At 57.2% G+C, this 57,671-nt stretch carries 40 protein-coding genes and 1 pseudogene (2 of these 41 cut by a window edge); 22 read left to right on the top strand and 19 right to left on the bottom strand.

What is annotated here, in order from left to right:
• On the bottom strand, positions 1-558 hold the 5' portion of the coding sequence (locus tag ACQY7R_RS06755; protein WP_428304828.1) for a DUF4142 domain-containing protein. 111 nt of this gene lie to the left of the window's left edge; 558 of the gene's 669 nt are visible here — the first part of the coding sequence; the start codon lies at positions 556-558; its stop codon lies beyond the left edge, outside the window.
• A 940-nt stretch (positions 559-1,498) separates the two neighbouring features.
• Here ACQY7R_RS06755 and ACQY7R_RS06750 point away from each other — a divergent pair.
• Positions 1,499-1,813, top strand: a complete 315-nt coding sequence (locus tag ACQY7R_RS06750; protein WP_428304827.1) for a hypothetical protein — start codon at positions 1,499-1,501, stop codon at positions 1,811-1,813.
• A gap of 145 nt (positions 1,814-1,958) precedes the next feature.
• Positions 1,959-2,213: a hypothetical protein gene (locus ACQY7R_RS06745; protein WP_428304826.1), complete on the top strand. Its 255-nt coding sequence runs from the start codon at positions 1,959-1,961 to the stop codon at positions 2,211-2,213.
• Positions 2,214-2,470: 257 nt separating this feature from the next.
• On the opposite strand, the gene ACQY7R_RS06740 is transcribed toward ACQY7R_RS06745, so the two are convergent.
• Positions 2,471-3,568 (bottom strand): hypothetical protein, encoded by a 1,098-nt coding sequence (locus ACQY7R_RS06740; RefSeq protein WP_428304825.1) that lies wholly within the window; start codon positions 3,566-3,568, stop codon positions 2,471-2,473.
• A gap of 419 nt (positions 3,569-3,987) precedes the next feature.
• Between ACQY7R_RS06740 and ACQY7R_RS06735 the strand changes: the two genes are divergently transcribed.
• From ACQY7R_RS06735 to ACQY7R_RS06685, 11 genes are all read left to right on the top strand, one after another.
• Complete coding sequence (locus ACQY7R_RS06735; RefSeq protein WP_428304824.1) at positions 3,988-4,464, top strand: hypothetical protein; 477 nt, start codon at positions 3,988-3,990, stop codon at positions 4,462-4,464.
• 197 nt (positions 4,465-4,661) lie between these two features.
• Positions 4,662-4,916, top strand: a complete 255-nt coding sequence (locus ACQY7R_RS06730) for a hypothetical protein (protein ID WP_428304823.1) — start codon at positions 4,662-4,664, stop codon at positions 4,914-4,916.
• An 800-nt stretch (positions 4,917-5,716) separates the two neighbouring features.
• The gene (locus ACQY7R_RS06725) at positions 5,717-6,022 is read left to right on the top strand and encodes a hypothetical protein (protein WP_428304822.1); all 306 of its coding nucleotides are present in this window, start codon (positions 5,717-5,719) and stop codon (positions 6,020-6,022) included.
• 38 nt (positions 6,023-6,060) lie between these two features.
• Positions 6,061-6,717: a hypothetical protein gene (locus ACQY7R_RS06720; protein ID WP_428304821.1), complete on the top strand. Its 657-nt coding sequence runs from the start codon at positions 6,061-6,063 to the stop codon at positions 6,715-6,717.
• 567 nt (positions 6,718-7,284) lie between these two features.
• A complete protein-coding gene (locus tag ACQY7R_RS06715; protein WP_428304820.1) occupies positions 7,285-8,352 on the top strand; it encodes a tyrosine-type recombinase/integrase in 1,068 nt (355 codons plus the stop codon).
• 43 nt (positions 8,353-8,395) lie between these two features.
• Entirely contained in the window at positions 8,396-9,451 is a 1,056-nt protein-coding gene (locus ACQY7R_RS06710) for a hypothetical protein (RefSeq protein ID WP_428304819.1), read from the top strand.
• A 309-nt stretch (positions 9,452-9,760) separates the two neighbouring features.
• Positions 9,761-10,036 carry a helix-turn-helix domain-containing protein gene (locus ACQY7R_RS06705; RefSeq protein WP_428304818.1) on the top strand — a complete coding sequence of 92 codons (276 nt, stop codon included), beginning with the start codon at positions 9,761-9,763 and terminating at the stop codon, positions 10,034-10,036.
• An 84-nt stretch (positions 10,037-10,120) separates the two neighbouring features.
• Positions 10,121-10,546 carry a ParB N-terminal domain-containing protein gene (locus tag ACQY7R_RS06700; protein ID WP_428304817.1) on the top strand — a complete coding sequence of 142 codons (426 nt, stop codon included), beginning with the start codon at positions 10,121-10,123 and terminating at the stop codon, positions 10,544-10,546.
• 42 nt (positions 10,547-10,588) lie between these two features.
• Complete coding sequence (locus tag ACQY7R_RS06695) at positions 10,589-11,689, top strand: AAA family ATPase (RefSeq protein WP_428304816.1); 1,101 nt, start codon at positions 10,589-10,591, stop codon at positions 11,687-11,689.
• A 157-nt stretch (positions 11,690-11,846) separates the two neighbouring features.
• A complete protein-coding gene (locus ACQY7R_RS06690; RefSeq protein ID WP_428304815.1) occupies positions 11,847-12,386 on the top strand; it encodes a hypothetical protein in 540 nt (179 codons plus the stop codon).
• A 148-nt stretch (positions 12,387-12,534) separates the two neighbouring features.
• Positions 12,535-13,038, top strand: coding sequence for a hypothetical protein (locus ACQY7R_RS06685; protein ID WP_428304814.1), 504 nt, complete (start codon positions 12,535-12,537; stop codon positions 13,036-13,038).
• A 197-nt stretch (positions 13,039-13,235) separates the two neighbouring features.
• Here the strand turns inward: ACQY7R_RS06685 and ACQY7R_RS06680 are convergent, their stop codons facing one another.
• Both ACQY7R_RS06680 and ACQY7R_RS06675 read right to left on the bottom strand, forming a co-directional pair.
• Positions 13,236-13,829, bottom strand: a complete 594-nt coding sequence (locus tag ACQY7R_RS06680; protein ID WP_428304813.1) for a recombinase family protein — start codon at positions 13,827-13,829, stop codon at positions 13,236-13,238.
• A 434-nt stretch (positions 13,830-14,263) separates the two neighbouring features.
• Positions 14,264-15,529 (bottom strand): PQQ-binding-like beta-propeller repeat protein, encoded by a 1,266-nt coding sequence (locus ACQY7R_RS06675; protein WP_428304812.1) that lies wholly within the window; start codon positions 15,527-15,529, stop codon positions 14,264-14,266.
• Between the two features lie 418 nt (positions 15,530-15,947).
• On the opposite strand from ACQY7R_RS06675, the gene ACQY7R_RS06670 reads away from it, so the two are divergent.
• Together ACQY7R_RS06670 and ACQY7R_RS06665 are read left to right on the top strand one after the other, a co-directional pair.
• A complete protein-coding gene (locus ACQY7R_RS06670; RefSeq protein ID WP_428304811.1) occupies positions 15,948-16,154 on the top strand; it encodes a helix-turn-helix domain-containing protein in 207 nt (68 codons plus the stop codon).
• Complete coding sequence (locus ACQY7R_RS06665; protein WP_428304810.1) at positions 16,147-17,907, top strand: hypothetical protein; 1,761 nt, start codon at positions 16,147-16,149, stop codon at positions 17,905-17,907. Before ACQY7R_RS06670 ends, ACQY7R_RS06665 begins: the two co-directional genes overlap by 8 nt.
• Before the next feature lie 582 nt (positions 17,908-18,489).
• Here ACQY7R_RS06665 and ACQY7R_RS06660 read toward each other — a convergent pair.
• The 4 genes and pseudogenes from ACQY7R_RS06660 to ACQY7R_RS06645 all read right to left on the bottom strand — a co-directional run.
• Positions 18,490-18,624, bottom strand: a pseudogene (locus tag ACQY7R_RS06660) (IS3 family transposase); the annotation flags it as partial.
• Positions 18,625-19,255: 631 nt separating this feature from the next.
• Positions 19,256-19,684: a hypothetical protein gene (locus ACQY7R_RS06655; RefSeq protein WP_428304809.1), complete on the bottom strand. Its 429-nt coding sequence runs from the start codon at positions 19,682-19,684 to the stop codon at positions 19,256-19,258.
• 165 nt (positions 19,685-19,849) lie between these two features.
• Complete coding sequence (locus ACQY7R_RS06650; protein ID WP_428304808.1) at positions 19,850-20,098, bottom strand: DUF6959 family protein; 249 nt, start codon at positions 20,096-20,098, stop codon at positions 19,850-19,852.
• Between the two features lie 9 nt (positions 20,099-20,107).
• On the bottom strand, positions 20,108-32,239 hold the full coding sequence (locus ACQY7R_RS06645; protein ID WP_428304807.1) for an RHS repeat-associated core domain-containing protein: 12,132 nt from the start codon (positions 32,237-32,239) through the stop codon (positions 20,108-20,110).
• A gap of 1,195 nt (positions 32,240-33,434) precedes the next feature.
• On the opposite strand from ACQY7R_RS06645, the gene ACQY7R_RS06640 reads away from it, so the two are divergent.
• On the top strand, positions 33,435-34,610 hold the full coding sequence (locus tag ACQY7R_RS06640) for a hypothetical protein (RefSeq protein ID WP_428304806.1): 1,176 nt from the start codon (positions 33,435-33,437) through the stop codon (positions 34,608-34,610).
• A 205-nt stretch (positions 34,611-34,815) separates the two neighbouring features.
• Here ACQY7R_RS06640 and ACQY7R_RS06635 read toward each other — a convergent pair whose 3' ends face one another.
• Positions 34,816-35,265, bottom strand: a complete 450-nt coding sequence (locus ACQY7R_RS06635) for a hypothetical protein (RefSeq protein ID WP_428304805.1) — start codon at positions 35,263-35,265, stop codon at positions 34,816-34,818.
• A gap of 273 nt (positions 35,266-35,538) precedes the next feature.
• On the opposite strand from ACQY7R_RS06635, the gene ACQY7R_RS06630 reads away from it, so the two are divergent.
• A complete protein-coding gene (locus tag ACQY7R_RS06630; protein WP_428304804.1) occupies positions 35,539-35,868 on the top strand; it encodes a hypothetical protein in 330 nt (109 codons plus the stop codon).
• A gap of 79 nt (positions 35,869-35,947) precedes the next feature.
• Here the strand turns inward: ACQY7R_RS06630 and ACQY7R_RS06625 are convergent, their stop codons facing one another.
• The 5 genes from ACQY7R_RS06625 to ACQY7R_RS06605 all read right to left on the bottom strand — a co-directional run bounded on the left by ACQY7R_RS06625 (position 35,948) and on the right by ACQY7R_RS06605 (position 42,151).
• Positions 35,948-38,452, bottom strand: a complete 2,505-nt coding sequence (locus tag ACQY7R_RS06625; protein WP_428304803.1) for an AAA family ATPase — start codon at positions 38,450-38,452, stop codon at positions 35,948-35,950.
• 1 nt (position 38,453) lies between these two features.
• On the bottom strand, positions 38,454-38,687 hold the full coding sequence (locus tag ACQY7R_RS06620) for a hypothetical protein (RefSeq protein WP_428304802.1): 234 nt from the start codon (positions 38,685-38,687) through the stop codon (positions 38,454-38,456).
• Positions 38,688-38,721: 34 nt separating this feature from the next.
• On the bottom strand, positions 38,722-39,714 hold the full coding sequence (locus ACQY7R_RS06615; RefSeq protein ID WP_428304801.1) for a hypothetical protein: 993 nt from the start codon (positions 39,712-39,714) through the stop codon (positions 38,722-38,724).
• A gap of 295 nt (positions 39,715-40,009) precedes the next feature.
• The gene (locus tag ACQY7R_RS06610; protein ID WP_428304800.1) at positions 40,010-40,405 is read right to left on the bottom strand and encodes a hypothetical protein; all 396 of its coding nucleotides are present in this window, start codon (positions 40,403-40,405) and stop codon (positions 40,010-40,012) included.
• Between the two features lie 810 nt (positions 40,406-41,215).
• On the bottom strand, positions 41,216-42,151 hold the full coding sequence (locus ACQY7R_RS06605) for a sugar phosphate isomerase/epimerase family protein (RefSeq protein ID WP_428304799.1): 936 nt from the start codon (positions 42,149-42,151) through the stop codon (positions 41,216-41,218).
• Positions 42,152-42,409: 258 nt separating this feature from the next.
• On the opposite strand from ACQY7R_RS06605, the gene ACQY7R_RS06600 reads away from it, so the two are divergent.
• The gene (locus ACQY7R_RS06600) at positions 42,410-43,873 is read left to right on the top strand and encodes a Gfo/Idh/MocA family protein (protein WP_428304798.1); all 1,464 of its coding nucleotides are present in this window, start codon (positions 42,410-42,412) and stop codon (positions 43,871-43,873) included.
• Between the two features lie 41 nt (positions 43,874-43,914).
• Here the strand turns inward: ACQY7R_RS06600 and ACQY7R_RS06595 are convergent, their stop codons facing one another.
• The 4 genes from ACQY7R_RS06595 to ACQY7R_RS06580 form a co-directional block, all read right to left on the bottom strand.
• Positions 43,915-44,577 (bottom strand): DedA family protein, encoded by a 663-nt coding sequence (locus ACQY7R_RS06595; protein ID WP_428304797.1) that lies wholly within the window; start codon positions 44,575-44,577, stop codon positions 43,915-43,917.
• Positions 44,578-44,734: 157 nt separating this feature from the next.
• Complete coding sequence (locus tag ACQY7R_RS06590) at positions 44,735-45,622, bottom strand: transglutaminase family protein (RefSeq protein WP_428304796.1); 888 nt, start codon at positions 45,620-45,622, stop codon at positions 44,735-44,737.
• Positions 45,623-45,635: 13 nt separating this feature from the next.
• Complete coding sequence (locus tag ACQY7R_RS06585; RefSeq protein WP_428304795.1) at positions 45,636-48,155, bottom strand: circularly permuted type 2 ATP-grasp protein; 2,520 nt, start codon at positions 48,153-48,155, stop codon at positions 45,636-45,638.
• A 38-nt stretch (positions 48,156-48,193) separates the two neighbouring features.
• Positions 48,194-51,706 (bottom strand): DUF2126 domain-containing protein, encoded by a 3,513-nt coding sequence (locus ACQY7R_RS06580; RefSeq protein ID WP_428304794.1) that lies wholly within the window; start codon positions 51,704-51,706, stop codon positions 48,194-48,196.
• Between the two features lie 505 nt (positions 51,707-52,211).
• Between ACQY7R_RS06580 and ACQY7R_RS06575 the strand changes: the two genes are divergently transcribed.
• Positions 52,212-53,135, top strand: coding sequence for a substrate-binding domain-containing protein (locus ACQY7R_RS06575; RefSeq protein WP_428304793.1), 924 nt, complete (start codon positions 52,212-52,214; stop codon positions 53,133-53,135).
• A gap of 133 nt (positions 53,136-53,268) precedes the next feature.
• Positions 53,269-54,021, top strand: a complete 753-nt coding sequence (locus ACQY7R_RS06570) for a hypothetical protein (RefSeq protein ID WP_428304792.1) — start codon at positions 53,269-53,271, stop codon at positions 54,019-54,021.
• A gap of 161 nt (positions 54,022-54,182) precedes the next feature.
• Here ACQY7R_RS06570 and icd read toward each other — a convergent pair whose 3' ends face one another.
• Positions 54,183-55,418, bottom strand: coding sequence for an NADP-dependent isocitrate dehydrogenase (icd, locus tag ACQY7R_RS06565; protein ID WP_428304791.1), 1,236 nt, complete (start codon positions 55,416-55,418; stop codon positions 54,183-54,185).
• A 340-nt stretch (positions 55,419-55,758) separates the two neighbouring features.
• Between icd and ACQY7R_RS06560 the strand changes: the two genes are divergently transcribed.
• Together ACQY7R_RS06560 and ACQY7R_RS06555 are read left to right on the top strand one after the other, a co-directional pair.
• Positions 55,759-56,688, top strand: a complete 930-nt coding sequence (locus ACQY7R_RS06560) for a sugar phosphate isomerase/epimerase family protein (protein ID WP_428304790.1) — start codon at positions 55,759-55,761, stop codon at positions 56,686-56,688.
• Between the two features lie 444 nt (positions 56,689-57,132).
• Positions 57,133-57,671, top strand: partial view of a hypothetical protein gene (locus ACQY7R_RS06555; RefSeq protein WP_428304789.1) — the 5' portion only. The gene runs 49 nt beyond the window's last position; 539 of the gene's 588 nt are visible here — the first part of the coding sequence; the start codon lies at positions 57,133-57,135; its stop codon lies beyond the right edge, outside the window.

The following is a 57,671-nucleotide window of genomic DNA, read 5'->3' as shown; positions in this document are numbered from 1 at the left end:
CTTCTCTCCTTCAGCGATTAGCTTCTGAAGGTCAGGTGAAGCAAACGAATTGCTGCCGCGAAGGTGTGCCAACATTCCGACATGCGCTCCAAGCTGCTGCCCAATGAAGGCTTGGTCGAACTCCGCGCCTTTGTACTGACTAAGTTCCTTTTCAGTTAGCGACAAACACTCACTCTTGACTGCCTGCATGAGTGCGGTGGCGCTCTTGGAGTGTCCGATCGGTTGCGAACGGTCTGCACCGCCATTTGATGGATTGTCACTCGACAGTTGCAAGTTGGCGACTTCAGGTGCCGCCTTCTCGATCATTGCCACCGCCTTGGTGTGAGCTGCAACCAGCGTTTTGGCGAATGCTTTTACTTGAGGATGCTCAGCGTGCTCCTCAGCGAACTGTGCGAGTGCGATCTCTTCACGGTTTCCCAAAAGCATGCACGTCGCGATTTGTTGGTCGAGGTTTGTTTCGCCGCTGCCAGCTTTCGCCTCTGCGGCGATGGAAACGGGCGCGAACGCAATGGCGTAAGCGAATGAAAACGCTACTACTGCTAACGAAGTAAGTCTCATCTCACACTCTTTCTATACAACAGAGGGGTTTGCGTCTAAGCCCGCAATTAAGTGTGCAGAAAGACCTTTCTTGAATCGCAGCCGCTGATTTGTAAGTCTTTGGAAGAAATCGGCGATAGCTGCGTGCATCGATCTAATGGCAGGACGATCGTAGGCGTGCAAGGCTTATGCCGCTATTAGTTGACTGGCTGGCGAGTCGCGAAACTCGCATCCAGGAAAAACAACCGACTAGTCTAGTTACAGCGTCCGACAGAATGTGGTGCCGATCGACGCAAACTGAACGTGCGCCGTCCAAACAGTTATGCTCAGACGGTCGTTCCACCTGCTTCCGTACTTTCCAACGAGCTTAAAGTTGAGAAGTGGCGTAAGACCTTATCCACCACAGCGTCTGGACACTCGGCGTCATTGACAGTTAAGTTCAGACCCGCCCCGTCGCCAACGATGCAGAACTCATAATGCTCGTAGTCAAAAACGAGAACGGTTTCGGACTCATCTGACATGAACAAGGTAATATTCGCCCCCTGAAGTCGCTCGGTGTGGGGCAGAATCGCTCGAAAGGAATGCGCGTAACCTAATTGACCAATCTGGCGTTTCCATAACGGAGGTAGTCGGGATTGGAGTAAGTCCATAACACAATTTTCCCATTCCAGATGATCGCGGCGGCGTAGCACTTCTATTCTTAGGCATCTCTCGTCGCAGATGTGTTTAATTCCGTTCGGATTGAGTCAATTGCTACCAACTCGCCAATCGCAAGTCTGACGCATTACTCAAGCTTCGTACTCCATTTCCGCTCCACTCCTTAGTTGTTCTTAGATTGCAATGACCCTTTCGGGGTACACGCTGTATTTATTAGTGATTTAATTAGCAGTTTTGTCTGTCTTTTCCCGAGTTCTCACCCAAGAATTGAGCCTGAAGCAATTCGCTTTCACCAAGGATGAGAATGCACTACCAAGGTTTGCTGGAATCTCCCTATCCGCACATCTCTCCCCGTAAGTTCGCGGAACTTCCGTTCTCGCGAAGTTGGCAGGATATGTTCAGCCAGCTTGAGCAGTTAGACGGGTGCCAAATCGTAAGATTCACCGGTGAGGATCGAGATACGTGGATTGTATTCGACTATCGCGGTTTTGAATTTGGCATGCACGATCGTGGCGCGATCATTGAATTCACGGTGAGCAATTACGACTGCCCCGAAGACTTGCTCAGCGGCGTCCTACACCACTTCTCAGAGTTCCTGTCGCCGAGCATGAGCGACTGACCGGCAACGCCGGAAAACCACGCCAACCCACTTAAGATTGACACCACTGCGGCGGGTTGGCGTGGCGGACCGGTAAGCCCCTGGCGAGAGGCCGCCCCCGCATTTGCAGTTTGACTTCGGCTTCTACAAACGAACCGAGGGCAAAGTGGACAAATCCAATGGGGCCTACCCCATCGAAAACTGCGGATACACGGCTGGTGGCGACTACTACGACCTAGCAATCTATCGCCAAGACGGCGCATTCCACGCCCAATGGTGCTGCCGACGTTGCCGCACCCAGGCTGCAACAGCTCCCCGCAGGGAGTGGAACACTGCCAAGCAGGACGCTCAGGACGCGATCGGCGCTCACCATTTCGAGAAGCACACGCCGGGCTTAGTGTCGCGGGCGGCGTTCAACTGAGCGGCGATCCCGACGCTCATCTTCCCCATCGGGCGCCCGTTACCCATGGGCGCCCGCCACCCGCATGGACGCCGCTTCTCCGCCTAACCATCTACAAGACTTAGTATTCCACTCTATTCCGACGCGCGTGTATTGGGCGCCCGTTCTCGCGGCCCAATAATCACACCAGCGAGTCGGAAATGGAAATCTGTAAGCTCCGCGGCTTCACGCCGCCAACCCAGTGGCGCGAAGCTCGCCAGCAATTTGAGCGACCGCTTTCACTCATCGCCTTGCTCGCTTTCGACGGGTCCGAAGGGTCGCTCCAATGGATCGAGGTTAACGGCTTCCTGCTTCGCCCAACGAACCCAAGCGTCAAACGGCACGTCTGATTGCCATTGCAAAGTCCCGGCGGCCTGTTTTTCCTCCATCGCTGCAATGAAATCTTTGATGTCATTAGCCACTTTCCATTGGACCGCCATCCGAGTTAACTCTGCAACACGTTCGGCGTGCTCTCCGAAGAGCTTTCTTTCACGCTCCGGCGCTTCTCTCAGTTCCCGATCTTGCTCGCACCTATTAGTCCACTCCACTTCGGACTCGTGCTCTCTAGCGGCAACCAAGGTAAGTCCGATAATAATTTCGTTAATTTGCGACTCAAGCGATTTGATGCGAGATTCCGTCCATGAGTAATTCCGGTCATAGGTGCCTACAACTTGGAACTTTAGTTTCCCCGAGTAATCGGAAGTGTTTGACGTGAACTGATCTCTTTCAGATGCTCGTGCTTTTCGCTCTCGAATTATGAACTCCACGGCGACTCCAAAAAGCCGTACCTCTCCCAACGCAACGATCTCAAATCCACGCTCACTAAGCGCTTTAAGTAAAGCATCCAAAAAAAGTAACGTTCTGCGATGCTGTTGCTTTGATACCTCAATACATTGTTCGCACGCTTCTTTACTGAGCGGCGCGCGTCTCTTGCTTTCAGCGGCAACGAACGGGTGGGCGTCCATCAAATCGTCGCTCACTTTCACAACCGATTCAGGCCGTCTCTCCGCGGCAATGCGATTTTCGACTTCCTCTCCAATTCCTGTATGTGGATACAAATCAATTTCGGAAGTGTGACCAGATGAAAGTTCTGCTTGGCTCAAGAAGGTTGGGCTATACTCCACACTCTCATCTGCGGTGGGGCGTGGAAGTTTGACAACCTTCACAGGCTTTCCCACCGCCTTCTTTGCCCAGTAGCCTCGCGGCGGCATGGGGATGTCTAAGCGGCGACATAGCTTCGCGATTCCAACGTCGGAGATTCCTAGCTTCGCTGCTAGTACCCGTCGTGGCTCGGACCAGACGAGGCGATACAGTTCGGCACGTTTGATCGTCTGCACTGTCAGCCCTCCAGGACCTTAAGGAATGCGCCTGTGAAGATAATCATGAGCGAACTCAAAAGCCAATTACCGCGCTGAGGTTGCAATTGCCCCAAGTATCCCGCATACTGTCGATCGTCGGCGTTTAGCTGACCCGTGCCTAAGAAACACGGTTAGGACAGGAGACAGTTCGATGATTGCCACATCAGGCCGAAGGCCCGCGCGCGCAGGTTGCCATTCAAGCTTTGATCCGGGAAGCCGGGGAGCGAGATGGCGACGGGGGATCCTGTCCCCTTTCTTACTGCGTTCGCGGGCCTTCGGCCTTTTCTTGCGCTATCGGACTGTCAGAAGCGCCCTCGTGAACGGGGGCGCATGGCGTCCCGCGGGGGCGCTCTCTTTCACCGTCAGTCTCGACGGCGCCCTGGGAAAGGATACATCCCATGGCTCTTACTCTCTCTCTCCTACGTCGTTTCGAGTTGCATCTACTCGTGCTGCGAACGTACCAGCCTCGCAAGCGAGGTAAGCCGGCGCCGAAGCTCCACCGACATCCGTTCCGGAAGGACGACTTGTTGGAGGACTCGCAGAAACTTCGCGACACCGGGCACACCACAGCGGCAGCAATGACCGCTCGCGTCGAGATTGAGCGATTGTTGACCGTGCTGGCGCTCACGCGCGATGACTTCGGCGACGAGTGGCGGGGCATCCAACGAACGGCATCATGGTTGAACGACCAGAACGTCATTCGTAATAAGACATACAAGATAGTGCTGGAAGCGGCGGCTGTCGGCAATATCGCGGCGCACGGAGGCGAGGTTGTCGCCACGTCTCTAGACACTATGTATGGCGCCATCAGCTCCCTTCGCCACACGCTCCGTCGCAAAGGCGTGGCCGGGTGGGAGAAGGGAGGTGTCGCATGAGCCGCAAGCACATCACCAGCAGAGTGGCCGAGCTGAGAAAAGAAGGCTGCACCTCCGAGGAAATCGCGAAGCGACTCGGTTGAGTGGTCCAAGTGGTGCTCTTAGTCCGTGAGGCTCAGGAGAGCAGGCGACGCGAACGAGGGGCGAAATCGGCCCCCGTATCGGTGACTCCCCCAAAGGCTCCAAGACCGAACGCCGTGAATGCAGGCTTCCTCAAGCCGTCGAAGCCAACCAAGCCCGCCAAGCCAGCCTTAGGCCCCCGCTACCTCCCGACGCCCGATGAGATTCGGGAGCAATGCGAGAAGCTTCAGGCCGGATGGTCGGACATGGAGCGACGCTACCGCTACTTAACCGCGAGAACGATAGACGGCATCTCAAGCGTGCTCGATGCTCCGTATGCGTTCCCGAGCGTCGATCAGTCGCAGCTCTGCGTTGACTTCAGTTGCGGATGATTCCGCAAATTTGCGGGATTTAGAGGCAGCCCCGGCGGGCAGGCCGGGCATCCTCTGCGTTGCCGTAGTTAGCAGTGATTCCGCAAATTTGCGGAGTCGGAAGCCAGACCCGGCGGGCAGTAGGGCTTTTCCTCGTGTGCGGGGGTCGGTGGCTATACGCTAGCGGTCCCCACTGACGTAAACCCGGAAGTCGGGTGTAGGATCTCGCCGCGCCTCTGCCGCACTAACACGAATGATGTGTATAGTCTGCCTCCGAATCCACAACAATCGCTTTCGTTCTGCGTCCCGTTTGTGACCAAGGGGCTTTGCCATGGACTTCATACTGGGGTTCGCCGATGACGCGTCGTTTGAAGAATTTGTCGGCGTTCCATCCTCGGCAGGCGTAACACCTGGGTACGACGAAAGTCGACCGACGCCAACTTTCGCGGAACTGGAATCACCTGAGCCGGTTCTCAGTGCATTGCTTGTGGAGGCGAAGTCGCACGATGGCAGGGACCCTCGGTTCTGCGCCAACGCCGTATGGTACGGCTACAACGGCCACCCCGGGCTCAAGCCTCGCCTGCTAACTGTCGTTGGTTGGGAGCGTCTGGACGGGCGCCACGACGTGCTGTCTCGTCCAGAAACGTACGATGTTGCCTACGAGACGATTTATGCCGCCCTTCCCGATTGCCGCGACTGCAATGGATGCTGGGCCCGGACGGGGCCAGCTGTTGGGGAGTAGCGAGTCGTATTTGCCGAGCACCCTGCCCGGCATTTGAGGTCAGGACGTAAGGGTGGCCGCCAAGCTCCGGGAGAGACGAGTGAACCAATTTAACACGCTAGTCAACGCAGTGCGTGCGCACGGTGGCTTTGCTACGACGGAGCAACTTAAAGCAGTGCGTCCCAAGTTGAAGAACATTATGGCGCTGTCGGTTAACGCAGTTGACGTTGGAATCGCCGTCTGGGATGAGTCTCCAGACGGCGTTCAGGAGCTTCGGTTGACCGAAAAGGCGTTGGTCATGATGGCCGGCCCTGGCGCGAAAGCCATGACGACCGAGCAGCTAATCGCTGCAATCAACCGTGGCGAGAGCTTAGTCGGTCACACAATTGTAGTAACTAAACGATAGATGTATCTGGTTCCGGTTTCTATTTCAGGAGTGGTTCTATGTCTTCGTATACTGAAGAAGTCGCCTCGATGGCGCAACAACTACAATCGCTGAAAGAGCGGGGCTGGGACAATCCCAGCGAGGACGACATGACAGACGTTGCCAATTTCGTGTCTAACCTGCAGCATCTGGAGATGGTGGAAGAGGATCCTTGCGAGGATCGCATGAGCGAGGTTTCGGCATTTGTTGCCAACCTCGGGATCATTGCGGAGCGGCACGTGGATGCCACCGAAGACCGCATGAAAGAGGTGGCGGAACTTGTGGAGAACCTCGACGCCGCTGACAAGGCAAACGCGGCTAGCAGGCCGTTGCCGACAATGAAAGCGAGCTACTACTGCGCCAAGAACGACGCCCCTTACTCGGTTGAAGTGGAGATGCTCGACCGAGTCGATGTTTACATGCCGGAAGGAGTGGATGGTGGTGATCTTCTCAGTGCCACGTTCGCCGAGGCGATGTCATTCATTCTCAAGCAGTGGCCGAACGCCTTGATTGGAGGATTCAACGACGTGCCTAACGACGAGAGCACGTGCGGTGGGGCCGTGTACGAGAACCGGGAAGCAGTAGGCAAACTCGCCGCCGTCCCGGCTGCAAGCATCATCTGGCACTTTAGAGAGCCAAACCACGAGGCGGCCAAACAAGCGGCGTTCAGTAAGTGATCGAACGTCCCTAGACAAATGGCTTTTCACCCCGGCGTCACTAGTTGGCGTCGGGGTTTTTCATGCGCTGATGACAATCGCGACGGTTAAAAGAACCGCTGCTCTAAGCTGCCACGAAAATAACCATCCAATATCTAGTCGACTTGGAGTCAGTGACTCCAAAGTGCGTCTCCAAACGGCACTAATCGGCGCGTTTGGGACGAGGTGAAATTAACTCAGAGCCTAGAAAAGCCGAGGTGTACGGCAATTGCGAGCAGCACGCTACCCCCTTAGGAAACCGCTGCTCTATCCCCTGAGCTACGAGGGCGGGGGTCGCGTTTTTACGAGTCAAATGCGATTTGCCGGCAGGCCTTCAGTAAGCATGTGACACCCGATTTGACACCTTCTCAGGATTCCGTAGCATTAACGCCATATAACGACACCCGGCGGCGGTCACCGTCGGGTGTCATGACACCACCCAAAGGATGAGGTGATGGCGTGGCTTATTCTAGTCGGCCTAGTAGGCCCAAGAAACCCCGTGCGGATTTCCCACTCTTTCCCCATGCGTCGGGCAGATGGGCAAAGAAGGTGCGGGGCAAGTTTTGCTACTTCGGGAAAGTTGAGAGCGATCCCAAGGGCGCGGCGGCACTGGAGTTGTGGCTTTCTCAGAAGGATGAGCTGCTCGCTGGTCGGATTCCTCGATCCAAGAGTGTTGGACTGACGCTGCACGAGTTGTGTAACGGGTTCTGTGAGGCAAAAGAACGACAGGTTGATTCCGGTGACATCGGACGGCGAATGTTCACGGACTACCACGCTGTTTGCAAGATCCTGATCGACTGTTTCGGCAAGCAACGAGCCGTGGACGACATTCGGCCGGAAGACTTTGAGAAGCTGCGTGCAAAGCTGGCGAAGCGCTACAGTGCGATCGCTCTCGGCAATCGTGTTCAGCGCATTCGATCGGTATTTAAGTACGGATACGAAGCAGGGTTGCTTGAGAAGCCCGCCTTATTCGGCCCTGCTTTCAAGCGACCAGCGAAACGTATCATGCGATTGGAACGGCAGGAGAAGGGGCCTCGCATGTTCGAGGCTCGACACATCCGCCGGCTCCTGAAGGCGGCGCCGCAGCCACTCCGGGCGATGATTCTTCTCGGTATTAACTGCGGATTCGGGAATCACGACTGTGGCTCGCTCCCGCTATCTGCTGTCGATCTAATGAGCGGCTGGATTAACTACCCGCGTCCCAAGACTGCAATTGAGCGACGTTGTCCCTTGTGGCCCGAGACTGTCGCCGCTCTGCAAGAGGCAGTCGCGCAGCGGACGAAACCCACGGATACTGCGAACGACGGTTTGGTGTTCGTCACCAAGTATGGCGGTCCCTGGGCGAAAGATACGAGTGATAATCCTGTCACGAAAGAGATGCGGAAACTCCTCAATCGTCTCGGATTTCACAGGCCCGGCTTGGGGTTCTACGCGCTCCGACACACGTTCGAGACAATCGCTGGCGAATGTAAGGACCAAGTGGCGGTCGATGCGATCATGGGGCACGCCGATGCGAGCATGGCAGCTCATTACCGAGAGCGGATTAGTGATGAACGACTGTTGAGCGCCTCGAATCAGGTAAAGGAGTGGCTGTTCCGGAAGGCCATAACAAACTAGGTCGTGGGAACGGCAAGAAGAACAACTCTTCTGAGATTTCAACATGCCAACATCGAAGACAACGCAGTTCGATCGGACCTCGTATGTGATGGTCGTGCGCTTCTTTCCCGGCTTCACGGCATCATCACCTACCGCAGAGTTGGCGAGCAAAAGCGATTCCGCGATCGGTGGAGCCATGTCGAGCTTACTCGCCCGTGAACTTCTTCTTTGGCGGGAGAAAAACCCAGTGGCCGCTCGGTCGCGCGTGAATATCATGCCAAAACTTGCCCCAATGAGTGAAAAGAGGCCTGAAGCATCTAGCGGTGAGGACCCGCGGTCAAGGGCGGCGCCTGTACCTCAGGACGAGTCATCTGACCTTGACCTACTTTCAACTCCGACGCCTGTCAGTCCGTGGACACAACTTCGTTCGGCAATTGCTCGTATGCAGCCAGGTGGCGAAGAAGCTACAAAGATCTCGCGTAAGTTCTCAATCGTGCGCCCGCGTAGAATCTCCAGTTACATAGATGTTGGCTGGTTGGTTCCCGATAGTCGCATCGCCGGGAGATTTTTAAGAAAGCGATGGGGGGCCCTATGGTCGCCTGCGTTTCCATTGCTGACGGTAACTGGGACGAAAAAGGCTGAATGGATCGCGTTCGCCGCCGCTCAACAATTATGTGCGCCGTCCACGAGCAACGTTGCGACTTTCAATCCAGTGATTTGTTGTGTAAAGCAGGAAGTCATGGTGAACGACGGAGCCCTTCTGGCAGCAGACGTCGGCCGACAAATCGCAAGAGTAAGTACCGGCGAGTTAGATGATCCGGTCGTCGCTCAGGTTCAGCAATGTCAGCGCGAGGTAGAAAGCTGCTCGCGAGTCTGGAATGACACTCAAAATGATCCAGACATTCCTCGGAAATATCAATCGATTCCAATCGCGATGGCAAGGGCGGCTGAGCTGTTAGGGATTGGCGAGGGTGCGAATCCTTCGTCAACGATCTCCAAACGCATTGCTAGTGGAAAGCTTCGGGCTACTCGCTTAACGGGCCACAGTTCCATCTTCGATGTGCGGGAATTTCCGGCGTCCGCGAGGGATGAAATCACACCGGCAAAAATTGTCGACTAGCAGTTGTGGTGAAATTGTCTCTGATCTAGCCGTGCAAGGCGACATTCTCATTTCTTCAGAATGCCCTGGGCTCAGCGACATACTTGTTGCTAGCGATTGGGCGACAAGCATGGCCGCATTCCGGGACTTTCAAATTAGCCATAGCTAGCCCGCTGCGTTAAGTTGGGCAAACCAGTGGTTCGCTTCCATACTTATTCTATGACTCAGAACTATCTTCTAGCCTCTTCTAGCCGCCACGTACTTAACCCGTAGCCACAGGGTTTGGTGGCCGTAAACTTCGAGCGTCGCCCACCAATGGGAAGCTCGAAAGTGTCTACGAACCATGCCAACAAGAAGCTGACTCCCGCCGAATGTGCCCACAAGTTGGGCGTCGGCGGCGACAAGGTGTATGGCTGGATTCGTTCCGGCGAGTTGCGGGCGATCAACGTGGCAAGCGATCCCCGGGGACGCCCGCTGTACAAGATTTCCATTGAAGACCTTGCAGCGTTCGAGCATGGTCGGCAGGTCGCCATCAACCCAGCGCCAACGCCGCGGCCTAGGCGACAGCCCAAAACCAAAGATTACTTCCCCGACGTGAGTAGCTGAAAGGAATTCAGCGACCGTCCCTGAAAGCTGGCCCTGCCGGCCGGCGGACATATCACCTAACCGCCCTATTGAAAGGATTCACTCGTGCACACCCATTCCGCTGCCTCCGATAGCCCGATGATGCCCATCGACCAGTTCGCCGAACTGCTCGCAGACATCGCCGCCAACGGACAACAGAAGCCAATCGTCCTATACGAGGGCAAGATTCTCGACGGCCGTGCTCGCTACGAAGCCTGTCGACGGCTCGGACTGAAGCCAGTGACTGTTTCGCTGAATGAAGGCGACATTGAAGTTGGCCCTGCTGCGTACTTGAACTCAGCCAACCATGTCCGCCGCCACGTCAGTGGGCTGGACGGGCCCCGAAGCGGCTGCTGCGAGCATATGTCGCGGGCTTTCGAGGCAACCCTGAGAGTCGAGCTGGCGTTGGGCGTGCTCGGCGAAGCCGACCGAGCGAAGCCCCACGTTCGCGCTCTTGAACAGCTTATCCGAGGTCGTTCACCACATTGCTAGATCGCCTCACAACAACAAACCCCAGCAAATAAGGAAAGAAGTATGGACGGATCCATCACCTCAACCCCGCCGGCGGCGGCGGCATGGCGACCCGATGTCGTCACCGTCTCTGAGCTAGAAGCCAAGCCCATCGAGTGGCTGTGGGAAGGCTACATCCCCCTAGGAGCCCTCACCATCCTGGAGGGCGATCCTGGGCTAGGTAAGAGCCAGATCACCTGCGATTTGGCCGCTCGCGTGACCCATGGGTTGCCGATGCCACACTCCACCGCTGTCGTCGAAGTGAATAATGGAGTACTCATGATGAACTGCGAAGACGATCCCAGGCGGGTAATGTATCAGCGATTGGAAGCGGCTGGTGCCGACCTAACGCGGGTTCAGATCCTGCGGGAAATGACGACGGGTGCTGATGAGCGTCCTATCGCGTTTCCCGACGACATCGTGGCGCTTCGCGAGGTACTTGCCCTCCATGGCATCGGGTTGGCGGTCATCGACCCACTCGTCGGTTTCGTCGGCGACGACGTTAACGTCAACGGTGACGCCGAGGTTCGCCGCCTGCTCAGCCAGCTGGCGAAACTTGCCGAGGAACTGAACGTCGCCATCGTCCTCGTTCGCCACCTCAACAAACGGGCGGGGATTTCGGCGAAGTATCGGGGCGGAGGGTCCATCGGACTCACTGGCGCCGCCCGTTCCGTGCTGACAGTCGCGCGCGACCCTGACGATCCCCAGGGTTGCGTCATGGCGTCGGTGAAAAGCAACCTCGGGCCCCCTCCCCAGTCGGTCAAGTTCACCATCGAGCCGGTTGACCTGACTTCCCGAGTGGCATGGGGCGACCTTTGTGACTTCTCAGCTGACACGCTACTTGAAGGAACGGCCCCGGCCACTGACACCAAGCTGAACCTGGCGATCCAAATCCTCCTCGCGGAACTCGCTGAAGGTCCGCGGCCGGAAGTCGAGATCGCCACGCAGATGGAAAGACGTGGCATCAGCCCATCGACAGTCAAACGGGCGCGCAAGCAGCTGGGAGTGAAGGCGGCGAAACGCGGGTTCGACGACGGATGGGATCTCTGTCTCCCCGACATCCCTGGGGCCTACTCGGCTCAGGGTTTCCCGGACGAAGTCAACGACCCCGATGAGGGGTTCTGACCTCCTTGGGAGAAATAAGGACTTACGTCAACTCTTGAGCCCCTTCGTCGCGAAGGGGCTCAGCACCTCTGCGCCCACACGCTGAGCGCCTTCGAAGACGTTCATTGGCCCCCTTGCATTCCGTGGCTATCCACTAATTCATTGAACGAGGAATTCTATGGTTAAGTACATACTCCCCGCCAGCGACTGCACGCCCGAAGAGAATCGGGCAGCGTTGATCGCCGGCGCGTGGACCTACGCTGCGATCGTTTGTCCGCACAAACTGGATCAGATGATCATGGGGGACGTGCCGGCCGTCATGCCGGTGCAGATCCCCAACATCATGATCGACTCTCCCCGGGCACTCACGCTCGCCGGCGCCGTGGCCGTCGTTTTCTTCCAGGGGAAGTTGCCCCCCGACCGCTGCGTACTGCTGGAAGAGATCTTGCAGTATTTGCCCAACGAGCATCAACGGCACATCGGTTACCGCTCGGACAAAGATTTTGATCACGTGCGGCTGATGCTGAATGACATCCACCAGGTGCTGAAGAAAGCACGCGGGTTGTTTGAAGAACTGCGACGGCGGTTACTTGCCGGGGAATCTATTGATGCAGAGCGTGTTCGGGAAATCATCGATGCTGGAAAGCTAGCGAACCAGCCGCCGCCAGCGAGTCGAAGGGGACCACGCGTCTCCAACGAAGACCACACTGACCGATGAAAGATTTTTGACACTCTTGGGAAATTAAAAGACTTACGTCAATTGTTTGGCCCCCTTCGCTGTGAAGGGGGCCATTGCCAACTGGCCATACCTTTGGCCGTCTTCGAAGCGGACTCTTCGTCTGCGCAAAGCATAAAGGATTCTTCAAATGCCTAAATACGATCGACACCATTCAATTCACTACAACGCTTTGGATGCAGGGGTTATTGCTGCTTTACGCCTAATTGTTGCAGCAATCATCGACACGCCACTTGTTGCGCATCTCGGGTGGACTACACGAGGTCGGTCTAATCCTCCCGAGAGTATCGAATGCGAGTCGCTACCTTACATGTCGTATCCATCGGCCTATAACGAGCTGCTTGTATGCGAGTCTCTCGGGAAGAAAATTCTTCCGCTCACCAAGTTTGACTATAACTATCGAGCCACGGACTGCATTGTTAGCGTGGGAAACAATGCTGACACACCGGATGAGAAAAAACTAATTCAGATTGAAGAGCGAGTTGCGAGGCTAGTTTTGCCTCACAAGGGATTGATTTACGATCTAGCGAATCGATTGTCTCAAGGGGAAGTCATTTCCTCAGAAGAAGTGATGAAATTGATGGATCGCCGGCCGGATGATGTGGACGAGGAGATTCCGCCTCTGACCGACTAGCGTTGATGTTGCACTAGCGACTTGCGGGACGATAGGTGATTTCCCCAACGGTCTTGGTGTTCCAATTCAAATCGGAGTATAAGATTTGGCTGGGCGCGCTGGAAGAATTGTCGTTCGGCGCGCCCAGTCTTCAAAAACGCCCGGGATTCGTGCGAAGTTCGTCTGTTATTGTCCTTCGCTGGCTCTCAAACAGTCTACTAGCGCGCCAGCACCCCATACACAGTTGGGCGAGACATCTCTACTGCCCTGGCGATCGCCGCGACGCTTTCACCCGCCTTGTGCATTGTCCTAATCGTCCGTTCCTTCTCCGTTGTTAGCCTGAGCCGTCTACCCGGCTTACTGCCTCCCCACGTTTTTCCCGCAGCCCTCGCTGCCGCTTGTCCTGCAAGTGCACGCTCTGCCCGGACCTCCGTCTCGTACTGAGCCATACTGGCTATCACATTGGCCATCATCCTGCCGGCGGGGGTACTCAGGTCGATCCCCTCTTTCAAAGATACGAGATTCACTTTCCGTTCGTGCAATTCGGCGAACAGTGCCGTGAGCCCCTTTGCCGTCCGACCTAGCCGGTCCAACCGCCAGCAGCAGATGGTTGTGACCTCTCCTCGCGCGAACGCTGACTCCAGCTTCAACCAGCCGGGTCGGTCCATCGTTTTCCCCGTGAACTTGTCCGTGTACCACACAACTGGCAGACGCTTCTGTGCGTTCGCCCACGCTTGAAGGTCGCCCTTCTGGCTGCGGTGATCCTGGGTCTTTGACGAGACGCGGCAGTAGACGGCAATATGTTTTGGCATGCGGCTACATTACACCCACTGCGCTAGTTTGTCAAATGTCAACTAAGGACCACGGTTTACAGTGGGCAAGGAAGTCGAGTTTTTAGAAATGCCGTATTTGCTTGACTCTCGAAGGCTGTGTTCGCGCGAGGACTGAGATTTTACACTTGTTGAACGCCCGTTTATGAGCGTTTAGGTGATTACTCAGCTATGGCCAGAGCGCACATCAGACTTGAACCGAGCGATTAGGGAGACTTCGAGCGACTCACTCGCGAGCCAGTCGATCGTCGCAGTGGAGCGGCCCCGGGGCCCCTCGCTCTGGCGAGTGCTGGCAGAGGCCGAACCACGGCCTCATCGGACCGCCAAATTCTTGACCCCAACAGGCCGATTTCGATAACGGAGAGGCCCGGCTAGCGAAGAGTCAATCACCAGGCGGTTTGTGGCGTGGGACAATTTCACGACGAGTTTCGGAGTCGAGAAACGCTAACCACCATTCCAAATGCGATGGCCATAACGATTCCAGAGGCTGGTTCCGGGACCGCGCCGAACGCAAAAATCCCCTCATTGCTGACGACGTACAGGACGCCATCGGACAAAGCAATTCTTCCGCTGACGGGCGTGCTCCAGACTGAAGTCCGGGATACTAGGTCAATCGCATGAATGCCCGTATCCGTGTTCACGAACGCGACAGAGTCTGTGAGCACGACGTTCCCTACAACCTTCGCGGAGTGGGCCCAACTCCACTGTCGAACGCCAGTATTTGCGTCGAGGAAAACTAAACTCTGTCCTTCGGGCAGCGCAATGACGCCGTTGTTCATTGCGGGGTTATCCGACCAGAAACCGTCGGCTTCCCAGTTGATGTTGTTGGCAACCGTATTGAAGCTAACCAGGGCACTGCTGCCGGTAATACGTGAAAGTGCGTAGGCGTTACCGGACCCGTCAAGCATGACGCTGCCGTCATCCGTAATTGTGGTCCTAAAACCTACGGACCGCGGATGCACGATGGCGCGCCAGCTTCCAGTTTGCCGATCTGCGATGTAAAGGCGTCCGACGTACGGGCCGGGGCTCGTTCCGGCCTCCTCTAGGTAGGCGTAGACATTTTGTGAATCCGCAGCTGGGATCCAGCCATCCTCCAGGTTCAACTCCGCAAACCAGCGGTGAGTTCCGTTGGTGTCATACGCATCTAGACCGCCGTAGTAGCCGCCTGATGAAAAAATGGCGTCACCATCAATAGTAGGTCGGCTGCCGCTGTACCATTGGCCGCTGTGTTGAGTGGCGAAAAGTTGTTTCCCATCGGCGGCGCTCAGTCCCACGAGCGCTGGCTGATCATTAGGATCCGTCGAGCCGCTAATGCTAGAGTGTCCCCACCTGTGGACGTAAACGTTGTCGCCCTGAACCGACGGCGCTGAGACGCCGTTGGGGCTTCGGTACGGCAGCTTTGTCGACCATTGAACATCGCCGGAGGAGGCGTCAATGCGGCTTACGGTTGCTACGCGACTAGATTTCGTACCAACTTGGGTGACGTAGAGTGCGTTTCCTTGAACTGCTACGTCGGTTGCGAGCGTCATTCGCAGGTTCCACTTCTGAGTGAAATGTTCTGCGTCGAAATTCCCTGACGCGTAGCCTGTGTGGCTGGAGTTGCCCTGAAATTGCGACCACTCTGCCTGCCCTCGCGTCTGCATAGCAATCACAAGTACCGACGCGAGAATTACACGTGTCATTGTTCACACCCTATTGACGGTCTTTCAGCCAGCATCTTCTTGATGAAGCAGATGGAATGCCAGATTGGCAGTCTTTGTATCAAACGAGATCGTGGAGAAACAGATCGTCGCCGGGGGGCCCCATGAGACCGCCAAAATCTTGACCACAACGGGCCTGCTCAACCGTCGATGAGACTCTACTAGCGGGCGTCTAATCGCCAAATTTTTTTAAAAGTAAGATTTCGTGGTAACAAGATGCACTGAGTGGAAACGCAGCGCACCGAGATACCAGCAGCTGGTACTGACACTACGGCGCCTCATAGGCCTCGAGCGTCTTTTATGGTATAATGGAGACCCTGAGAGCCACTGAATGGACTTCGCGGCTCTCTCCTTTCACTCGCGCAAACGTCGCGACTATTACCGAAGGAGGCCGTCAAGGATGACGTCCGAAAGTTTGGAGCTGCGAGCTCCACTCCTTATTTCCCGCGTCGAGGCCGCGAAGCTCTTGGCGGTCAGCCCACGCACCGTCTCGAATCTCGCCCAAGCCGGCTTTCTACGTCCGATCAAGATCGGGCGCGCCGTCCGGTTCGACCATACCCAAGTAGTCGTCTTCGCCCAACTCGGGACGGGAGGCGGCGGTGCGTAATCGACAGGACCGCCCATGCGTCCGGCTTCCCGGCGAAGGGCAAGAGATCGGCGCTGCTGCCGAAGAGCTCGGCGACCTGCTGCGCGCCCAGCGCACCCACTTTATCCAGGGCGACGCTGTCGTGCGTCTGCAGATTGGCCAGAACGGTCGGCCGCGAATCACGGCGGTGAAGGCGGTCGAGTTGGCCAGCGACTTCGAGGAAGTTGCGCGGTTCCAGACCAGCAAGTCGCAGCCAGACGTCTACACCAACTGTACGGAGGGCGTTGCCAGCCTGATCCTGAATTCAGCGAAGTTTAAGGCTGCGCTGCCATACCTCGACCGCATCACGCCATCTCCCATTCTGGTAGAACGAGACGCCGCGGCGGCTGTGATTTGCGGCTACGACGAGCCCAGCGGAGTGTACGCGTGCGGGGCCGCACCGGCCGATGTGCCCGTCGACGAAGCCGTTGAGCTACTCCGTTCTCTCCTCGGCGACTACGCCTTCGCCACTGCGGGGGACCGCTCCCGGGCTGTGGCTGCGCTCCTAACGCCCGCCCTCGTGGCCGGCGGTTGGCTCGGAGGACGCGCTCCCATCGACCTGGGCGAGGCCGACAAATCACAAACGGGGAAAGGTTACCGCAATAAAGTGACAGCGGCTTTGTACAACAACGGCGTCATTATCGTGAATCAGCGGCGCGGGATTGGCGGACTTGAGGACTCGTTCGCGAAGGCGGCCATGAACGGGTCGCAGTTCATCGGTATCGACAATGTCCGGGGCAATATCGACTTGCAGTCGCTGGAATCGTTCATGACCGAAGAGGAGGTGATGCAGCGCGCTGCGTACTGCCCTGAGACGCCGGTCGACACTCGGTACATCAACGTCATGCTCACCTCAAACAGCGCGCAAATGACCGAGGATCTCGCCAATCGCTGTAGCTGCGTCGCGCTGCGGAAGCAGGCTCCAGGGCACATCTTCGCCAAATATCCCGAAGGCGACCTACTGACTCATGTGCGGGCGAACCAGTCGCGATACCTGGGCGCCGTATTCGCCGTCATCCGAGAGTGGCACCGCCGCGGGAAGCCCAAGACCGCTGAGTCTCGGCATGACTTCCGTCATTGGTGCCAGGCGCTCGATTGGATCGTTCAGCAGCTGTTTGGCGAGGCTCCGCTCATGGACGGACACCGGGAAGCCCAGCAACGGATGGCGACGCCGCAACTTCAGTGGGTGCGGGAACTCATGCTTGCTGTCGTGGAGGAACATCGGACAGACGAGCGGCTGACGCCAAGCGATTTTTTAGATCTGATGGTGCAGCGGGGCATGGAAATCCCGGGGCAAGGCGTTGTGGATCACTTAGACGAGAAATGCCGCACCGCAGCACTAACGGCGATTGGGAAGAAGCTCGCAACGGTGCTGAAGGATTCCGACGAGCTCGCCATCGAAGGCTTGAACCTGATCCGTGAGCACTACCAAGACTCGGAAAGTCGAGATCGGAAGCGTTACATCGTCAGCTCTGCTTCTGGCATTCCTGACGGACGCTCGGCAGAGATCGTTGTCGACCTTGACCCCTGGGAAGACGATCCCCCGCGGTCGCCCCCTGATCACCCCCAGACGTCCCCCGTGATTAAAACCCTCGTTTCCCTTGATCCCCGTGATACTTCGCAATCTCCGTCAGTAAAAGATTCTCACGAACTTCCGCCTGGACGTCAAAAGATGACAACTATCGCGGGGACTAGTGGGGATCAGGGGGATCAGCGGGAGGAGTACTCTTTATGACAGTCAATCCTAACTTTGGCTCCGCGATCCTCGCCTACATGGAGGGGCGCAGGGTCTGCTTCAGCCTTCGGGGCGTTCAACTCCAGGTTAACGCCCCGTGCGGAGCCATGACACGGGACATGCTGGGTGCGCTGCGGGAAGCGAAGGCTGAGGTGTTTTACGAGTTGCGACCGCGTGAGCCTTGCACTCGCTGCGGAGCTGGGACGCACGTAGACTACACGATTCACGGGAGCCGCTCGATCCGGCGCGACTGAGGGGTGTGCGGTCTAACGAAGGGATTCCCAGCTTGGAGCAGCTGCTCGGTGGGCTAAGAAAAGGGATGAGAAGATCACTTTCGCAATTGACTCCAAATGCGGTGCTTGGCAACTGCGGCAGTGCGTAAATAATGCATCGGTCGGCATAACTCTGCACGCTTTAAGCACCCTCTCCACGCCCCACAGGCGTCGCCTTCGGTCCGCAGGCGGGCTGAATCACGTAATGCCTGCCCACAACTAGTGATATATTGCTTTCCTATGGGCCGACGCTATCACGACTGCTTTAGTTGCTCGTCACCCTGACCTGCCCCAGATAGGTAACCAATCATTAAGTTAGAGTTGAGGTCGCCTCCACGCCAGCCAGCTTCGCTTGCTGAGGCGTAGCCGAAGCGAGCGAAGCTGGCTGAATCGCTTCAGGGGCCGGAGCCCGATAGCCCAGCGAACTATGAGGCCGAACGGCGTTGTTAGGCTAGTACAAGCGGTGCCGCGTAGTTGTCTCTGCGTCTTACGGCACACTTTTAGTCGTGGATTAAGCCTCTTAGAAGACGGTTACAACGGCGGAATTACTTAGCCATCAACGTCGCAATACCGTCACGCTTAGTAGAGGGAGTCGCAGGACCTGCCGGTAAGGAAGTTCTCGGCTTCCAATCGTTGTGTGGGATGCTGGGCTGGCTGGCGTAGGTAGTTGAGTTGATGGGCTAGTTAAAGCTGCGACGATTCCGGAGGATCGGACACAAGTTCGCCGATTATTCCGAAGACGAGCTTTTCCAGCATGTTCGGGCGAATTAGCCATTTTTTTGGGGAACGTCCTCGCCGTAGTCCGCGAGTGGCATCGCTGAGGGAAGCCGCGGACCGAAGAGTCTCGGTATGATTGTGTAGGCGATGGTGCCGGGTTCTCGATTGGATCGGTCAGTAGATCTTCGGTGAAACTTCCCTCATGGAAGGGCATCAGCAAGCGCGGAAGCGAGTTGTGTGTCCCGAGTTAAATTGGGTACGCGATGTGCTCTCCACTGTCATTGACGAGCGTCGCACGGACGAACGGCTCCGGGCAAATGACTCGCTTGACGTGATTATCACCCGCGACCTTGAGATTCCTAAAAATGTTGCGGGGAAGCCCGGAAGAAAGCTGTGCAGCAAATCGGCAGGAATCTCAGTATGCCTTCGGGAACGAGGATCGACTGAAGATCGAGGTCTGCTTCATCACCCGGGAAGTAATTGTCGACGACAAATTGCGCGAGAGGCGGGTATACACGCTCGCTACGGAACGCACGATATCCACCGGCCAGCCAGCGATGCTCCATGGCAGGATCGCGGTAGCCAGCGAAATTTCGTGAAGAAGCCGAAGCGTGAGTGGGGAACCGGCACAGCGGCGACTGGTCTGTGGTGAGAATGCGGTCGACTTGCTCATCGTAGCGAGAGGTCAGGCAATCGCTAGCGATCACTTCTGTCGTGTGCTGACGGCTGCGAGTGTACGTGGTACGTCGCCATTTTTCTTGCGTTGAGGCCGCCGTCGGGGAGTCCATGCGATCGTGCGGAACTTGACCACCATATGCCGGACCAACCGTCGGTGAGACTCTACAAGTGGCCGGCCAGCAATCGCTGCCAGGAAAGCTGGATGCAGCGGCATAGAACCTCGCTGCAATCCGGTAGCACCCCGCCTACTGAGCTGGCTGGAAATACAATTCAGGTTAGTCCAGCTTGGTAATTGTGTCGTTGTAGATTTGTAGACGCGCCGATAGCAAGCCGTGCAGTTCCTCGGCTGTATCCTTCGCTTCATCAATTTCATTGGATTTGAGCAAGCGAATAATCTCAGAGGCTAAGTCGACAAGATTGCTTAATGAATCCCCTTGCACTACTACGCCAGGGAAGCGCCGCCCAGCTACATGAACAACTTGACTGTTATTCGCATCGCCAATCAACTTTACTTCAACGGACATATCTTGCCTTTACGGTCGAGGGTTAAAAATGATATGAGGCAGGCTTGTGTCAAGCGGCGCCTTATTCGAGTTGAACACGTCCATTCCAGTGTACCCTCTAGGACCTAGTTCTCCGCCCGACTCACCTCTCGGAAGTACTCTTCGAGCATTTTGCCGCACCCTACTATTCCCCCCAATAAGATAGTCGAAATCGGATTTCGCATGTGAGGTACCGGCCGCTCTGCTCCCCACAACAGTTACTGGGGTTCCAGAGCTGTCGGCAAATGCTTGAACGCTTGCTCTTGTCGCCGGATGCAGGTTAGAGACGCGTGCGCCACCCCCGGCGATTGGTGCGAGTGCGAGTTCCGCTTCGATCGCCTGGTCGGCTGCCACCGAGAGCGTCCTCGCAGCTGCGACTCCTCGCACTGCGTTCACGCCAGCCCCAGCTCCGAGAAATGTTCCGGTTATCGCGCCGTTCCACGCGCCATTTTGGGCGGCCTCACCAGCAGTCTCCGAATTTGCGGCACCGAACAAGCCGCTAACGCCTCCCCAAACAGTACCGATGACCGCACCGCCTGTTGCTCCGAGCAATGCTCCGGGAGCAGCACCGGCTCCCCCGAAGGCGGCTCCCCCGATTCCTCCCACAACTGCACCGCTTCCTGCACCGGTCAATCCTCCGGATAGTGCCCCCGAGACCGTCCCAGAAACTGCCCGTCCGGAAGCATACGCATAAGCTTTTGAGGTATCTAAGATACCACTAGCTTTGGGATTCCAAGGCATGACCCAAGTTTCACCGAATATGTGGACGCTTTCTTTATTGCGAACGGCTGTGCTTACTGCAATGTCATGGAATTCAGCTTCTATCACTCCCCGAAACTCTTCAAGTGTTCTACTTTCGTCGTACCGTTTGATTGCGGCATACACTGGATCGGGCTTGAGCGAGTAGTCTAGCCTAGCAGGCTTAGTGATCGAATTCAGGGCAGATGCACTTGAATACGCAGAAAGACCATTGTTGAATTGTTCTATCGCTGTTGGGCGTGTCGAGTTAGAGTTGGACGCCTGCGGTGAGCGATTGAAGGCATGGCCAAGAGGAGTGCCGACTGTCGAAAGAGCACCGCTCGGGATTGTGGACCTTACCGTACGTCCTCCACTGAAGCCCCCATTCAACGGATAGCCTTGCAGTGACAGCCCTGACGGATCGGCGTAGTTAACAGGGTCGTTACCCGCGAACATATACCAGTTCGACCCATCTTCAATTGGATCCTCGCTGATAAACCGACCGATGTCTGCCGAATACCACCTAGCACCTTTTAGCTGCAATCCGGTGGCTGTGTCGAAGAGGTCACCGTGGTGACCGAATGTGGCGCTGGAGATTAGACCAATCGATACGCCGTCCGAGCCAATGATAGACGTCACTCTTCCGAACGCGGCGTAGTCAATCGTTTCGCGAAGATAAATCTCGGAACCCTCAATAAGGTCCAACCCTAGAACAATTCGAGTCGAATTTTGGTGGTCGCCCATCGGCATCAGTACATCAACCTGAAATTGAGACGTCTGATTTCCGATTGAGTAGAAGACCTGCTCGAATAGTGATTCGCCCGTGGGTCCATATTGGTATCGTCGCGCGACATCCAGGTCAGATTCGATCGTCATCGTGCGCCGACCCGACTCTATAGCGTAGTGCTCAACTTCCGCGCCTGAATCAAATGGGCGATCAACTTTTCGGTAAATCAGCTCTCCTGAAGCGTTGTATCGATAGTCGACGATCAGCGTTTCGTGATCGCCGCTTGCTTCAGTAAACTTGATAAGATGATTGTGATGATCCCACTTGTAGATGTATCGAATGCTTGGGTCGTTTGTTAGATAAGCGAGAACGATGTTTCCTTCTTCGTCGTATTCGTAAGAGTAGGTGGAGTCGCTATCGATTCGGTTTAGCTCGCCTATCGAGTAGCTGTCGGTGCCGCCGCCTTGCTCGCTCGCATACTCACGATTGCCATTGGCGTCATATACGTAGGCTGCAGTCTGCCCCGGAAGGTTGGATGCAAGGTTGGTTAATTGCCCCGCTGCATCGTAGGTGAACGACTGCGACTCATCGGTGCGATTTCTGATCGCCCACAGACTGGTGTTCCAGTCCGTGGCTATCGCATTAATTCGATCTTCCGCGTCGTATGCGTAAGAGATGTTCGCAATTTGTTGGTTTGGCGACCAAGTGGAAGTCGTGCGACGCCCCATCTGCTGAGAAATGCCTCGCAATCTGCCGGCTTGATCGTAGGCGTAAGTAGCCTGAGCACGATTGCGATGGCCTGCACCTCCGGGGAGGCTCGCTTCCCAGTCCGTGTAACGGATTGTCGAACTCAGCGAACCGTCTCCCAGATATGAGAAAACCGCATCCATTGAATCGAAATCAAGGACTGGGCTGGCACCCGTAGTGCCAGAATCTGAGTCGGTCAGGCGCACTAACTCCCCGAAAGCATTAAACGTGGATTTGGTTTGCGCGGCGAACTGATCGCTCACAAACTGTTCACGTGTTTCCGTCAGGCCTCCCGACTCGTAGGCGTAGGCGTAAGTCTGTCGCTGACTTGGCGCGCCGATTGAGTGGTCAGTTGATAACAAACTTTGATTTGAATGCTCGACAAGGCGACCTAGGCCGTCGTAGACATAACTGTCTGTGGCGCGGTAATCGAGCGGACCTTGCTGCGGCAGCGCTCGACGACTGTGGCGAGTTTCCACAAGTCTCCCCAAGTCATCGTAGAATCTATCAGTGAATGCGATAAATTCTTGACTTAGCGGCGTTTGCGCCTCAGCAAGCGAGACGAATTCCCAGCTCCTTGCCGGACGATTCAGCCTGTCGTAGCTTTGAACGATCGCCTCGCCGTTTCGGTTAACGGTGATGGAGAGGTTGCCTCTCGCATCGTAAATAAACTGACGAGTACCCGCGGACGTTGCCTCGCTTACTTTCCTCCCGAGGCCATCGTAGTTGTACGCAGTGGAGTTTTGGTCCGGATCAACCGTTTCAGCCAAATTTCCGGCGAGATCATAGAAGTGAGAAGTGACATCCCCTCTTCCGTTCTCCGAGAGGATTAGCCTTCCCTGGGCATCGTACTTATACCTAGTCGTCTCGCCCGCAGTTCCATTGGTCTGGGACAACAAGTTGCCCGCAGCATCGTAGGTGGATGTAGTCAGATGAGATGCGAGTGCGGTAACGAGATTGTTTCCGTCGGGATCAGGATCAATCGTCTTTGTCAGCCGTCCGAGTCGGTCATACTCACTCCGGGTCAGCCGTGACATGGGGTCGATGTGAGCAACTTGGTTACCGATCGCATCGTACTGGAACCGGCGAGTACGTTTCTCTGTGCTCCCTCCAACTTGGCCTTGCTCTGTTTCCGCGACTAAGCGTCCCAGTGAATCGTATGCATAGACCGTTGCAACTTGCCGAGGATCGACGCCCGGATTCTCTTCAACTTTAGTTAAATTGCCCGATGCGTCGTATTGATTCGCTGTCGTATGGCGATCGGTAACATCGTACGCACCAGCATTTTCAACTTGGCTGATTAATCTATTGAGCGCGTCATACTTGTACGAGGTGCGCCGCTCGATTCGCTCAATTCGAATCGCATCCGCAAGAATTGGCTGACCATACGTAGCGAACTGAACGCCAATAGAACCAGGCCCGTTGGGACCAACCATGAAACCAGAGGAAAGTTCCTGCCAATCAGACCAAGCCGACCCATCGAAGCGACGCACGCCGGTCGAATGCACGCGTTGAGAGCCGAGCGAAGTAGAATCCACGTCGTTAACATCTAGATTGAAGAACGTCCCATACGTGTCGTTGGCATTATTGTTCAGATCGTCGTAATAGTAATCTGAGAGTCTATAGAACAGATTGGTGGTGGCGGTTGGACTCTCATTCCAGTGAGCTAACACACGGTATGCACCTGGTTCAAGATTATCAAACTTCCAGAACATGACGGTGTTCGTCGTTGCCGATGGCGGCGGGACGAGCATGGAATCGCCGCCGTAGTCGGAAGTCAGATTGGGGTAAGAGGGACTACCACCTGATTGCACGTGGAATCCGACATCCCCAGCATCCAAAACCCAAGATGCTGCGTCGTGCGGCAGTTCAAGCTTTTCAATCAAGTTTCCTACTTTGTCGTATCGAAAGTCCGTAATAGTTTGCTCATTCCCACCGACGTCAAGAACTTCGCGAGTGCGGCGATTGCGATAATCGTATTCATAGGAAACGACAGAATCATCGGCGATCGTGGCCGGAGAGTTTCTATCAACAATACGCACGACATTGCCGTAACTGTCGAACTTCGTGGTGGTTTGTGGGCTGGGGAGATTGTTGCCGGCGCCGTCCGGATCCGGTAGCGTCAAGACGGTTTGTCGGTTGAGCTCGTCGTACACATGGGTTGTTTGATTTCCCAGCGGATCGATTTCCGTTAGTAGATTGCCGCTGTGATCGTATTCGTACGAGCGAGTCGCAATTCGCTCAATGCGGATCGCATCTGCGTGAAAAGCTGGGCCGCCGGTAGTAAAGTGGACTCCAAGAGCGCCTGGGCCATTGCTGTCAATGACGAATCCCGCGTAGAGTTCCTTCCAGCCATTCCACGCGCCGTTGTCAAATCGCAACACATCAAGCGTGGCGCTCTGTTGATATCCTGCAGAGTTGATTACGTCGTACGGGAAGAAGTTCGTTTGGGTGACGCCAGTCGTTTCGTCATAGTAATCCGAAAGGCGGAAAATCACGGGCCACGTTGCCGAGGAGAGCCCTGTCCAGGATGCAAGAACGCGATACGTGCCCTGCGCAAGGCCTCTGAAGGACCACACTGCTTCCGGTGATACAGACGGACTTATTCGATTGACTTGTAGAGAATCGCCGCCGTAGTCGGCCGACTGATTCACCGCCGTCGTCGTGGCTCCATAAACTGCGAAGTCGGGCCAGTTCGCTAAGTCGCCATCAATTACTCTGTGGTCAGTTGCAAACGTCTCCCGCACCACCCGTCCCAGCCGATCATGGGCATAGGACGTCGAGTTGCCTAGGGCGTCGACACGCTCGACGAGACGCCCGCCGATATCGTACCTAGAGCGGATCACTGGGGCGAATCCCGCCCCCTCTCCATCCGGGTCGGCTTGTCGCTGTTGGATGACGCGACCACGGTCGTCAATTAGCATGTAGGTGGTCCGACCTAGTGCATCGATAGCGGCCACGACCTGGCCGGCGACGTCATAAACGGTGCGAGTGCGATTTCCTTGGGCATCAATTACGGATACGGCGCGGTTGAAGACATCAAATTCATACTGAGTCGTGACACCGCGAGGATCGGTAACAGCAACACGGTTTCCAGCGGCATCGTATCGATATGAAGTCGTAGGGCTGCCGGTGGTACTGATGAGTCCTGATGCTGGATCGGCCTGGAGCATTGTGTCTAGGCGGCCGAAAGTGTCATAGCGGAACTCTGTCACACGATCGAGTTCGTCGTGCTGATACCGCACCCGACCGGCGGCGTCATATTCCGTGGTCACAGACGTCTTGTCAGCATTGATGACTTTCGTCAGTCGGCCTATCGCGTCGTACCTCATTTGCACGACTTGCACCTTGTTCGCGATTCTGTTGACTAGCGTGACAAGATCTCGAGGATTGGCCGGGAGAGTTGCGATGGTGGAGGCATCGTATGTAACGGTTTGGCTGACATTGCCCACCGCATCATAGTCTGTTGTGATAAGCGCTGCGGCTCGCGTTGTCGCGGGAACTGCTGTGCTCTTATCTCTGATGTTCGCAGGAACATCAGATTCCCGCAGAGTCCGAGCTTCAATAATCCTCCCTAGTACATCGTACTTGTACTGTGTGACGTTGAGTTCTGGATCAATAATCGCGATTAGATTTCCAAGCTTATCGTACTTATTGGTAGTCGTTGGACTTCCAAGGTCCGCGCCGCCATCTTCATTTAGCGGGCCGTCTGGATCTGGCAGCTGCGCCTCCAGCAGTCGTCCAGCTCCATCGTATTTGTAGGTTGTCTCAAACCCCAAAGCGTCAATCTTGGCAATAACGTTCCCGGTAGCATCGTAGCGCACTCGCTCCGTCGAGCCGTCAGCGAACAGCGTCTGGATAAGCCGATTACGGCTGTCGTAGACGTATCTGGTCGTGCGTCCTAAAGAATCTGTACTAACGATGAGATTGCCGAAGCCATCGTAGATGTACTGTATAACCGTGTTGTCGGGATTGACTTGCTTCGTAACGTTTCCCTGTCGGTCGTACTCGAATTTCGTTGAACGACCGAGTGGATCGATCGACTCGCGAACGCGGCCGACAGCGTCGTACTTGAAGCGGCTAGTGAATCCATCGATCGGATCGATGGCGGCGTTTACATCGGCAAAGCCAGTTTCACGGAGACGGCCAAGCGCATCGTAGATGCTTTCGGTAACAACCCGGTCGGCGATGCTATTCGCCCCGACGATTCTCTGTACAACGTTTCCGAAGGAATCGTAGACAAACGTCGATTCGGAAATGACCAAGGGAGCTGCAGGCGCAGTCACAACCGTTTGCGTTGTCGATTTCGTGACGTTCCCGGCAGCGTCATAGTCGAACAACGTCTCGTACTGGACGGAATTGCCCGCAACATCGACGACTGGGGGTTGCTTAATCGATTTCAGTAATCCACGGCGGTATGTGCCATTGCCAGGCGTTACTACGTCGCTATTTGAGTAGTACGTGTACTCGACGACATTATTCTCCCCATCAATGATCTTCCATAACTTTACCTTGGCATCACCAGAAGGATAGTACTGATGAGTGGTCGTAAGTTTTTTTCCGACGTAACTTCCGGCATCTGGGTCAATTACAATCGTTGACGGAGCGACGAGATGAGGCTTGCCTGAGGCATCGGGCTGCTCGTAGTCGTACTTGGTGACAAGTAGATCGGTCTGGTTTTTGTAATGCTTCGCCGTTGCTTTACTCAGCATTCCCCGTTTGAAGGTCGGATCCGCTACGCCGTAGTAACTGAAATCCTCGATGGCGCCCCGCTCGTCTCGGGTCTCTGTCATCAGATACTCATCCGAGGTTCCAACGCCGCCCCATTTTGAGGCGAGTTGGGAGCGATCTGCGTGTATCTGCTTAATTAGTAAGCCGTTCTTTTGATGAACGTAGATTTCACTATTGCCACGTTCGTCGGTAAACTCCGTCTGGTTTTTGAAGATGTTGTAGTCGAAGGTTTGCACGTCAACATTCGGATCGTCCGTGGCGACTCCAAATTCGCCTTGCTTCACGCGAAAGACGCGGCCGTTCTTGAAGTATTCGTACGTGTGCCAGGATCCATCCGTTTCGATAATTTTTTCTATTAACCCATTAGCCGAATCCCATGTGACGTTTCTGGTGAAGTACTGCACCCTTGGGCGAAAGCTTGATTCGATTCCGTAGGCGTCGAGCGCCGTGACGGCGGGGTAATCGACCGACGCAAGTCGGACGTTGGATCCCTGGTTTTCAACGAAAGCCCCGGTTACATAGTTGTAGTTCCAGGTCTGAACCACGCTATTAACGTCATACTTCGTGACAGCAGTAAACTGATACGAGTCCGCCGGGTTGTAAGTGAAGGCAATTCGACGATTTGGGGTAGCATTGACGTCGTGAATGTCGTGAACGTAAAGCAGCTTATGATTTGAAAGGGAATCATATTTTACGACAACGCCATCCCCGTTGCTGTCAATAATGCGATTCAACCGCCCGACAAGCGCCTTCGTCGACCGATTGTAATTAACTCTCTCAAAGTGATACTCGAGACCGTCGGAGCTCTTGAATACGAAGTCAACGACTCCTAGGCCTTGGTTGGCACTAAATGAGACTTGCCCCTGAAGGCTAGAGGGCACGAGATAGCCCCCCAAGCCGTCGGGCTTGAAGTAGTGTCGGCGACCCGCCGAATCGAGCCAGACCCGGTTCACGGCTCCATCGACGACTTCCGTATACAGGACGTCACCAAAGCTGTAAGTCCAACCGACTCCGAGTCCAAAGTCTTCCAGCGACTGTGAGTCGTAGTGCCGAGAAAACGTCAGCGGCACGCCCGGATTCGGATATACAATGTCTGTTTCGTCACGGAACATGTTGCCGTTAGCAACGTTCACCGGATCGCCAGCCCAGCCAGCGTTCAGAAAACTGCCTTTCTGCAGCTCTTTTGGAGGGGCAAGCGTAACGCCGCCGCTATAGCCGCCGTTGGAGCTCGAATCGGCGACGATCATGAATCGCATCGAGCTCGCCTTCTCGACAAAGTAGACGCCGCCAACCCATTCGTTCAATTTAGTTTGGCCGAAAGGAACGAGGATTCGTATGTCGCCTTCGGCGGGGGCGGCGGAAAGAAGTGCTTCGATGTCGCTAGCAAGCGTGGTTGCGCCAATGTGGCTTCGCAGCTGACCTAACGGCGCTGTGGTCGAAGTCAAATAATTATGGAGATTGCTCGTAATATCGACATTTGCAGGACTGGCCGCCTTCACGCCTGTCGTCCCGTTGCTGTACCAGTTTCCGACATGGGTGACGACTCTCACGTTGTTGACGACCTGGCTAGTAAATTCCAGCACGACATCCGTGGTAATCGGGGCGTCATTCGCATTTAGACCCAGGGTCCTCTGAAATGCTTGTTGCAATCCTTTCATCGTAGAAATGCTTGGAGCGCCGATAACCTCTTCGACGACATTGTGCTCGAGCGCCGAACTGTTGAATCCGACCAGCTGCCAAGCTTCGCCATTAAGGAGGCCCCGCGAGAAATCCAGGGTGACGTGATTGATGTTGGGCAGATCGACGCCAAAGTCGACTGGGGCCATTCCGTATGGCAAATAGCTGATCAATCCGGGGGTACTAGCAGACCCATCTGGGTCCACTAGCAACACTGAATCGCCCTTCACAATTCCGGAGCCGACCCACTGCTGGCCGCCGATTGTTTGTGTGAGTCCCTCAATTATTTTGTTTTGTCGATTGAAGTCGTACCAGTACTTTGCTGCCGTCAGAGCGGTGAGATCGTCTACATGCTTCCGCAAATCAGTTTCACTGTGTGCAGTCGCCGAAGCTGCAAGTAACTTTCCTTGCTTGTCTGCTATGGCTTCTTTAGAGTACTGATTCGCCTCTAGGCCGATGGCTATAACCTGCCCTAGATCTTCGGTGTACCTAAACAAGCGATCGTTCTGGGATGGGCCCGCCGCATCGGGGGTGCCGGGGGCAACCGCTTTGGTAAGGCTTTGAGGCGCTAAGTGTAGAATTTCAAGAGTCGCTTGGCTTGACGACGAATAGAATGCGTAGTTGGAAGAAGCGAGCACATTCCCATTGACGATCAGTCGACTGAAGTAGGGCCCACCCGTCGATCGATAGGCGAGATCCGCATTAGAGTTATTTACACTTAATGGCGTGCTTGTGGACGACACCACAATCGAATCCAAGCTATAAATTGGAACTGCTAGTTCTTGCGTCCATCGAACCGTCGAACCGCTTTTCATCGTGATGATAACGCGGTGCGTCAGTGCATCCGAAGATGCATTTGCGGGGTCGGCGATTGACACCAGCGAAGAATACTGATCGAGGTCCCCAAGGTCGTATGTGCCACTCGAATTGCGGTCTACGACAACGACCCCAGCTCCCAGCCCACTAGGGACTTGGGAAAACTGTCGCGTCACGATTACTTCTCTTCTAGGCACGTCTGCTAGCGACTTACCAGGCTGGTTGACCATCAGCCATTCCATAGCCTGATCTTCAAAGAATTCGAGCGGTAAGCGATGGTCTGTACGAGGATCGAGTGCGAGGAAGTCAAACTCGTCGAACTGACCTGCGGATGTGTGGTCGCCGCCGTTAAGATTCGCCGCCGTGGGAAGCGGAATCCCATCCTGCCGTTCCTTGAACTTCCATGAAGGATCGAGGTCGATAGACTGTATCCCGCTGGAAATAGGAACGGATGCGCGGACCCAAGCATGCTTGAACTCAATCGTTGCGACGCTGGCGTTAAACGGCGCCTCTGCGGCTGAAGTTGTTGGTTCGGAGATCTCAGTATTCGATGCGTTGTACGCCTTAACGTTTGAGTCCATTGTCGCCGAGATTGCGCGATAAACGGCAGTGGGCGTGCTGACGCCAAGCCATTTCTGTAGTTCGGCGACACTAACGCGCACGTTTGCTGAAACGATCTTTACGTCGGATGATGCCATGAATGGCAACGCCTGAAGCCGGGCTTCCAGCAGGCCTGCTTGATCCCAGTCATTGCCTGCTTTCGTCTGGCGCGTCGCTTCGACGCCTTTCATAAAGCCTGGGTACAACTCCAACTCCACGTTGTTGTAGACCCACGAAAACTCTTCGATCACTTTCGCCAGCGCCTTGTCGGCGTCGAGCGTTACTGTCGCTGCGTTGTAGCCGTAGTTGATCCAGGCGTTCCAATCGGCCGCTGCCGTGAAGGTTGGAGCGCCGTCGAAGCCGGCTCCGGCCAGGCGGACCATCCAGGGGGCGCTGCCGCTGGTGCGCGTGATGATGTCGACGCGGCCGTCGCGGTTGACGTCTTGGAAGAACTGTTGGAACGAGGGTGCGAATCCGCTCAGCGACGCGATGCTTTTGGGTGCCGCAAGGCCGAAGGCGTCGCGGTAGTCGGCGACGCCCCAGGCGTAGTTGCCTCCGCTCAGCGTCCCGCCGAGGATCTCGTCGCTGCCGTCGCCATCGAAATCGCTGGCATAGACAACGTTCCAATTTGCCGGCAATGCGGCCGCTTGAATCAGGAATGCCGAGCCGTCGGAGATAGCCAGCTTGTAAACGCCGGAGCTGGAAATCAGCAGGTCGTCGCGACCGTCGCCGTTGAAGTCGCCAACGACGAATGTGCTAAACAGAGTCACTTCGCTTGGCGCCACGCCCCAAGATCCGATCTCGTACCCGCCGCCGGCGGCGGATGCGGCAGAGACCTGCAGTGAGTGCGTGAGCCCATCGAACAGAACTTTGTCTTTGCGGCCGTCGCCGTTGAAATCGCCGACGGCGCCAAGCGGTGCTGAAAGTTCGACTGCGCCCATGTCTCGAGCCGAAGCCGAAATCGCATTCGGTTCGTCGCGTTCGATCAGGCGCCCCAATCCACGCTGATCGGTGGCGGGGGCATCGACGGTAGGTCCGCCGGCGTCAATTACCGGGCTCCCGGGCAGTGGGACGTGCGTTTTGTTTGGCCCGCCGTAGTTATCGAGCGGAGATAGCTTGGGATCCAGCGGCGCTGCCGCCGTGCCACTTTTGATTCCCGCACCAGCTAGACTAACGCCAGTTCCGAACAACGAGTACGAACTCTCCGAACTGAGATTCCCATTCACATCGAAGTGAACTGGACTCGCTATTCCATTGGTGTTTTGAGCAATGATGGAACTTTGGATTATTGGCGAGGCTGAGTTCGCCGGGATATCAAGGCCTACGCCACCAGCCAAGCTTCGATTGAAAGCAATGGTTGTATTGACGACTCTCAACGGGGACGAAACCGCCCACAAGCGAATACCGCCGATGTAAGTAGATACATTTCCTGAGATTGTGCTGTTCTCGATCAGCGGTGATGAAACCGCGCCTACTAATTGGATTCCGCCCCCCGCGGACCATTGCTGCAAATCCATCGGCACCTGGGAGACATTATTCGAGATTGTGCTGCGCCGTATTTGAAATGCTCCCCCTCCTGGGAACGCTGCAATTCCGCTCCCTTCAACTGCGTGATTGTCAGTGATCGTCGAGTCGTTAATGAAGAGAGAGTTTGATCCGTCGCCCCAATAGTTGCGGCTTGAGATGGCGCCACCCACGCCCGCCGACGTATTTCCGGAAATTTCAACGCTGTTTAATGTCAGGGATCCTGAGTTGAGAATCCCTGCACCCTCGTCAGTAGAATTCGGTAGGTTGCCGCCAGTAATTTTCAGTCCACTTATTGTGGCTGAAACGCCAGGATACACCTGAAACACCCTGTAATTCCCGCCAGCCGCAATGGCCAATTTGTCTGCCCCGAGACCATTAATGGTGACGGCCTGTGTGATACTCAGTTGACCGCTGAGCGTTATAACGCCCTGCGATAAGGACGTATGAAAATCCACGACACTGCCGTGGAGCGGCGCGATGGCAATGGCTTCTCGCAGAGAAGTAACGCCGTCGTTGGCATCGCTCACGTCGGCCAGAGTGTCGACGGTGACCGACATCATCCGTCGGGCTTCCAGGGACTCGATGCGCGACGATAGTCGACGACTGGCGAGGATGCGATTTTTTCGAACTACTCGCCGAAATCCCAGCCGAGTCAGGACCTTGTTCCAGCAAGACGGATAGTGACGCATCAATCGACCTCAGTTGATGTGAACAGTCAATGTAGGCTTCATTAGAAGAGAGCCCGAAGCAGAAAGCCCTAGCTTAGTAGGCGCGCTAGATTTAATGGCGCACACCGCGATTAAGCTCGCTTCAATTGCGGCTCGAAATAGTCGTTGAAATAGCACCCTAGGCTACTTTCTCGCGCAGCCATGCGCCTCGGACGAAAAGTGAAAAAACATTCGTCCAAAACCCAGCAGTGATAGGCGCGCAAGCACGCTCCCGCACAATCCCTTGCGGTGCAGGGGTGGTTATACACTAATGCGTCTCTATATCAACAACATTTTCTAAAATGAGTGACATCACGATTGCCGTTAGGCCTCAATGACGCTTACTAGCTGCACGCGTCGCTTGCGCCAATTTGAGTGCGCAGCGGGAGATGTTTACCGCAACAGCCACCCGTAGTAGCTCATGGCGCGCTGAGCCTCGCAGTAAAGAGGGCTGCGTCGGCAGTGTTAAGAGCTAACGGTGGCGCGAGTTCTGTGGGGCCTTCACGACAGCACAAATGACCATGGCGACACTGTAAACATTACGCCCAATGAAATCGTGAATCACCTGGCCGAGATAGACGAGAATATGGGCTCGCCTTCATTGCGTCGCCTGTGGGATAGGCCGATTCCCGCAACTGGTCCGTTGAACGAGGTACAAACTTTCGCGCCCATCCTCGTTGCGGCTGGTGCGGCACGAAAAAGGAGGGAGGTGACTGTTAATGGCTCACCCTCTAGCTCTTTTTCTTTAGGGGGCGTCAAGCCGACTTTCAGGTGGGAAACCAATCTCACCAAAGGGGACGGAGGCGTCGTTGGAGGGGATGTATTCGATGCTTACAGCTCCTTGATCTTTGACGACAATGGAACTCTGGTCAGAGGGTACACGCCATCGTGCGGCCGATATCCAGTTGTGCAGAGTTCGCCGGTTCTCAATTGGAATTTGCCAGTGGGTGGCTATTATTGGAGCGTTAAGGGAGTTGGCTCCAGGCAGGTGCTGGGTACTTCTTGAGCACGCCAATTGCTTTTTCTGTCACTCCGTGAGGCGGCTGAAATGAATCCACGTCGGAGTTTTGGCGTATGCGCCTTCATTACAATGGCGGCGATGTCAGGTTGCAATAAGGCGGCGACTGGTTTGGAGTTGCCCGTTCGCGAGGTCGCTCTTCAACGGCAACTCCCCATGGCGGTCGTGCTCGACCAGACTGCCACCGGTAGGGTGTTTGCTACATCCATCCCTGTCGGAGACCCAGCGGACCTTGCTGGGCGGGTGCTTCGGATATCCCAGGGGGAGATAAAATCGGCTGCAATTGAAGGCGGTATCCCGTTCTCAATCGACACATCGCCTGTTGTTGACGGCAGAATGCGATTGGCAGTAGGAGTTGGCGGCGTCGAGAGACCGCTTGATTTCAATTACTCCTCGAATGAGCCGACAGTATTTCAGCCGCTGGGAAGGATTAGCATTGTGGATGGAGATACACTCGCGCAACTGGATGAAATAGAGACTCAATGGTCAGTGATAGAGGTCGCTTTTTCGCCCGACGGCACTCAGTTGGTTGCAGTCGGCGCATCGGGCGTGAGGCAGCTGTTTGTGGGGTTTTGGAGCTGGCCGTCACTAGAGAAGCTAAGCGAGCATTCTTGCGCAGCCGGTCTGCCTCAGTTTCCGTTTCGCTCTCCGGTGAAGGTTTCAGCTTTTGCGTCGTCCGGCAGCAATCTGCTGGTGAGTATAAGGATGTCCGAACTTCTTCCGCCGTCTCACGCGAAGGCGAACGGTGGCTTGCTTGTCCTGGAATGCAAGTCTGGTAAGCAAGTTGGTTCTGTCAAGATTGATCGCGTTTGCACGTTCCTTGATCATTCAGACCGGACTTCACTGTTGACCTGCGCCAGTGAATCGAATTGCTCTCTGTTCAAGCTAGACTTAGCAAATTGCGCCACTCAGGAATTCGAAACTAGATTGCTAAATACGCACTACGGCGCGCTGGTGCCGTTCGAAGCGGAAGACCGACTGTTGGCCGTCAAGCATGAAGTTGGTTCGGGTTCCAGAAGGGTTGCGAATGTAGACGTGCTGGTGCGAACTCGTCGAGACCCGGATAACAACATTTGGCAGACGCAGGAAACGCTTTTTGATGAGTCAATTCAGCATCGTAACATTTGTTTGTCTATGTCCGGCGAAGAGCGGGAATTCGCGTTGGGTACCAGTGATGGACGAGTCATCGTATGGAAAGTTGATTGAATTGGGAAACTGCTTGCAGTGGCCGGTCAATCGGGTATTCAACGAATTAGCGGCTAATTGGATTTACGAAGACCGATTTGCTCGGAGGCTTTTTCGAGATTCGCGTCGTGATTTGATCAGGCTGAAGTAGCTTGGCCTGTCGCGGCGCGCACCGGGTTCAAAAAAGCAGCTGTGACTAGCCGGGATGTCGGTGGTTCCGGTACTACTAGTTCCAACGCGATACCCTGGGTGGACGCATATCGTAACGCGTGCGCGGAGCGTTACGCGTCCTGAACTTGCGAATCGCGACTTTGGCACACATGCCAGAGCACCGCGCACGGATCATTAATGTAGCACCTGCGCTGTCCCCAACGCTGCAACGCTGCAGCGCTGGCGGCTTGGGGGCTTGGGGGCTTGGACGGCAGGTCGAGATCTTGGATGTGGGCCACCGGGCGTTGAAGTCGTCGACCAACAGCTGCAGCATCGTATTCTCGGCCCACTCCTTCTGGTAGTAACGCTGGAGGATAAAGCCTCCGGAGCCGGCGTTGAAGATCGCGGCCTCACCGTCGAGGACTATCTCGAACCCCAGGGCCTCGTAGAACCGCTTCGACAGGTCGTAGTCGCGGACTGGCAAGAAGGGCCGCACACGTTCGGAACCAGTTGAAGGAGTGCTCATTCTTACCTCTCGGGGGGGCTTCAATCTCCGTCCAAGTCATTCTAGACGCAACTTATAGTAGGCTTGGCGCTCTCAGAGCCGTGCCTGCGACGCTAATTGCAATCCTGCCAGAGCCGCCGGTCATAGCTGGGGAGTGTGAGGGAGGCTTCTAGGGCCTTCAATGCGATGTTCTCGCGTTACCCCTAGTGGCACGCGGTGCGGTGCTCGTATTCGGGCTCGTTTCGACCAGTCCGGAAGGTTCGACGCGAAGACGGAACTGAGAGCTACCAAGCGTTGTATCACATCGTAGCTGAGTTGATGGGGCTTGATTTGTCTGGAGGCCGGCGGGTGGATCATCGGAACCGCCAGCCGCTAGACAATCGCTCCGCCAATCTTCGTTCGGCTACCAGAGTTCAGCAGCGTCACAACATACCGAAGGGGTGCCACAACACGAGCGGCTACATCGGCGTCACTAAGCACGGCGACAAGTGGAGATCCCAGATCACCATTGACGGTGTCAGGCAGCACATCGGCTACTACGACACGCCACTAGAAGCCGCGCGGGCACGAGACGCTCACGTTCGCAGGCATTTGAACGGATTCGGCGTGCTCAACTTTGAGTAACCCCAGCCGCCAAGCATGAGCAAGCGGCCGGAGGCAGGTTCTTCTTAAATTTTGAGGCAGGCCACGCGGGCGGAGCATGTTAGCACGGACAATGCTTCTTAGTGAGCGACTTGTAATACCTCCGCTGAGTCGATCCGCTGCACTGGCAGTCGTAGCAGAAGCAATCGGAGAAGTCATCCACATTTTGCAGCAATCCAGACAGGACTTGAGCGGTCAGATGCGTCTTCACGCCAGTCGCGTAGTGCGATAGAGAGTTCGCAACCATAGCAGGTACGATTATGTTCATGAGCTTCGCTGATTGAGTAGGATCTATAACCAACACGTTAGCTTGCTGGCATAAATCAACGGCTTCCTTAATTGCACCCAACGCGTTATCGACCATCTTCCGGTCGTCGCGAATCGAAAAATCGAGTGGCACGGGAATGCGGACCTTGCTAATTATTTGGAGCAGCATGTACTCCAGATACTGACGAACCAAGTGCTCCGCTAAATCAATTTGACCGGCAGTTAAGAGTTGCGTGGCGAGGGCTTTTAGCCGTCCTGCATCTTGGGATTGACTGAGAACAGCACCGCACGGCGGCGAGCCTTGAAGCCGTTGATGATGCCAGTCTGTGCCGCCAGATAGCTTGTCAAAGTACTTCTCCAACAAGCCATCGTGACTTAGGAGAATGACTTGCGGCCCTTGATTGTTTGCCGGTAGGCCTACTCTCGTTCTCAACAACTCCATGAGAGCGAATTGGTGGCCAGCATCAAAGCTGGATGTTATGTCATCGAAAACAATAAACCGTGCCGGCGACTTCGACTTAAGTGCAGTGCTCAGGAAAATTGAGATCGCAAGTGCGTTACGGTAGCTCTCTTGCAGTAACGTCGAAGCCGAGCGATCGTTCAACGTATAAAACTTCTCAAGGCGTAGGTGTAACTCTTCGCTGCCGCCGGCACGTCTCAAGGCCGGTACAACGTCTGGGTTGTTCGTAATCGCCCCATACATTTCGCGATAGTCGCTTTCAACGGCCGTGGCGGTCGCGGTTGAGAGTGCTACTTCCGCTTCCGAAAAGTCGTCGGAGGCTGATTTGATGAACTCTTGCCATTTCGTCCGTCGCTCCAGCTTCGTTGCTACGGCCGCTTCCTGCTTCTGTTGCTGCTTGTAAGCGGCTACATCCTTCTCAATAGCAGCGGCACGTTCAACTTGTGTGGTTAGTTCGACGAGTGATTGAGGTAACTTTCCCTCCAACTCATCCCGCTCCGCTTCCAAACCCTTAACCCGATCGGTCCGGTTCAGCTCAACACCGCTGACAGCCTCAACTACTTTTGCAACTGTGATGCCATCAATGGCACCGATGCGGATTTTGGAATCTATAGCGTCGAATTTGCGGTCCTCAGTCGGAATGGCCATTGCATCTAAGGACTCAAGTCGACGCGTGCGAAGGACGAAAGCTGCCGTTGTCCAGAGTTCCGTGATTTGCGTTAGGCATTCGTTGGCCGTTTCGTAGTGGGATAGCCTCTCGTTAACGTGGTCCAAAATGGGGAACTCACGCTCGGCGTCGCAGGCTGGGCACTTGTTCGGAAACTCCCACTCCCCTGACTCTAGGAGGCTGGCGACCGCACTATATACGCTCTCCAGCTTAGCTCCGCCCGTTTTTGCGAGAGCGTCTGCTCTCTTTTCGATTAGCTCACCTAGAGACGCTACTTCTGTAGCTTCCGTTTCGCCTGGAGCCAGCTTGGCCAGTGATGCTATTGACTGAATCAGGTTCGACAAGCGTTGCCGCTCATCCCCCATCTCAGCACCCTTGATAACCTTTCGTACGGCATCGAAGTCTACTTTGTCGACGCTTTTCGACTTGAAATGCTCGCCAACCAACGCAACTCCAGACAATGCGACCGAAGCCTTTTGCAGCACGTTATTGCAGTCCATAGGGTCCGGTAGAGCCGCACCAAGCAGCGGCAGATAATTCTCTCTTATGCGAGTATGGGCTGCGTTTAATTGAGTGCGGTGGCCATCCTTCTGGGTCTCCAGTGTTGCGAGATGAAAGTCATTGCCGACGTTGCCTCGGTTGGAAACGACGGCCAGTGCTTGTCGGTATTCCGACAATTTCGACAAGCCCAGGAGCCCTGAGAACGTCCTGCCTCGCTTCAACGGCGAATCATCAACGAAACGCTGAAATGCACCCTGATCAAGAAGAACAAAGTCCCCACTGAGCGACCGCAAAAGCTGCTCTGGGGCAGCGTAGCCTGACGGTGAAGTGACGTTGCATTGTCCTGCCGAAGTGCGAGTGACGCAAAGCTCGATGTCTGTCGAGCCATCGTCGGGGGATAGTGTCAGATTTAGCGTGGCCGTGCCGGTTGGATGAAAAAGGTTGCAGTAGTAGTCAATCGCACCGTCGCTATCCGGAAGGTCGTCTAACTTTGGAATACAGCCGCGAATCGCATACGACAGAGCGTCAAAGATCGAGCTTTTGCCGAGACCGTTGGTTCCGAAGACGGAATTAATGGCGTTGGTTTTGAAACGCAAGTCCAGAGGCTCAGCATGGTTATTGATACCGCGGAAGCCGTCAATTTTGAGTCGGGCAAGCAGGTAACGAGGCATGTTACGACTTCGCCTCCGCGGCACTGCCCTTCTCGCCGTCCAATTTCCGAGCGACCGCTGTGCTGAACGCTGTGCGGGCCGTTGTGCGACGCTGCCCCTCAGGTAGCGGAATCATCGTGCCGATTTCCTCTCTCAGAATTGCCGAGAATTCAGCATTGACACCCTTGAGATGCTCAAAAAATGAGTCCAAGTTGTCATCGACGGATTTGTTGCCGTCAAAGCGAAACGTACCCATGGCTTGTGACTCGCGAGAATAGGCAGTTCGGGAATTACTCTTCGTCTTGTTCGTCGTCGTCCTTCGGCCTTACTGGTTCAGTCAGAATCGCGTTGTTGTCAGGTATTCCATCCGTCGGCTTGCGATCGGATGAATCCTTGTGATCGAGAAGCAAGTCACCTCGGGAATTTTGCACCATACCATCTGTTTTAAGGACGTGAAGAATAGCCTCAACAGTCTGGACAGACTTGTCATACACGTTCGGCGCGACGCTCTTGAGGTCGGCTAAGAACCCGAGAATTACAATCAACCCTGTGAACACAGCACTCCAGCGGACTTTAGATTTCTTAAGTTCCGCTTCGATTGATTCTAGTTTGCTCAGGATGAGTTTCTGATGGGCCTCATCCGGCGTCGCTTCAACTTGCACCCTTAGTAGATGAATAAGGCTCAACACCTTGCTCTTGTTAACCAAGTTCGGGTCGTAGTGTTGCCGAAATGCCTGAAACGTCTCGTCGTATTCGACAACTTCCATCGACGCCGCGTAGCGAAGAATCTGCGAGAGTCGCTTGAGGCCCATTTTCGCGTCAAGCAACTTTGGTGACGTGACGTATTCGCTATCATTGCCCGGAACAATCGCAAACCGGCTGAACATATACAGAAGGGCCGGTAGCCGCCCATAGATCGCCCGGCGCCGAATGTAGCTGAGATGACGTTCGGAGAGATTCGCAAAGAGCCCAATAACCTCGGGAAGCTGCTTCTCTTGGGCGAGAGAGAAAACCTGTTCACCAATTGAATCAGGATAGGCGAGCAGGCTGTCACGCAGCCAAAGCATCACCGTATCGAAATAGCCTAATAGGACTCGGTTACTCCTGATTTCGAGTCGATCATAGTCGATCGCGTCTGCGACATGAGAGAAGTAGTCGGCCACAGCCCCAATGTCCCGAGGCAAATCCGTGGTGTGGTATTTGGAGAAGAGGTCTTCGATTTTGACGCGAATTCGCTCGCCAGTTGCAACAAAGTCAGGGGGAGTGCTGTCACCGTCGTACAAGTTGTCTCTCCCGTCATGCGCCATCGCTAAACACAATAAGTCTCTCGCCCTTATGGCAGACCGCTCAGTTTAGCGAGTTGCGGCGTAACGGCAAATTCGGGGTAATCACATCAACAAAATAGCCCGCTGGGCCTTCCAGCTGGTTTTTGTTGACTTCTCAGAGCCTTGGCTATCCCTATATTGCCGGACCGGCTCCATAGTTGAACCAGCCTAAAGGCGGCATGGCGGTAAGACCTGAGCGGACAACGCTAATCGCCGAGAATTGGCGACACCCGTTTCAAGCTGATGATGCCCTCTACGGCTTGAAAACCGATTCAAGCGGAAACTGACCAGAATAATGGTGCGGTAGAGAGCCGAGTTTGTTGCAAGGTGGTGACATAAATACGCTGTCACCCACTGTAAGAAGCAGATAGGCGTTCAAGTTGCCTGTCGCCGGAGCATCTTTAACGTCCTCACGAGCGGTGAGAATCACAGCTTGCGGAGTTCCCGCAGCTGGTGCTGCTCCGATATCGTCCTGTATCCCTGAAACGTAGGCGTCATTTAGCGTTGGAATCTTCTGAAGAGCGGTAGGCAAGTCCTGCAAATTGACCTTAAAGACAACTCCCTTCGGATCGTGATCTGCAAACGTCGACTTCGCCTCTTGCAGCGAGATGGGGTGATACTTTGCTAAGTCTGTAGAGAATTGAAACATATTATGCCTCACGGCGTCACCCGTTTGTAACGCCGCATCGCCCAACCATCGAATTTCCTACCGTAATTGCCACCCGCTTACCGCTAGGTACAAATATGGTCACACGCCCCAATAAACGCTAGACAGTATGCGTCCGCTCTAGCTTCCTAAACCGTTACCGTGGGCTGAGTGCAAGGCGATTCAACAGTCTCCGGATACTCGTCAAACTCCCGATACTCGTCAAACAGGGGGAGTGGCTACCCCAGGCTCTATGTCTGCGAGACGAAGTTTGCGGCCCCTTGCGCTGATAAGCCAAAGGCAACAGAGACTAGGATTGTCTTGGAGCACGATTAAATCTTCGCAATAGCGTGGGGCAATGACGCTGCGGAATCAACATTCGCTGCCAGATCGCGCGAGTCGTCTACTGAAGAGCGAGGCTAAGTGACTCGCCGTTTTGAGCGGGTGTCACTGACACCCGCAGCCAGATGTTGGTGAGGGTTTGCAGGTGTCAGTTATCGGTTCCGAAAGCTCGTTTTCCGAAGAAAACTATGATTTGGCGTTAATGCCGCTCGGGAATTTTCTATTAGGAAACCGCTGCTCTATCCCCTGAGCTACGAGGGCGGGGGTCTCGAATCTACTTCAATGTAAATTCTTCCGCCCTGGCCGGATAGCGGCCTCGCGGGCGGATTGCAGCGGAGCTGGCCTGTCAGACGGCCGGCAGCACTTCATTTACCCGTCTTTGCAGTAGGTGACGGAGCAGAATGAAGAGAGGAGGGCAGTCTGAGGAACAGCCGCACGCGGACAATCTAGTGGGACGAACTGCGACGCAACCTAAGATTGATCGCTCGCCGTTTGCAGCAGTTCTCGCACTCGGTTGAAGTCGCGGCCAATCGCCTGCAGGTTTTCTTGGGCCGACCCGCGCGGTAAGTACTCGACGTGGATGGAGACGGGCGCTTCAAGCCGATCGTGCTTCAGCATTTCAAAGTACCGCGGCTCGACCCGTCCCTTGCCAAAAGTTATGTGTTTGTCTCTATTTCCGGACCAGGCAAAGTCCTTCATGTAGAGGGCGCCAATATGCGGCTTGATCAATTGGTAGAGCCGTGGCCAAGATCGGCCCGCTTCGACGGTCGCGTGACGAATGTCGAACGCCGCGGCGACTTCCTCCTTCGGCACGTCCTGCAGGAGTTGGTGCAGATCCCAAATCGTGGCGCCGACGTACTGTTCGCCGCTGTGATTTTGCCAGAGACCAGTGATGCCTAGCTCGCGATTCAGCGCCGCGAGATCGAGCAGCTGGCTGCGGTAGCCGGCGAGCTGCGCTGGGATCGGGCGATCATCGGCGTACTTGAACCAACCGAGTCGGTAACGCTTGATGCCAAGCTTGGCCGCGGCTGCGAGTAGCTTTTCATTCGTTGGATCGTCGGCGCGGTTGACTTCGGTGGTGAGGATCGTGACTTCGAGGTTCCGCTTCGCGAGGGCGTCGACGAGCGCCGGCAACTGTTCCTGCGCGCGCTCGGGAGTGATCCGACCCCCTTGCCTGGCCGTGACTTCGACGCCGTTGAATCCCAGCTCGGCGAGACCGTCCGCGAGTTCATCGTGACTTAAGTCCTGCAGGAATTTTTCAAAAGCGCAGAACTGAATGGCTTGTTTAGCCGGCTCAGAAGCTCGGTCAGCCGCCGTCGCGTTGCCGCAAAGGTAGGCGGCTGAACCGATGGCCGCGGCGGCGGCCAGGAATTCGCGACGGCGCGGCTGGAACGATGGCGTCTTCATCGGCGGCATTTCGATCGTAGAAGAGTGATTCAGTAATCGCAGCGAAATCAGCCCGTTCGTCAATATACATTCGGCTCCGCGTGGAGCGAATGCATCGCGACGACCGGGCTAAGAAAGCTGGCCAGAGAAGGAAGCTGACGAAAACTGTCGGACGCTTGCACCGAGCGTGCTCGGCGCCTTTAATACTTAATAGCGGCGCTTGGGCGGTTGTGGACAACCTTCCACGCTTTTCAGCCTTATTTGGTAGGACATCGATTCATGGCGAGCTTCAATCGGCGGAATTTCTTGGGCGGCGCGCTCGCGGTTGGCGGCCTTGCAGCGGTTTCAGTCCGTCCTACCTGGGCTGCCGGCGCCAACGAGCAGGTGAACATCGGTCTCATCGGCTGCGGCGGTCGCGGGGCGGAACTGCTGCGTTCGTTTCGCAAAGTGCCGGGGCTGAAGGTCGCGGCGCTCTGCGATCCCGATGAGCAGCACGTCGATGCGTTGGCGAAAGAGTACGACGGCGCTGCGAAGTATCGCGACCTGCGGAAACTGCTCGACTCGAAAGACATCGACGCCGTGGTGATTGCCACGCCAAATCACTGGCACTGTCTTGCGGCAATCTGGGCCCTCGAAGCGGGCAAGCATGTGTATGTCGAGAAGCCGCTCGGCCACATGAACTGGGATGGCCGGCAGGTCGTTAACGCAGCCAATCGCTACGGGCTGGTGTGCCAAGTCGGTACGCAACAGCGTTCCGATCCGATGCAGGCCGAGATCAAGCAGTTTCTGCATGAAGACAAAACGCTCGGAGCCATCGAGAAGGTCCGCGTGAATCGCTTCGGCGTCCGCGGCCCGATCGGCAAGCGCGACACGGCGCTCGCGCCGCCGGCGAGCGTCGATTACAACCTCTGGCTCGGCCCGGCGCAAGACGAGCCGCTGATGCGGAACGCGCTCCACTACGACTGGCACTGGATGTGGAACACGGGCTCCGGTGAGATGGGCAACTGGGGCGTCCACATTCTCGACGACGTTCGCAACAACGTCTTCCAAGATAGCGTCGCGTTCCCGCGCCGCGTCGTTGCCGGCGGCGGTCGCTTCGGCGAAGGCGATTGCGGCGAGACGCCGAACCTCCACTGCGCGCTGCTCGATACGGGCAAGTACCCGGTGATCGTCGCCGTCTGCAATTTGCCGGAGAAGGTCGGCGGCAAAGCGTCGCCGCCGTCACCCGGGCCGGGCAGCGGCTACATCGTCTACTGCGAAGGGGGCCGCTTCGAAGGTCAGCGCGGCCAAGCGAAGGCGTTCGACGTCGACGGTAAGGAGATTCGCAAGTTCAAGGGCGACAGCGGGGCAGGGCACCAGCAGAATTTTGTCGACGCCGTGCGTAGCGGGAAATCGTCAGCGCTTAACGCGCCGGTGAAAATGGGACATGAGTCAACAGAATGGTGCAACCTGGCCAACGTCGCCTACCGCGCTGCCAGCAACTCGTCCTCAGCTCGGCAACTTGCCCAAGAATTGCACGTGATTGAAGATGCCCTCGTCATGGTCGAGCAGTTGAAGGGGGTCGCGCGCGAGCATGGCGCCGCGGAATCCGACTTCCGAGCGGGGCCAGTGTTGACGTTCGACGCGGCGACGCAGCAATTCACCGGCAACGATGCTGCCGCGGCAAACAAGCTGCTGCGGCGCGAGGATCGCGCTGGGTTCGAAGTCCGTGAGATCGAACCAACTGCCACCGCTGCGGGCTGATCCGCAACAGATAGACTGGCTGAGCATCGTGCAAGCGGTAGTTACGCATCTGCCGACGTTGTGGCGCTGCGCTGACGCTTCGCCCGCCAGATCTCAATGAGCGCCGGCAGCAGCGAGATGCCGACGATCGCGATGATGATCAGTGAAAAATTCTCTTTGACGATCTTCAGTCCGCCAAACAAGTAGCCAGCGTACACGCCGATGACGACCCACAAGATCGCGCCGATCACGTTGTACAACGCAAACTGCCGGTAGCTCATCTGCCCGACGCCGGCGATGAATGGCGCGAAGGTCCGCACGATCGGCACGAAGCGGGCGATGATGATCGTCTTCCCGCCGTATCGTTCGTAGAAGGCGTGCGTCTTCTCGAGATGCGCCTTCTTGAAGAACCGCGAGTCCTCTTTCTTGAACACCGCCGACCCGATGTAGCGGCCAATCTGATAGTTCACCGCATCGCCGAGGATCGCAGCGATGGTGAGCAACACCACGAGCAGATGCGGGTTGAGCGAGCCGAGCGCGGCGATCGCCCCCGCCGCGAACAGCAGCGAGTCGCCCGGCAAGATCGGCGTGACGACGAGCCCCGTCTCGCAGAACACGATGACGAACAGCACGAGGTAAGTCCACGTGCCGTAATCGTTCACCACTTCGCGCAGATGTTCGTCGAGGTGGAGAAACAGGTCGATCAGCTGCTTAACGTATTCCATGAAATCCCGCGGCGGCGTGGCGAGTTGAGCGATTCGGAAGCTCTCAAGGATAGCTCAACCAGCCGACCGATGCGAATCGGCGGAAATCGCCGTTTCGCTCGCTTAAGACCGCTGTAGAGCCCGCGACTGTCGGGGCTTGGCAAGAGCGAGAGGCGACTCAAGCGGCCTTCTCTTCTGCTGGCAGCACGTCGACGCTCACGCCCATGCTGTGCTCGCCGCCGCCGACGAACACGCCCTGAATCGGGCAAACGTCGCCGTAGTCGCGGCCCCAGCCGATGGTGATATGCGACTCGCCGATGAGCGTGTTGTTCGTTGGGTCGAAGTCGACCCAACCCAGCGGCCCGCAGTGGACCGAGGCCCAGGCGTGCGACGCATCGGCGCCGACTAGTCGCGGTTTGCCTGGCGGCGGAACCGTGCGGAGGTAACCGCTCACGTACCGAGCCGGCAGCCCCAGCGATCGCATGCAGCCGATCGCGAGATGCGCAAAATCCTGGCAAACGCCGCGACGGAGCTTCAGTAGATCCTCCAGCGGAGTGTGAACCGTCGTCGCTTTCGGATCGAATTCGAAGTCACGATGAATGCGGGCCGTCAGGTCAATGATGCCTTCAACAATCGGGCGGCCGGCGGGGAAGCTCGGAAAGGCGTATTGCCGCAATTGCTGCGAAGGTCGCACCCGCGACGAGCGAAGCGTCAACTGGTAGACCTCCAGCGAGGCGCTTGTCGTGCCTGCCGTCGATAGCTGCGCGATCGTCTCCCACTTGGGCGATTCACTTGGGGAGAGCTTCGGCGGCCGCGTGACGTTGACGGTGCTTTGCGAGGTAATCTCCAGGCCGTTGTGTGCCCCTTCAATCGAAAAATAGTCGATGAAGTTGCCGAACCAGTCTGCCCGACGCGTGATGAGCGCCGGCTCAGGGACGATCCGTAGACGGTAGTCGGAGCAAGTCTGATAGGGGGTGTTGCGCGGCGCCAGGTGAAGCATGTTGTGGCAGACCGGCGCCGATTCGGCGTAGGCATACCAAGTGCGGTGCTTGATTGAGTACTTCATCTCGGGCTCCGCCCTAGTCACGCGCCAGACGCTGCGCAGGTCCGCTGTGGAAGAAATAGTGGTGCGACACCGCGTCCGACAGTTTGGGGAGCGACGAGTCGATCGTCGTCAGCAGCGAGTCGAGCGGTTCTTCGTCGCCCGATTCGTACGCGCGAGCGATTGCCAACGGATCGACGCGGCGGATCAAGTGGAGCAGCGACGCAGCGAGCCGCTCTTCCGTCATCTGCCCCGGGACGATCGACTCGCGCGGCAACTGAGCCGCGTGCGAAGTGCACTCCACCAGCTGAAACGCCATCGACCGCGGGTTCGTTTCGTCGGTCATCAGCAAGTCGAGCACGGCGCCGAGTTGGAACCGCGAGTAGTACCGCGAGCGGTAGGTCATCAAGCTGTCGGAAACTTCCAGCAGCGACTCGAGGGCTGCGGCGTCGGTTCCACCCCCTTCAGCGACGACGGCGCGAATGAGCTGCGAAGCTTGCAGCGTTCGCTCCAGGCGACGGCCGAAGTCGAGAAACCGCCACGCGTGCGTCCGCGTCATTCCCTCAGCGAACTGGCCGGTAAGCGCTGCCAAGCCCGCGAGCAGGCCATCGACCTTCACGAGCATATCGAGGAACCCGTCGTCGCTCGCCGTCGGCTGGAACTCGTCGTTCATCTCGCGGATGATCCGCCAGGTATCGAGCGACAGCAAGTCGCGCACGGTCGCCGCAAGTTGTGCAAGATTCGCGACCGTCGCCCGCAGCGTGCCGGGCGTCTTTTCATCGAACACGGCAGCAGGCAGCAGCTTTTCGAGCGCCGGCATCTGGACTTTGATTTCGTCGACGACGTAGCCCGGTTCGATTTGCCCGAGCTCCGCGAGAACACGGATCAGCAACTGCAACTCGGGGATCCGTTCGGCGTCTTGTTCGCTCGTTAGTCGCAGCGCCACGGCGCGAATCAATTTGCCGAGCGTTTCCGCACGCACCGATTGCCGCCCCAGCCAGAAGAAGTGCTCTGCGGCGCGGCTCGGTAAGTCGACGCCGCCGCGGCGCAGCGCAAGCGGCTCGTCGGCGGCGATCAGCAGCGTCACCGAACTGACCGGCCCTTCCGAGAGCACCCAAGTATCTTTGCTCCGTTCCCCTTCGAGCAGCGACATGTCGAGCGGGCCGAGCGTCGCACTGACCCGCGCGAGGCCGCCCGGCATCACTTCGAAGCTATCGCCGCTGGAGACAGCGAACGCCCGCAGCGAAATGTACGAGTGGGTGACGTCCTGTCCCGACCAGACCGGCGCCGTCGACCGGCGGACGCGCTCTTGGGCGACGTACGCCGTCGGATGAGCCTCGATCATCGCCGTTAGTTCGCTACGGCTCAGTTCTAGGAGCCGCGAATCGTTCACGCCGCGGCGGCGATAGGCGGGCCGAATCGCCAACTCCGAAACCCGGCTCAGCACATACTTCCTGCTCTTCGGATCGCCGCACCACCAAGTGGCGACGTTCGGCATCTTCAACGGTTCGCTCAGCAGCGTTTCCGCGAGTCGCGGCAGGAACGCCATGAAGATCGGCGACTCGAGCAGCCCGCTTCCAAGTCCATTCGCAATTGCGGCGTTCCGGCTGCGCAGCGACTGCAGCAATCCCGCGACGCCCATCGAGGACGCATCGGAGAGTTCCAGAGGATCGCAATTCTCGCTATTCGGTCGCCGCATCAACACGTCGACCGGCGATAGTCCCGCGAGCGTCTTCAGATACAGCTTGTTCTGCCGCACCGCCAGGTCGCCAGCTTCGGCGAGCGTGTAGCCGAGATACCGCGCGAGGAAGGCGTCTTCGAAATAGTTCGCGCTCCCCGCCAGCTGGCTGAGCCACACCACGCGGGCTCGTTCGCGATCAGGCGCCAAGCGAGCGAGGTGTTCTTGAAACGAGATGAAGTAGGGCGCCAAGCGCTCGACGCGGCATTCGTGAATGACGTCGGGCAGCATCCGCGACATCGCGATGCGGTTCTGCAGCGCGAAGCCCGCCCCCGAGGGCGACTCGCAGCGATCGTCGAGCACCCACCAGCGACCGTCGGGCGAGCGGGCGACGTCGGCCCCGTAGACGTGCAGCACTTGCTGCGGCGTGGCATCGGGGCGGCAGTAGGGGAGCAAGAAGCCCGGGTGGCGAAACACCACTTCCGCCGGCAGATGCCCCTCCCTGATCAGTCGCTGCGGACCGAGCAAGTCTTGCAGCACCATGTCGAGGAGCGTCGCTCGCTGCTTAAGCGCCGCGGCGACCTCGCGCCATTCCTCTGCTTGAATCACCAGCGGGAAGGCGTCGAGTTCCCAGGGGTGCCGACGAGCGCGCGGATCCCTTGGATCGGGGTAAGCGAGGCTATTCTGCTGCAGCAGTCGCTGCGCCTGCTCCCATCGCCGACCAAACTCCGCGCGCGGCAGCCCTTCGGTCGCGTCGATGAATCGCCGCCAAGCGGGACGAAGCTCCCCCTTGTCGGAAAATACTTCGTCGTACGACCCCTCGGCGCCTGAATAGCCGCTGAACAGTTTGGCGTCTACGCGTAGGTCAGAGCCAGGCACTGGTGGATTCTCGCCGCGGATGAGGTCTCAACTGCTGATTATCGGTTACGGCGAAGATCGAGCGTTAGCGGAAAATCGGGATTCGGTTCTTCTGGCGCCGGGGAAATCGGTCCGCCGCTGTGCCCCATCTTGAAGAAGCGGGCGTAGCGACGGCTTTCAGCTTCGAACGCGTTGATCGGGAACAGTTCCGGATTCAATCCGCCTGGATGCCCCACGTGGTAAGTGCAGCCTCCGAGCGAACGGTTCATCCAACCGTCGACCAAATCGAACGACAGCGGCGCGTCGACAGGAATTGTAGGGTGCAGACAGCTTGGCGGCTGCCATGCGCGATATCGCACGCCAGCCACGTACTCGCCTTCAGTTCCCGTCGGGTGGAGCGGAACCTTCCGGCCGTTGCACGTCATGTAGTGACGGCTGTCAGTCATCCCTTGCACGAGTACCTGCAGACGTTCGAGCGAAGAGTCAACATAGCGCGACGTTCCCGTCCCGGTCGCCTCTTCCCCTAGAACGTACCATGGTTCGATCGCTTTCCGCAGTTCGATTCGCATCCCAGCTTGAGAAAATTCGCCCATTCGCGGGAAACGGAACTCGAAGTGCGCCTCAAACCACGCCTTCTCCATCGCGAAGCCAGCTTGGCGAGTTTCATCGACGATGTCGTTGAAATCTTGCCGCACGAACTGCGGCAGCATGAACCGGTCGTGCAGCGAGGTATCCCAATCGACCAACTTCGCGGTGTATGGCTTCTCCCAGAAACGTGCGACCAGGCAGCGGAGCAGCAGCTGCTGCGCCATGCTCATCCGCCAATGCGGCGGCATTTCGAACGCGCGGAACTCGACGAGGCCCAAGCGACCGGTCGAACTATCGGGCGAGAACAACTTGTCGATGCAGAATTCAGCGCGATGCGTGTTGCCGGTGCCATCGACCAACAGATTGCGGAAGACGCGGTCGACCATCCACGAGGGATAGTTCTGCCGATCGCGGATCTGCTCCATCGCAATCTGCAGTTCGTAGCGAGCGTCGCGGCGGCCTTCGTCGACCCGCGGCGCCTGGCTCGTCGGGCCGATGAAACTGCCCGAGAATAGATACGACAGCGACGGGTGGTTATGCCAGTAGGCCAGCAAGCTCCGCAGCACGTCAGGTCGGCGGAGGAACGGGCTGTCGGCCGGCGTGGCGCCGCCGAGGACAACGTGATTGCCGCCGCCCGTGCCGGTATGCGTACCGTCGAGGTCGAACTTCTCCGTCCCCAGCCGCGAGTAGCGGGCGTCCTCGTAAACGCCCGAGGTGATCGCCACCAACTCGTCCCAGTTCTCGGCTGGCTGGACGTTCACTTCGATCACGCCCGGATCGGGAGTCACTTTGAAGTTGTTGATCCGGTGATCGTGCGGCGGTTCGTAGCCTTCGAGGACGACCGGCGTGCCAAACTGCGCCGCCGTGTCTTCAATGGCCGTGACCAATTCGAGGTAATCTTCGAGCCGATCGAGCGGCGGCATAAAAATGTGGATCACGCCGTCCCGCGGCTCAATACAGAGTGCCGTTCGCACCAGCCACGAAGGGTCTGCTTGCTGCCCGCCGGCGGGGACGCTGCCTGGCTGCCCCTGGAAATCGTTATTGCCATTCTGCAGCCAAGGAGCGCCAGGACCGCTGCCATTCCCGTTGCCGTTCGCTTGCCCGTTGCCTGCGTGCGGTCCGCCATTGCCGGAGAAACCATCGACGATGTTGCCCGAGTAGTCGCCGAAGAAGGCGCCTTCAGGCCCTGAACCCCAGCTACCGCCGCCGCTCCATGCGGGTTGCAGCGCTTGAGCGCCGACGCCCGCCCGCGCGGCGATGTCTTCGCGCATCCGCTGATATTGCGGCAGCGGAAAGCGTTCGGCGAATGGTTCGGTGGCGTAGCCGTACGACTCAATCGCCGGCCGTTTCGCCCACAGGAGCGATTGAATCGGCAGCCGGAAGCCCATCGGCGAATCGCCCGGCAGCAGGAACATCTCGTCGCTGCGGACGACCCACTCGCCACTTTCCCAATAAGGCTGATCGGCCCACCAGACGCGGCGAATTGGCAACGCGCAACCAACCGGCGAGGTAATGCCTTGCTCAAAAACCTTCGCGAGCCGCGCGCGGTCTTCGGCATTTTCCAGCTTGGAATCTTGCAGCGAGACGTTCGCCGGCAGACGGCGTTCTTTCCACGCGTAGTAGAGGACGTCTTCGAACCCGTCGATCACATGCTGCGGCTTGACGCCCAGGCGTTCCGCGAGCGCTTGGCCAAACCGGCGCGCATCGTCGACCGTTTGTTCGCCCTTCTTCGTCGGATCGGCAAACAACGACTCGTCGCGCCAAATCGGTTCGCCATCGCGACGCCAGTAGCACTTCAACGACCAGCGCGGCAGCGGTTCGCCCGGATACCACTTGCCTTGGCCGAGGTGCAGCATTCCGCCCGGTGCGAAGCGGTGCTTCATCCGCGTGAGCAAATCGCCCGCGAGGCGGCGCTTGTTAGGGCCCATCGCCGCGGTCTTCCACTCAGCGCCTTCCATGTCGTCGATCGACACGAAGGTTGGCTCCCCGCCCATCGTCAGCCGCACGTCGCCGGCGGCTAGATGGCGATCGACTTCTTTGCCCAGTTCGTTGACCGCTTCCCACTGCTCGTCGGAGTAGGGCTTCGTCACCCGCGGATCTTCGTGGATCCGCGTGACTTCCATATGAAACTTGAAGTCGCTCGCCGCGGCGGTCGCCGAGAATGAAATCGGGGCGGCACCGACCGGATCGGGCGTGCACGCAAGCGGGATATGCCCTTCGCCGCACATCAACCCCGACGTCGGGTCGAGGCCAATCCAGCCGGCGCCCGGCAGGAAGACTTCCGTCCAAGCGTGGAGGTCGGTGAAGTCGTGCTCGGCGCCGCTGGGGCCGTCGAGCGATTTGATGTCCGGCGTCAGCTGAATGAGGTAACCCGAGACGAACCGCGCTGCCAAGCCGCAGCGCCGCAGGACGTTCACGAGCAGCCACGCCGTGTCGCGGCACGAGCCGCTCCGCTTTTGCAGCGTCTCGTCACACGTCTGAACGCCCGGCTCCATGCGGATCGTATAGCTGATGTCGCGCTGCAGTTGGCTGTTGAGTTCAACTAGGAAGTCGATCGTCCGGCGTTTGCGGCGATCGATCTTCCGCACATATTCCGCCAGGGGCGAACCCTCCATCGCGGGGGCGACATGCAAGAAGGGCATCAAATCCTTCAGCATGTCAGGACCGTACGAGAACGGAAATTCCGTCGCGTCGTCTTCCAGAAAGAAGTCGAACGGATTGATCACCGTCATCTCAGCGGTCAGCGCCACTTCCACCGACACGTGGTCCGACGGCTTCGGGTGGACGATTCGCGCCTGGAAGTTGCCGTATGGATCTTGCTGCCAGTTGAGGAAGTGCCCCGACGGCTCGATCCAGAGCGAATAGGCAGTGATCGGCGTCCGGCAATGGGGGGCCGGACGGAGCCGCACGATCTGGGGGCCGAACTCAACGAGCTCGTCGTAGCGGTATTCGGTGCGGTGATGGAGAGCGACTCGAATCGGCATGGTGGCCAGCGGGGTCGGAGGCGGCAGAGGTGGGGAGTGCTGTCGACAGGAGCGGCCAGCGGGCGCCGCGATGTTCCTGCCAGGGGGCCGCCTAAAGCCCGCAGTCGTTAACAGCGCGTCGTGCCTCAATATCCTGCGCTCTGTTTTGCCTTGCGCCAATTACTACCGGCAATTTCCCCGTATTTTCACCGACCAGACGTCGCTACGCCGGCGAATGTTCTACCCCGACCTCGCTGCTGCGGCACTGCAGTGATGTGACTGCAGCCGTTTTGCGGCGAAACCGCCCTTTTCGCGTTTGCTGCAGTCCGCTTGCAACGGGCCGGCTCTCTATCTCAGTAACTGGAAGCGAATTTGGAAGAAAGCCGCAAGATTTTTCCTCCAGACGCGATCAACTCTACAGCAGCGGTCGTCTAACCCACCGCGGCGCCGTTCGCTGGCACACTGCCCAATCCGCCAGCGAGCGGCCGCCGCCGGAACCAAATTCGCCACAACCGAGGGAAGAACGATGATCGGGCTTCGATTGGCCTTGGGAGCGATTGCCGTGATGGCCGTGATGACGGCCGGCATGGGGGGCTTGGCGGTCCTCGACTACCAGGTGTCCGCCCCGGAGCACTCGATGGTGCTCCTAACTGGCGGCCACTCTGAATATTGGCAAGCGCTGGCTACGGGCGCCCAGGCTGCAGCCGACGAGAACGGCGTCGACCTCTCGATCGCTTGGCCGCCTGCCGGCGAGACTCGCTGCGGCAAACTTTCGATGGCTGGGTCTTCGGGATTTACCGCGACTTGCGGATACGGCCCAGGCGGCGCCACGCAGACCTTTCACGTCGGCGAAGCCAGTTTTGGCGCAGGGCGTCGCTGCGCGAAGTACGTGACGAGCTTGTTGCACGACGGCGACGACGTTTTGCTCATCGTCGACAATCGCTGTTGCGCCTTACCAATCGAACGGCTCCAAGGCTTCCAGCATGCGATGAAATTTTGGATGGGCGCCGACCCACAAAGCTCTCAAGCGAAATCAAAGTGCATTGTTAAGCATCTCGTCACTGAAGGCGAGCGAACCGCTGCGCAGCAAATCGCCGCCGCGATCTCGCGCCACTCGCCGCGCGTCGTCGTCGATTTGCGACTCGGCGCCGCGACCGAACTCGCCGCAGCCGTGGCTGACTTGTCCGATCCGCCGCTGCTCGTAACCTTCGATCAAAGCGAGGCCGCCCTCGAACTCGTGGAACTCGGCAAGGTTGCGGGGATCATCGCCCATGATCCCCGCCTCTGCGGTTATCTCGCGGTCGATCGGCTTGCCTACTTTCACTCGGCGGAGAAACTTGCGTTTCCTGCTGCCGGAAAAGGGCAGCTCAACGTGCCGGCAGTGATCGTTCGTCCCGGCGAAGTGGCCGAGTTTCGCGCCAGCCTGAAGCAGGCCGAAGCGGCGCTCTAAGTGCACGTCTGATCGCCTCCGTCGCCAACGTTGGCGACCAGTCTCGCGGTTGTTTTTCAACGATTAATCGCCTACGCTGACTCCTTAGGACGCGACCGTCCGAGGAACTATTCTCTCCAGCGAGGCGCCATCGATGGGACGACTGACTGTTGCCGATGCCAAACGGATGTGCACGAAGGCAGAACTGGGCGTGGTAATGGGAAGCCGTCCCGACGCCATCGAGAAGCTTTCTGTCGATCAACTGAAGAAGAACGTCGCTTCCGCGCGACGCTTACGCGACAAGTGGCAAGACTTAGCGACTGAGCAGCGTCGCGAAACGCAGCAAGCGCAGAAGTCGCGCGTGACCGACAAGAACGCTCGCAGCGGCGAGAAAGCGGCGCTTTTTGCGCATGTGCTCAAACGCTACGAAGAGCAGCTAGCGAAGGCGCAAGCCGGCGGTTCGACCGTCGGAAAAGTCTTGCCGAAGCCGCCGAAGAAGAAGGTCCGCGCTGCAGGGCACCGGCTGAAGCGAGCGGTTGCGCGCGACGAACTGAAAGACGTTCGCAGCGAACTAAACGCGGCCAGCAAAGCCAAGGTGAAGAAGAAAAAGGCCGCGAAGAAAAAGGGGGCAGCAACGCCTGCAGCCGCGCCGAAGAAGAAAGTCGCCAAGAAAAAAGCCGCTCCAAAGAAAGTGGCGAAGAAGAAGGTCGCGAAGAAAGCCGCCAAGAAGAAGCCGGCCTTTGGCGTCGGCTCGCTGGGGCTCGTCACCGCCGAACCAGCCCGGCAGCTCTCGGCCCAAACCGCTGCTAAGAAATCACGTTTGAAAGCCAGCGGCAAAACCTCGCGCGTGCAAGCCCACGTCCAAGCTCGTGGCGGCCGCAAGCAAGCGAAGCGCGACTCGCGTTAACCCCGACCTTGTTTCCACGCTCCGCATGGGAACGCCGCCCTCGACGCTCTGCGTCGTTCGTCGACGGCGGCTAAGCTTTCTCGTAAAGCAAGCAAAAACCCCGGCGAAGTCGCCAGACTCCGCCGGGGTTTCTTATTTCACGCGCCAATCGCCAAGCACAACTACATGTGCTTCACGACGGCGTGCCCGAACTCGCTGCACTTCACGAGCTTCGCGCCATCCATCAACCGCTCGAAGTCGTAGGTGACGGTCTTTGCCGCGATCGCGCCGTTGAGGCCCTTAATGATCAGGTCGGCCGCCTCGGTCCAGCCCATATAGCGGAACATCATCTCGCCTGAGAGGATCACGCTGCCCGGGTTCACCTTGTCTTGGTTGGCGTACTTCGGCGCGGTGCCGTGGGTCGCCTCGAAGATCGCGTGACCGGTCATGTAGTTGATGTTGCCGCCCGGCGCGATGCCGATGCCGCCGACGCAGGCCGCGAGGGCGTCGCTGATGTAATCGCCGTTCAAGTTGAGTGTGGCGATGACGTCGTAGTCAGCCGGCCGGGTGAGGATCTGTTGCAGCATCGCGTCGGCGATGACGTCCTTGACGACGATTTCTTTGCCGGTCTTCGACGACTTGAAGGTGCACCACGGACCACCGTCGAGTTCCACGGCGCCGAATTCCTTCTTCGCCACTTCGTAGCCCCAATCGCGGAAGGCCCCTTCGGTGAACTTCATGATGTTCCCCTTGTGGACCAGCGTCACGCTGCGGCGGTCGTTGTCGATCGCGTACTGGATCGCCGCCCGCACGAGCCGCGCGGTTCCCTCTTGGCTGACCGGCTTGATGCCGATGCCAACCGTTTCGGGGAAGCGGACCTTCTTCCAAGGGCCGGGGAACGCTTCGCTGAACAGTTTCTTGAACTTGTCGCAGTCGGCCGAGCCATGTTCGAACTCGATGCCGGCGTAGATATCTTCCGTGTTCTCGCGGAAGATGACCATGTCGGTCAGTTCCGGCTGCTTCACCGGCGAGGGGACGCCCGTGAAGTATTGAACCGGCCGCAGGCAGACGTAGAGGTCGAGGATCTGTCGCAGGGCGACGTTCAGCGAGCGAATGCCGCCGCCAACCGGCGTGGTGAGCGGGCCCTTGATGCCAACCAACAAGCTGCGGAACGCATCGAGCGTCGCGTCAGGCAGCCAGTTGCCAGTTTGGTTGAACGCCTTCTCGCCGGCGAGGACTTCCTTCCACTCGATCTTCCGCTTGCCGCCGTACGCCTTCTCAACCGCCGCGTCGAACACGACCTGGCTGGCCCGCCAAATATCGGGACCAGTGCCGTCCCCCTCGATGAAGGGGATGATCGGCGCGTCGGGGACTTGCAGACGGCCGTTGTTCATCGTGATCGGTTGGGCGGCGGACATCGCGGGCTCCTGGCGGGCGTTTATCAGTCAGTGACTTGGGGAAATGGTCAGGAAACCCGCGATTCTCGACCGTTCCGCGCGTAGGGTCAATGGGGCAGGGGAGCGTGACGGGGGCGAGGGTCGTTTGTCACTGGCGAGATTACATAGAAGTCAGGATCTCTGTGGCCGAAGACAGCCGACCCCGCCAATCATGCCCACCGTAGAACGGATCGCGTGACTTCCGGCGAATTGTGGCCCCCGCATCCCCCTTCTATACTCCCCGTAGCGGCTCGGCCCTTTCGCGGCCTGACGACCGCTCTGATCCAGGCGCCCTTCACTCTGTTAGGAGCTCGTTTTTCCCATGCACGACTCACTGCGCACCGTCAACCGCCGTTGGTTTCTTCGCACCGGAGCGGCGGTTGCCGGCGCTGGATTCGCCCTTGGCCGCGGCCTAACGACAGCTCTGGCCGCCGAGGCGAAGGCCCCGCTGTTCAAGATTTCGCTTGCCGAATGGTCGCTCCATAAGGCCCTGCAGGCTGGCAAGATGGAGAATTTGGAGTTTCCGGCCTTCACGAAGGCCTGCGGCATCGACGCGGTCGAGTACGTCAATCAGTTTTTCAAGGATAAGGCCCGCGACGAGAAATACCTGGGCGAGCTGAAAAAGCGTTGCTCCGATGAAGGGGTGACCAGCGTCCTCATCATGGTGGATGGCGAAGGCAACCTCGGCGACCCTGACGACGCCAAGCGGAAGCAGGCTGTGGAAAACCACCATCAGTGGGTTGAAGCCGCCAAGTTTCTCGGTTGTCATTCGATCAGAGTGAATGCACATTCGGAAGGAACGCCGGAGGAGCAGGGCAAGCTAGCAGCCGACGGTTTGCGTCAGCTCTCGGAGTTCGCTGCCCCGCACAAGATTAACGTCATCGTCGAAAACCACGGCGGCTTGTCGTCGAACGGCGAGTGGCTGGCGGGCGTGATGAAGACGGTCGATCTGCCCAATTGCGGCACGCTTCCCGACTTCGGCAACTTCCACGAGTACGATCGGTATAAGGGATGCGCCGAGCTGATGCCGTTCGCCAAGGGCGTCAGCGCGAAGAGTCACGAGTTCAACGCCGCCGGCGACGAAGTCCGCACTGACTACTTCAAGATGATGAAAATCGTGCTCGACGCCGGCTACCACGGCTACGTTGGCATCGAATGGGAAGGCGCTAATCCAGAAGACGAACGCGAAGGCATCATGCTTACCAAGAAGCTGCTCGATCGCGTCCGCGATAAGTTCTCGGCAGAGTCGTAGCGCTAGCGGTGCTAGCTGCCAAATCGGCAGTTGGCTAAGTCGGCCGCGACGCCGCGAACCGACCACTGCCCTCGATGGACACCCAGGTGTCCAGGACTTGAGAAAATCCGAAAATTTCTTTGGAGGCGACCTTCGGGTCGCCTCTTTTCATTGATAGTAAACGAGTTAGGGCGATGTTCCAGCCTTGCGCTGGTACTCGTTGCTAGCAGGACATTTTTCGGAATGGGAAAAGTCGTACTGCCTGCTTTTTGGGCAGTGGGGTCGTGCGTCGAACTTCAGCATGGCCTGCCACGGAATAGGCACGCTAGCAGAATCGACGTAAGTGCAAGCACTGCAAGGACCTCCGGGATTTGCTTGACCGCGCATGAATATGGAGGCACCAGAAGACCGCCCTCGGGTCTTCGATTCGCCCATCCCAAAGCTGTTCGGAAGGAGACGTCAGCCGTGCTTACCCAAACTACGGAAAAGTATCAAGAAGTTCTCGAGTTCGCTGAAACCCGCTACAAGCAAAACCCCGACTGGGTTACGTTCTTTCGCGAAGTCCTCGGCGTCGATGGCGCCGCTCGCAAGACCTTCCCGACTTTCGATGAGCTGACCGCTTTCGAGCAAAGCGAACAGTTCGACCGCATTCAAAAGCTGCTCGTGAAGCTCCGCGAGAAGCGCCCCTCGGCCGACACCGAAAGCGAGCCAACTCGCGTCATCACCGTTCGCCTGCCGAAGAGCATGCACGAATCGCTGCGGACCGAAGCGCACGATCTGCGGACGAGCATGAACAAGCTTTGCATCTCGAAGCTGCTGCAAGTCATCGGCGAAGAGATGATCCCGAACGAGCGTGCTACCGGCGGCTCGCCGTCTCCTGCTAGCACCCCGTCGACACCGCTGTCGGGTGGTCATAGCTCGACCCACTCGCCGTCGTTGGGTCTCCGTCCGCACCAGCCGACTCAGGTCGGAGTGAGTTCACCTTACGGCCAGCAACTGCAGCC

This window comes from Lacipirellula sp. (genome assembly GCF_965279485.1).
Classification (GTDB): domain Bacteria; phylum Planctomycetota; class Planctomycetia; order Pirellulales; family Lacipirellulaceae; genus Lacipirellula.
This window is presented reverse-complemented; position numbering and strand designations above follow the sequence as displayed.

Bases quoted from the DNA above. Each gene is read 5' to 3' on its own strand.
- ACQY7R_RS06735 (WP_428304824.1), top strand. From the start codon at position 3,988: ATGGCTCTTACTCTCTCTCTCCTACGTCGTTTCGAGTTGCATCTACTC.
- ACQY7R_RS06640 (WP_428304806.1), top strand. From the start codon at position 33,435: ATGAATCCACGTCGGAGTTTTGGCGTATGCGCCTTCATTACAATGGCG.
- ACQY7R_RS06620 (WP_428304802.1), bottom strand. From the start codon at position 38,687: ATGGGTACGTTTCGCTTTGACGGCAACAAATCCGTCGATGACAACTTG.
- ACQY7R_RS06695 (WP_428304816.1), top strand. From the start codon at position 10,589: ATGGACGGATCCATCACCTCAACCCCGCCGGCGGCGGCGGCATGGCGA.
- ACQY7R_RS06680 (WP_428304813.1), bottom strand. From the start codon at position 13,829: ATGCCAAAACATATTGCCGTCTACTGCCGCGTCTCGTCAAAGACCCAG.
- ACQY7R_RS06720 (WP_428304821.1), top strand. From the start codon at position 6,061: ATGTCTTCGTATACTGAAGAAGTCGCCTCGATGGCGCAACAACTACAA.
- ACQY7R_RS06690 (WP_428304815.1), top strand. From the start codon at position 11,847: ATGGTTAAGTACATACTCCCCGCCAGCGACTGCACGCCCGAAGAGAAT.
- ACQY7R_RS06600 (WP_428304798.1), top strand. From the start codon at position 42,410: ATGGCGAGCTTCAATCGGCGGAATTTCTTGGGCGGCGCGCTCGCGGTT.
- ACQY7R_RS06595 (WP_428304797.1), bottom strand. From the start codon at position 44,577: ATGGAATACGTTAAGCAGCTGATCGACCTGTTTCTCCACCTCGACGAA.
- ACQY7R_RS06635 (WP_428304805.1), bottom strand. From the start codon at position 35,265: ATGAGCACTCCTTCAACTGGTTCCGAACGTGTGCGGCCCTTCTTGCCA.
- icd (WP_428304791.1), bottom strand. From the start codon at position 55,418: ATGTCCGCCGCCCAACCGATCACGATGAACAACGGCCGTCTGCAAGTC.
- ACQY7R_RS06710 (WP_428304819.1), top strand. From the start codon at position 8,396: ATGCCAACATCGAAGACAACGCAGTTCGATCGGACCTCGTATGTGATG.
- ACQY7R_RS06570 (WP_428304792.1), top strand. From the start codon at position 53,269: ATGGGACGACTGACTGTTGCCGATGCCAAACGGATGTGCACGAAGGCA.
- ACQY7R_RS06610 (WP_428304800.1), bottom strand. From the start codon at position 40,405: ATGTTTCAATTCTCTACAGACTTAGCAAAGTATCACCCCATCTCGCTG.
- ACQY7R_RS06590 (WP_428304796.1), bottom strand. From the start codon at position 45,622: ATGAAGTACTCAATCAAGCACCGCACTTGGTATGCCTACGCCGAATCG.
- ACQY7R_RS06675 (WP_428304812.1), bottom strand. From the start codon at position 15,529: ATGACACGTGTAATTCTCGCGTCGGTACTTGTGATTGCTATGCAGACG.
- ACQY7R_RS06645 (WP_428304807.1), bottom strand. From the start codon at position 32,239: ATGATGTCGGTCACCGTCGACACTCTGGCCGACGTGAGCGATGCCAAC.
- ACQY7R_RS06560 (WP_428304790.1), top strand. From the start codon at position 55,759: ATGCACGACTCACTGCGCACCGTCAACCGCCGTTGGTTTCTTCGCACC.
- ACQY7R_RS06575 (WP_428304793.1), top strand. From the start codon at position 52,212: ATGATCGGGCTTCGATTGGCCTTGGGAGCGATTGCCGTGATGGCCGTG.
- ACQY7R_RS06655 (WP_428304809.1), bottom strand. From the start codon at position 19,684: ATGGACTCCCCGACGGCGGCCTCAACGCAAGAAAAATGGCGACGTACC.
- ACQY7R_RS06750 (WP_428304827.1), top strand. From the start codon at position 1,499: ATGCACTACCAAGGTTTGCTGGAATCTCCCTATCCGCACATCTCTCCC.
- ACQY7R_RS06685 (WP_428304814.1), top strand. From the start codon at position 12,535: ATGCCTAAATACGATCGACACCATTCAATTCACTACAACGCTTTGGAT.
- ACQY7R_RS06580 (WP_428304794.1), bottom strand. From the start codon at position 51,706: ATGCCGATTCGAGTCGCTCTCCATCACCGCACCGAATACCGCTACGAC.
- ACQY7R_RS06650 (WP_428304808.1), bottom strand. From the start codon at position 20,098: ATGTCCGTTGAAGTAAAGTTGATTGGCGATGCGAATAACAGTCAAGTT.
- ACQY7R_RS06625 (WP_428304803.1), bottom strand. From the start codon at position 38,452: ATGCCTCGTTACCTGCTTGCCCGACTCAAAATTGACGGCTTCCGCGGT.
- ACQY7R_RS06605 (WP_428304799.1), bottom strand. From the start codon at position 42,151: ATGAAGACGCCATCGTTCCAGCCGCGCCGTCGCGAATTCCTGGCCGCC.
- ACQY7R_RS06670 (WP_428304811.1), top strand. From the start codon at position 15,948: ATGACGTCCGAAAGTTTGGAGCTGCGAGCTCCACTCCTTATTTCCCGC.